Below are 57671 nucleotides of genomic sequence, written 5' to 3'. Positions count from 1 at the left end.
GTCGCATGCTCAGTGCAGGCTGACGGCGAGGGAAGTATCTGTGCTGTCCTTATTTCCTTGATAGATTTTTCCGTAACCGGATATATGGCAACATCTTTGCCCCCTACAGGGGGCATTTTTATCAGATTCTGCTACAGTTAACGGGCATCAACGCTAAAAGGATATTTTTTATGAAAGCCAGAAACACTTTATTTGCAGTATTAATGTTATCCCTACCAGCGATTTCAGCAGAACATTCAGAAATGAAAATGACTGATATGTCTACCTCGGCTTCGTCACAGGAATATATGGCTGGCATGAAAGACATGCATGACAAAATGATGGCTGCCGTAAATGAGTCCGATCCCGACAAGGCTTTTGCGAAAGGCATGGTAGCGCACCATGAAGGGGCAATAGCAATGGCTGAGACCGAGCTCAAATACGGAAAAGATCCGAAAATGAGAAAGCTCGCGCAGGACATCATTAAAGCTCAAAAAGGTGAAATTGAGCAGATGAATAAATGGCTTGATAGTCAAAAGTAAACATTGTAGAAATGTCACGACAAGCGTGATTTTACATCGTTCCTGGGCGCGGGAGTCGGTTAATCTTTATATAATTCAAACCCGATTAATTTCGGGTTTTTACTACTCTGTACTCCGGTCCTTTGTTGAGGACCGGAATATATGCACCTGAGATGCTTATTTAATACATTATCTCGTCATGGATACAATGTCGCTCAGGATCTCAACCAGCTCGCTTCTCTCCTGCGTTCCGTCATGATAGGTTGATCTTGAGATGATTCTTTCTGATGTCATCTGAGGCCAGAATTTATCTAGTACATTATCGGGTTTCATTCCCACAGCCCGGCCGATTATTTTTTTAGCGTCACAGGTGTCCGTAAACGTGACGGCTACACCAGTAATTTCCTCGATAAGATCCGGGCACAGATAGTTTTCTATCTCACGTTTGCGCGTAGCGAAAAATACCTTACCGGCCTCCTCTACTTCTTTTTTACGCTTCTGGATGGACAGAACCTGTGCAGGGTCTCCCCCAATATCGGAGTCCAGAAATACGCACCAGGGAAGCCCCAGATCTTTGGCCAGATTCAATGTAACCCAGTGTTTGACGCTACCACACCCTCCTATGAGGACTGGCACTATTTTCACGTCCTCCAGAGAGGCTGGCAGCGCACCTGACTGTTTTAATGAACTGGCCGCATGCCTCAGGAAAGTAACATCCGACTTTCCCTCTACCAGAACAATCCCCTGCGCCCTTTCCATACCGGTCTCTGGCAGCACCCCCAGGCTTTCAGTGGCTTCCTTCAGCACTGCGTCATCCGGCATTTTTACTACGGGTTCACCCGCCTCATTTCGGGTAACATAACGTACGCCTTCGACAGGGATTAATCCGGCCAGCGCCGGGACATGGGTGGTGACGATAATCTGACGGTGCGGCTGGCCTGCCAGTGCCAGTAACGCTTTCATCAGCATCATCTGATAGTTCGGATGCTGTGACGTTTCAGGCTCCTCTATGGCATAAATCACATTTCTGGGCGTCCCCGCGACATTCTTTTCAGCCTCAGCCCGAAAAAAACTCAACAGGATAAGCCTCCTTATCCCGCTGCCGCGCTTATTGATGGGGATGCCATTTTCCCCGTCCAGGGTGAAATTGAAGGTCCACTTGGGTTTCTCCTTAAATCGTGGAGTCAGTTCACTGGCGAGTTCGGGGGCCATTTCACGTAATTTATCCAGCGTTCTCTGTGCGACATCCAGGACGCTGTCCTGAATCTCATTTTCCAGCGCTGTAATTTTGTCCTGCAGCGCAGCCTGAGCGTCTTTTACGGCCTGCTGTAAGGGGTTTTTAGCTTCGGAATCCCCGTCGCTGCTTTCCCTGTCGGCTTTGAAAATCGCATACGTGGGCAGCAAATCGAGGATCTTACCCCATAATGATTTTGTGTCGGTTCCGAACTCTTTATCGACATCCAGCATAATTTCCGAACAGGTATAGGGGGCTGCGGCTTCCCTGATGGCCTGACGCCATAACGATGCAGTGCGTTTATCCGCCACATTTTTTTCAACTTCTTTTCCCACCGCCTTGAGCTCAGAAATTTTCATGCCCAGTAAATTTCTCAGGGGCTCCTCATCCGGGTGGATGCAGCGGATGCAGGTCTGCTCCGGTTTTCCTGAGGCCGTTGCTTTAAACGTTTTGACGATTTCAAAATTGCCGTCCTCATTCAGCAGATGTTCTGAGGCGAGCGTGGTCTGCACCCTGTCGTCGATCATGATAAAATCGGGCAGGTCATCAAATTCACAGGCTATTTCAAAACGGCCGTCCCCTTCTCTTAGGCTGAAACAGTTCATGTCATTCTTGTCAGCCTTCATTCCTTCTGTTTCAAAAAAAATAGCCAGCGCTTCCAGAAGCGTTGATTTCCCAAAGTCATTACGACCGACAATACCCGTCATGCTTTCATCAATAATGATTTCAGTAGAGTTTCTGTAGCCTCTGAAGTTTTTCAGTTTTAATTTTCTGAGCCGCATATGAAGTCCTGTGTGTAAGAAAGCGTTTTGCTGCAACCTGAATACAAAATATATTTTCAAATGCCTGCCAACAAGCAGGGATAACCGTTATTCAGAATATCTTAACGACATTTCGGGATTATGATCTGGTCGCGCTTTCAGAACTTTACTGCCCCTCAAAACACCGGAAACTAACTTGTGGTTGGTTACATGGCAAAGTTAAAACTCCAGAATCACGGGTAATGATTTCAATGCTTATTATATTTTTTGGAATTGACTCATGAGCTTTATAATTTAAATGATAATAATAACCATTCTTTTATGCGTAATATTTGCTACTGACACTGATGAATTTAAAAGAAGATAGATTTTCATTTACGGATTATTTCCTAAATTCATCGATAATGTGATCGACATAAAATTTTCACTGAAGAATGAAGAGATAATTTAAGGCCGAGCGAAATAGCTCAAAATGGTGTATTTAACATAACAGAAGAAATGAAAGGCTCTATCGCAACCTGATACTTCAGGCCGCTAAGGGGTTAATCTTGTTGAAGAAAAATTAGACCGGGAAGCGCCAGGCGTCACCATTTCTCCCGCCTGGCTGGAAGTGAAGAATAATTGTGCATAGCTCCGTATTCGGGCTTTGCATCTGACAATGGTTCCCTGGATGAAAGTACGATCTCCACTCCAAGGACGCTGAACACCCTAAACAAACGCTCAAAACCCGCACTTGCAGGGTTGGCCTCTAGTCGGGCATAAGTTTGCTGTGTTATACCCAAACGTTCAGAAACATCTTTTTGCGTCAGTCCATTGGCTTTGCGAAAGCCGATTAAAACAGGACGTAACTGATTCAAAGTCTTCAAAGCGTATTGAGTGTTCATAAGTGACCTTCCGTATCGACGAGTTAACAAGCATAACGCAGGGATTTACAGCATATAGGCTGTAATGCTCATTAACAGACTATAGGCTGTAATACGAATCCTGCCAAGATGCGGCATCTTTCAAATACAAGGCCGTATTGGGTAAGCAGTACACCGTTATATAGCACCCCTTGCCCCTTTGCTGGAGAGGGACCCACGTGATCGCAGGTCTTTTAGACGTTGTTGCTAACCGGCATCATACACAGGTGGTAACCCCCAGGGAAACTCTATGAGTGATAATTTATTCCTGCCCCAGTCAAAATATAAAACCTTATCTAACTAGCTTTCTTAGTATTTTATAAATGAAGTGAAATTAGCGAAGAAGTTTTACATTGTAAAGTGAGCAAAAATATTTACCATTCAACTGGCAAAATTTACAATCTGCAGCCCTTAGCCTGAGAAAATGCACATTAACAGAATAATCATCAAGTCCGATAGAGGCATAACTTACGTCCTCAAAAATATCAGAAATAAATGAGTTGAAATTACAAAAATTAACTTCACTTAACATCTTGAACACCGCAGAAATATATCTATCATGCATTATCTTGACTTCGATAACCTTAGATAAACTTGAATGCGACTTACATTTGAAGAGATCAAAGAGAAAGTAAATCAGCATATTTTTATTGTCCGAAATCCATTTTAAAATTTTATTACGTGCACATGGTAATATATACACTGGATTTTTGAAAGGGTTTGAAACGTCAACCACAAGGGAACAATAACCATGAGGATTTATTCCACTTATAATTAAGTCACTAAGTCCTTTCACTGCATTCAAATAGTTATCAAAACAAACCTCATATAAACTGGTACTATGAACTGCACATTTAGATTCAAACAACCATCTATGACGCAGATAACCAATGCCTTTAGAGTGTATATCTTCAACAATACATTTGTGACAGTAACGAATGTTTGAGATGTTTACCAATGGATATGAATTAGTTATGTGAAAATTTTTCCGACAGGCATCTTCAACAGCGTTAAAATACCCGTAAACACCAGAAGATAACGACACTATATTGGAAGTTAGTATATAACCATTTCTAGTGGCAAGAATGTCATATATATCCTGCAAGCTATGCAATTTGTACATATCAATCAGTTCGAAACGAGGAAAGGCATCGTACCTTAGTGCGCCATGCTTTGATATTATGTTCCTGCAATTGGATAAGTTATACATTATCTGTGAACGCAGAAGAAAACTGTGCCACAATTCATTTTCGTAAACCATATAACTCCCTCTTATTTAATTAGTTCCATTTTTCTGAGAAGTATCATTGTCATTGGTAGTTTATCTCTGTATTTCAAAAGCCAGCCATGCCCTCCCAGTAAAGCATCTAGACTTGTAAGTGACATCGAGTACTGCCCCTGAGATAAAACATCATTTATTAATGATGATGAGATAATATCTCTCTCGCTCCAGTCTACTCTTTTATTTTTATAGCATCGTATTGTTTTAGGAAGACAGGAATTAAGCCAGTCACATTCATGTTTATTTAGCCAATAGAAACTTGCATAACAACTTTCTTTGACTAACTTTCGTGTTATAGAAACGGATTGATTATGTATAAATCTTAATATTTTCTGCTTATGACGCCGTCTTAAAGAATCTTTTTTACATTTTTTACGCCATGAGCATAAACCGTAACAAGATGAAATTACAGAGGATACAGCTCCTTCCGATAATGAGTTTTTCTCAGCTATGGATGCCAGACTAAACCCCCTTACAGCCATAGACTTGATAAGCAATTCAGTGAATATATTAATTTTTGTGTTTCGCTTAAACGCCCTCAGGTATTTTTTATAAATAAGTGTTTTAATGTAACATCTGCTGCGACTAAATTCCTTCCCAAGGTTGCTAACACTAGTATTATTTTCAACTATATGAAAACTGTATTTCTTATGACTTTTAAAGATTTCTTTCTTTTTATTAGTACGACTTCCTGCATACGTTGGCCAGCAAGTATTTAACAAACAATAACAAAGCAAAAGATGCTTTGTGGGATGCTGACAACATTTGTCTTTGAGTATAGGCTCCCAGTAATGATAATCAGTTAGGGATGTTGGTATAAGTCCCGATGAACCCTCCCCAAATAACTGGCACTTAGCATAAACATGTGCGTAGAATACATTTTTCTTTAAATTTCCATCCAATGATAATAAATTCAACTTTTTAAGTACATCCATGTAATTGGGGTGTGTAATATCTTTTCTTCTGATTATATTTAGGGACTCATAACAAAACTTAGCAAAATCGAAGTCTATCTCATTGCTAAGTTGTTCTGTATACGAAACAGGAGGCATCAGTCCAATACGTATGTGCGGTGAAGAAGGGACATGGATGCTTTCAAGCGCTACCGGATGCCGATGGCAGGTTGTAACCCCATGAAGCTGATGCGCCAGATGCCAATAAGTAACACCATAATGAAAAGTATCTTCACGAGCGCAAACCGGGCAAAACTTCAATAGTGTGCGCTGCCCTAGTGAAAAATTACTAAGGCGGCACAATCGATTAAGCCTGGCAGGGGTCGTGTTGAAATCCATAATTTCATTACGACTGATTGGTAGTGCCCAGGCAAAAAGAGGGAGTAAAGTCTGTTCATGCCAGAGCTGATCTGCACTTTCGGATGTATGAAGAGAAATAGCCTTTAATCCTGAATTGAGAATTGGATGGACGTTCATATCAGGTTTGTTGAAAATGATCGTTAACAGAGAAGATAGGGACATACCGTACACGGTAGTTGTCCGACAAAACCGGCTGAACAAGGATTCATCAGGCAAAACAGGCAACATTCTCATTTCCCACACCTCTCTTTGACCGTTACGAACTGTTACCTCATTACAATTTATTAAGTGGATCTATATTTATAAGCCCGCAACGCTGAAGAGCATCGTAGGTATTTTTCTTTTCAGCTGTTCTGTTGATAACAAGATCGTGGTCAAGAGACAGTATTTTCTCGTCGAAATTGCGCAAAACCTCGTCTATTTTTCCTACGAATTCCTTGTGCTGTGGCCTGTCTATATCCCCAGGGATCAAAGACTTTAGGGACTTCTCTGCCATGATTTTAGCCGAAGCATCACCCTCATTAGATGCAGAGAGCCATTTAGCTTCCTCATCTTCAGTCGCGGCCCCCGGGAGTGGAGTATCCTTATATTCCTCCGTATGACTCACGAGTACCGGTACAGAGGCCGACAAGACTGCGCCAGTGATGATTTCATTGCCGCTACCGATAACCTTTAATTGTGCCCCCCGATAAATCATCTGAGCCAATCCAATATTGCCTTTAGATAAAATGAATAATTTTTCGTTTAACTCATCATTTAATGGAGTTTCAACATTTGTCCATTGTAATGGCCATAAATAATGAATAAACGATTGCCAGTCTTGTGAATCGTATCTAACATTCTTAATTTTCATGTAACCACCAGACTCTGCCCGCCTGGCAATTCTCATTTTCTTTGTCAGCGTCTCGTCAAAAGGATGATTTCCACAAAAAACCATAGATACCCCCATGGAATCTACAATTTCATGTAAAAAATCAATCAACTTACTCTCACCCCCGGTTCTTGAAAATTTAAGCCTCTGCATTTCATCAATAACAAGGATACCCAAAAATGATGATTTAATTCTTTGTGCAATCTGGCGAGCCAGAGCACCATTTCTAATCTCAGGTGTAGTTCGTTCAATACCAATTGCATCATCTAATTTTTGTAAAATCTCTTCACAAAGGTCTCTCACACTTGAATTGTATGGACAATTAATCTTTACCCATACAATTTGCTTACTGAAGCCGGGAAAAACTCCTTTATAGCTGCTGTGTTCTATAATCTGAGGGAAATGATCCATGACTTGCTCAATCATGGTAGTTTTTCCAGAACCACTCATTCCAACTATCGTAATAGTTTCAGCCTGGGATTTAAAATATCCACTTTCTGGCTCAATATCAGGACGCTCATTTCCATAGTAATGAAGATATTGAATTGTTCCGCTTTTTAAAGGATTACGAGCTGCATAGCTTTCCCTAAGTGCCCGTAAGATCATCTTATAAGCCTGGATAAGATTGGTTTGAGGGCAACGGAATTTCTTTATACGTTCGACATACTGCTCTCTAACATTCGCCGGGGCAGTCCAGCGGATTTTTTCGTCAATTTCGGGGAAATAACTCATTTCCAGAAGTACTTCATCTTCCGTAAGCGCTTCAGGAAGTGCTTCAATTAAGGGATTGCCACGATACTCAGGTAACTCCTGTTCTTTATATATCGCTGAAACGCGCCGTATAAGATTCATTATTCTGCGTCCTCAGTCTTCTTCTTACCTTTTAACCATCTTTGTTTCTCCTCCCGGCCAGGCAAAAGCAGAACATTACTGGATGAAGGAAGTAGGGGTTCAGATCTTCCATTAGCAACATGAGTTCGCCCTAATGAATCAAGTTCATTTTTCCTGTTCTTTTTAATATCTTTACCATGTACCCGGCGAGATTCGTATATTTCATTTAATCTTTCGTTACCTTTCCTGTTAAATTCATCTTTATTATTGATATTGCTGAGCGAATCCAGAGTAAATAAATTAATTTCTTTTTGAGTATCTACCCAATCAGCCATTACATCTGTATCAAGATGAGCTTTCCCTTTAAATACATCTCTTTTCTTAAGTAGGTAATGTTTTTTGAAAATGCTATTTTTGTCAAATCTTACATATATATAATCTACGCAATTGTCATCTATTCTTGCTTCACAAGTGGTTCTTCCAAATACTCTGACACCTGATGCAATTTCAGGATCACATTCATAAAAAAGATTATTGTACTGAATCCCACCGGCGGTAATGTTAGCGTTCACAGGGATTAACAATCGTGCGATCACTTCGTCGGCCCCAACGGCTCTTGCGCTGAATCTCCCGTGCTTTAAGCTTATCATCCAACTATTTTTTGGTGATATTACGAGATCATTTTCAATCAGTAAGGGATTGATATAAGCCAGTTCCTCATACGTTCTCTGATTATGTGCAAGTATCTCCCGAATCAGTAAAGACGTGACCTCCTGAATCGTTAAACAAGCCCTGGATTGCGGTGTTGGCTCTCCTTTAACAATCTTTCCCCTTCGTGTTGTTCCAATAAGCCTATGAATAACCTCATCATTCAGAATGCCGAAACAGCGTTCAACAATGCTTTTTCTGTCGCCTCTACCGACTGGCGCAAACTCAAGTTTTGTCAGGGGGGTCATCTCTTCCTGAGGTTTAAGACCAATCATCTCCCCGTTGTCACACATCAATGTTAATGGAATGTGAGAACAAGGCCAATCATCATCAGTAATAGAGATTCCAAATAATCTACAATATTCTTTTTTTGGCATAAAGCAATTTGCTAACGCTTGTCGGGCGGCTCGCCATGAAGCATGGTATAAAGAAACATGAAGGCCAACAATCATTCTTGTTGCACGATCCACCACTGTATAAATAGTAGGACGCCCAATGACTTTTCGTCTGTTTAAACTCGAAATAAGATGTACATCAGCGACAGTTGAGTCTATTTCGAAAACATCACCCGGCAAAACAGTTGTATTAGCCACACTACCTAAAAGCGCCCGCATTTTGAGGTCTATTTCTTTTTTCGTGTTCTTCTTATTTATCGAGAAATCTTTAGTGAAGAGTTTTTTATTCCAGTATGAAAATTGTTTTAAAGAAGGAACATATGGAGCTCTATTTTCTAGGTTTGCTGTTTTAATTTCATCCCTAAAATACAAATCAATATGTCTCTCTAATGTTTTCTTTATCGTATCTCCGTTAACTTTATAATGATACGTAATGAGAGATTTTCTAATATTATTTATATCTCTTTCATTAAGAATGAAAACACGTGATCGTTCATTAGGTAATGCTCTGTTTTTTTTGGAATTCCCAAGTTTAATTTCATGTTTGATTCTACTTTTCCCAGCGGCGCCACAGTTCGAGAATGCGGGTAGCAATGCATAAATATCCTGCCCATGTCGCCAATACAACGCCAGAAGCGTTCTGATAGTATATTGTGATATTTTTTTATTTCTTGAGTAATCCATTAAAAGGTGCGACTTTTTATGTAATGCATAGTCGAACAGAAACATTCTGTCATCTACAAGATCTTTAATGATATTGTAATTTTCATCTCGCCTTCCTCTGTCTTTATCTGTTAATTCTTTCTCATCTACTAACATATATGAAGGATATATATAATCTTTACAAGTTATGCTATTTGATTCAATATAATATTTAAACATTGAAAATGAGAAAGGGATTGGCTTACCCGTTCTTTCTGATTTTATTTTAAACAAAATTAACAAATCGACCTTTCTGTCAAAATCCAAAACACGGTAAAGTCCCTCTGCAAGCAAATCAGTGCCTTGAGAGAGCCAGACTGAATTCCTAATAATATCCATTTGCGTTCAGTCCTATATAGTGGTCATTGGAAATTATCTTTATCAGACCGGTTTCGAGTATTGGATATGATAAATCAACATTTATCATTTTTAATCCAATCATTGCCTGCAATAACATCATCGCTTCTTGTGCATCTACCCCAAAGATTGATGAAATCATTGCACGTAGTCCTACTATGGGATAAACATCTGGTTTAAGCTTCCATAGGATTTTATCAAGAGGATATTTATCATAAAATTCAGAACCATCTCTTAATACAGAAGTAGCCCAGCAAATGTTTTTACCGACGACGTTATTGAGTTCCGAGCCAACATAAATTTGAAACTCAACATCAATCAACTGCCAAAACATCCTCTCTATTTCAAGTTTTTGGGCTTCGCGTTCAGGTATGCTCTCGTTATGTTTTACTGCTATAGCTTTGTATCGAAGTCCGCCTTCAGGAGTTCTCAAGGTCAGTAAAAAATCGGTTGTCATAACATTCAGAACTTCGACAGGTACTCCTCTTACTCCCCTCACCATAGGATGTTGAAAATGTAGATGATTTGCTATTTGTTGGGTAAGCCGGAGAGGAAAGAGTGGGAATTGTTCCCGGATATCAATCACCGAGTCATTAAACTCAGCCAGATAGAAAAAGTTACTTTCGACAGAAGAAAGGAGATGATGGTTTCGAAACGTCTTAAGGCCAAAGACTATCGAACGGTTTCCACGGGATTTAACGTCCTGAGCTCTAAGCCAGGGCTGATAACTTTGGCCATAGCCCACTCCTATGCCGTCACCTAGCGCATTTTCATAATCCAAATAGGATTTGAGACGCCTACCCCTAGCCATGATCGTACCCTAAAAACGACATTGATACGTACCTATATGTGCATTTTATAGTCTCCAACCCTATAACCACACATTCAGTAAGCATACAACATTAGCGTCGTTTTTTGAGAATGGTTACAACTTTAGTGCTTTGTGTACAACTTTATTGTCCTCGGACAACACCAAATCCTGCGCGCATGCCCAGGCGCTCGACCATGCCCACTGGAAGTTATAGCCTCCCAACCAGCCGGTGACGTCCATCACTTCGCCGATAAAGTAGAGCCCTGGCACTTTGCGGGCTTCCATCGTGCGCGATGACAGCTCGTTGGTATCGACGCCGCCCAACGTGACTTCAGCGGTACGATACCCTTCCGTACCGTTCGGCTGCACCCGCCACTCGGTCAGCGTTTCAACCAGCGTCTGTTGATCGCGCACGTTAAGCTGCTTCAGAGATACGTCAGGAATTTGCCCTAACTGCTGCAGGCATTCCACCAGACGCTTTGGCAACTGCATTGCTAAGGTGTTCTTTAAGCTCTGGTTAGGGTGTGCGCTACGTTGTTCGTCGAGGAAGCTCGCAAGGTCAACATCCGGCAACAAATTAATACTGACAAATTCGCCTGGCTGCCAAAAACTGGAAATCTGCAAAACAGCTGGGCCCGAAAGTCCTCGGTGTGTAAAGAGCAGATTTTCGCGAAATACGGTGCCATCCTCGGCAGTGATAACGGAGGAGACCGACACGCCAGAGAGCACCTGAAGCTGCCCCAGCAGTGGCTTATGCAATGTAAAGGGCACCAGTCCCGCGCGCGTTGGCAACACCTTCAGTCCGAACTGTTCGGCAATTTTATAACCAAACGGCGTTGCCCCCAGACCCGGCATGGAAAGCCCACCGGAAGCGATAACCAGTTTTTTCGTGCCGACCATCATGCCGTTCAGTTCGAGGGTGAAACCTTCATCATCCTGCACCACGCTCAGGACTTCGCTCCGTAACCGCATAGTTACGTTACCTTTTTCACACTCGTCTACCAGCATATCGACAATTTGCTGAGCGGAATCATCGCAGAACAGCTGACCCAGCGTTTTTTCGTGCCAGGCAATACCGTGTTTGCCCACCAGGTCGATAAAATCCCACTGCGTATAGCGTGCCAGTGCCGATTTGCAAAAATGGGGGTTTTGGCTCAAATAGGCGGCCGGTTCGACATAAAGATTGGTAAAGTTGCAGCGTCCCCCGCCAGACATGAGAATCTTGCGTCCTGGCTTTTTACCATTATCAATAAGCAGTACTCGACTACCTGCTTGTCCTGCCTGCGCGGCACAAAACATACCCGCTGCGCCAGCGCCTATAATAACGGTATCAAACCTTTCCACGTTGCGATCCTCTCTAAAAAGCGGGTGTGAATTGTAAAGATTCCTCAGTGGTCGCACCAGCACCAAACTACCGATAAAGGGTATTTAACTGAAATATATAGGATAATTCTTTAGTGGTGTAAAACAAAGCAGGAGACAAATCAAAAAAACTCTATATTTCACTTTGCCCGCGCCGCCAAAGTCACTGATAATGCGCCGCGTTCATGTCCTCAAAATGGCGTAACGTCCTATGCTACATTTGTTTGCTGGCCTGGATTTACATACCGGGCTTTTACTATTGCTTGCTCTGGCTTTTGTGCTGTTCTACGAAGCAATTAACGGCTTCCATGACACAGCCAATGCTGTCGCAACCGTGATCTATACCCGTGCAATGCGTTCGCAATTGGCGGTGGTCATGGCTGCGTTGTTCAACTTCTTTGGTGTTTTGCTGGGTGGTCTCAGCGTGGCGTATGCCATCGTGCATATGCTACCAACGGATCTGCTGCTTAATATGGGATCGTCACATGGCCTTGCCATGGTGTTCTCCATGCTGCTGGCGGCAATTATCTGGAACCTGGGTACCTGGTACTTTGGTTTACCTGCATCCAGCTCCCACACGCTGATTGGCGCCATTATCGGTATTGGTTTAACCAATGCACTGATGACCGGCACCTCGGTGGTGGACGCACTTAACATTCCGAAAGTTATCGGTATTTTTGCTTCGCTTATCATCTCGCCAATTGTTGGTCTGGTGGTTGCAGGCGGTCTTATTTTCATTCTGCGTCGTTACTGGAGCGGTACAAAAAAACGTGCCCGTATCCACCTGACGCCAGCAGAACGTGAAAAGAAAGATGGCAAGAAAAAGCCGCCGTTCTGGACCCGTATTGCACTGATCCTCTCCGCTATCGGCGTAGCGTTCTCTCATGGCGCTAACGACGGGCAGAAAGGCATTGGTCTGGTGATGCTGGTGCTGATTGGCGTAGCGCCTGCAGGCTTCGTGGTGAATATGAATGCTTCCGGTTACGAGATTACCCGTACCCGTGATGCAATCAATAACGTCGAAGTCTTCTTCCAGCAGCGCCCTGACCTGCTTAAACAGGCCACAGGCGTAGACCAGCTGATTCCGTCCCCGACGGACGCGGCACCCGCGACGACGACAGAGTTCCATTGCCACCCGGCGAATACCATCAACGCGCTGGAACGTGCGAAAGGTATGCTGGCGAACCTGGAAACCTACGACAAGTTAAGCGTCGAACAGCGTGGTCAGCTGCGCCGTATTATGCTGTGCATCTCTGATACCACCGATAAAGTGGTTAAGCTGCCTGGCGTAAGCGCTGACGATCAGCGTCTGCTGAAAAAACTGAAAGCCGACATGCTGAGCACCATTGAGTACGCGCCTATCTGGATCATTATGGCCGTCGCACTGGCGCTGGGTATTGGTACGATGATTGGCTGGCGTCGCGTTGCCACCACCATCGGCGAGAAAATCGGTAAGAAAGGCATGACTTATGCCCAGGGGATGTCGGCGCAGATGACCGCCGCAGTCTCTATCGGTCTCGCCAGCTACACCGGTATGCCCGTTTCCACCACCCACGTTCTCTCTTCTTCCGTTGCGGGGACGATGGTTGTTGATGGCGGCGGATTGCAGCGTAAAACGGTAACCAGCATTCTGATGGCCTGGGTCTTCACCCTGCCGGCTGCGATTATTCTTTCCGGGGTGCTGTACTGGCTCTCCCTGAAGCTTATCTAAGCGAATGCACGGTAAAAAAGCGGGTCAGGAAGCTGACCCGCTTTTTTTGTATCTGTTGTTGGCATCAGTGCCAGATAATCAGCGCAACCATGCTGATTAGCACCAAGCCGCATAGCGCGCTGGTGAGAATGAACTGACCGCGAACCCGCTCACAGCGGCGAATAAATTCATCATCATGATGATCGCGGTAACGCTGAGCGTAGATATACCACACCAGACGCATCTGCTTGTTCGGTTGCCCATGCGAGGTAAAAAAGCCCCCTCCATCTACATACTGGTAAAGTAATGGATCGCAACCACGAAGTACCACTAACAGTGCGCGTAGCGAAGAAAAATAGCGCGCCATATTAACAATGCAAACGACACATAAAGCCCAGAATAATGCAATGGTGCTTATCATACCTCCTCCCCGGCGACCCGCCCACGGAACTCCTTTCCGGGACTACCGCTCCCCGATACCCTGCCAAACCATTCAATGAAGAGTGCAGCCGAAACCGTTCGTGTTAGTATCACGCATCCGAACGCCTCTTTAGATAGTGTAGGAGATTAGTTAATTTTTTTGCCATAAGGTTAATCGCTATCAATGCAATTAACTAAAAAATTTGTTTAACTATTTGGCAAGCAAGGCGGATTGACGGATTATCCTGGTCGCTATAATGTAAGGATAGTCCTTATATGGTACGTTTTTTACGACTGGGCTAGCCCCGCGCACAAGGTTCGCAGGACGCGGATGACGCGGCGGCATATAACGCCAGCAGGCTAGTCATCGACAACTTATGGAAGGAGTAACACTATGGCTTATAAACACATTCTTATCGCGGTTGATCTTTCTCCGGAAAGCAAAGTTCTGGTTGAAAAAGCGGTTTCTATGGCGCGACCTTACAATGCTAAAGTCTCCCTTATCCACGTTGACGTAAACTATTCCGACCTGTACACCGGGCTCATCGACGTGAATCTGGGCGACATGCAGAAACGCATTTCTGAAGAAACCCACCACGCGTTAACCGAGCTGTCCACCAATGCAGGCTACCCTATCACCGAAACCCTGAGCGGTAGCGGCGACCTGGGTCAGGTTCTGGTTGATGCCATCAAAAAATACGACATGGATCTGGTCGTCTGTGGTCACCACCAGGATTTCTGGAGCAAACTGATGTCCTCCGCGCGCCAACTGATCAACACCGTCCACGTCGACATGTTGATTGTTCCGCTGCGTGACGACGAAGAAGCATAAAATGCTTGCCGCCGGAAGTTAACCCGGCCCACTGCAAGTCGTTAAGCCTGTAAACGCCCGCCTTCGCGGGCGTTTTTGTTTTTATCATTCGGTCACAATTAGTACATCAATCCAACAAACAAATCATAATTAGTGTGATCAACTAATTGGATCGAAAACTATCTCTATAATACTCTACCCTTGCGGCCAATAACCGCAGTCTATAACAAAATAAGACTTTTTCGGCGCGTTTAAGCATACGCGTTCATACTTTTCGGGATGGCTTTGAAAGGCGATGGAATATGAATAAAACTGCACCTACGGGCTTGCTGCAGCAACCTCGTCCGTTCTTCATGATCTTCTTTGTGGAATTATGGGAACGATTTGGCTATTACGGCGTACAGGGCATCCTGGCGGTATTTTTTGTTAAGCAGCTCGGATTTTCACAAGAACAGGCATTTGTCACCTTTGGTGCCTTTGCCGCACTGGTTTACGGCCTGATCTCGATCGGCGGCTACGTCGGCGACCATCTGTTAGGCACCAAGCGCACGCTGGTACTCGGTGCCATTGTGCTGGCAATCGGCTACTTCATGACCGGGATGTCGCTGCTTAAGCCGGATCTGATCTTTATTGCTTTGGGTACCATTGCCGTTGGTAACGGGCTATTTAAAGCCAACCCGGCAAGCCTGCTGTCAAAATGTTATCCCCCGAAAGACGCCCGTCTGGACGGTGCTTTCACCCTGTTTTATATGTCGATTAACATCGGTTCGCTACTGTCACTGTCGCTGGCGCCGGTGATTGCCGATAAGTTTGGCTACGCTGTGACTTACAACCTGTGCGGAGCCGGACTAATCGTCGCGCTGTTGGTATACTTTGCCTGCCGCGGAATGGTGAAAAATATCGGCTCTGAGCCAGACCATAAGCCGCTGAACTTCCGTAACCTGCTGTACGTGCTGGCCGGTACGGTAGTGATGGTATTTATCTGCGCCTGGCTGATGCACAACGTGCAGATTGCCAACCTGGTGCTGATCGTCCTGTCGATTGCCGTGACCATCATCTTCTTCCGTCAGGCATTCAAACTGGATAAAACCGGGCGCAACAAGATGTTCGTGGCCTTTATCCTGATGCTGGAAGCGGTGGTGTTCTACGTGCTGTACGCGCAGATGCCGACATCGCTAAACTTCTTTGCGATCAATAACGTACACCATGAAATTCTTGGTTTCGCCATCAACCCGGTGAGCTTCCAGGCGCTGAACCCGTTCTGGGTGGTACTGGCGAGTCCGGTACTGGCCGCAATCTATACCCGTCTGGGCAACAAAGGCAAAGATCTGACCATGCCGATGAAATTTACGCTCGGTATGTTCCTGTGCTCATTGGGCTTCCTGACGGCCGCCGCTGCCGGGATGTGGTTTGCCGATGCACAAGGGCTGACGTCGCCGTGGTTTATCGTGCTGGTGTATCTGTTCCAGAGCCTGGGTGAACTGCTGATTAGCGCCCTGGGACTGGCTATGGTCGCCGCTCTCGTGCCACAACACCTGATGGGCTTCATTCTTGGGATGTGGTTCCTGACGCAGGCCGCGGCCTTCCTGATGGGGGGTTATGTCGCCACGTTCACCGCCGTACCAGAGAACATCACCGACCCGCTGCAAACGCTGCCTATCTATACCAACGTCTTCAGTAAGATTGGCCTTGTCACCCTGGCCGTAACGGTTGTTATGGCGATTATGGTGCCATGGCTGAACCGCATGATTAATACGCCGAGCACCGAGCAATAACCTTCAGTGCCGGATGGCGGCTATTGCCCCTATCCGGTCTACATTCAACATGCCCGGTCACCTTGCGCTATCGGGCATTTTCACTCACTACCCTTTACGCGCGTCTATCCACTCCTGAACTTCCACCACAAAAGTGTCCGGCGCTTTACGGTACATTTTGCGCGCCAAGTCCAGAATCGTATGCTGACCGAGCGCTTCTTCCATTCGCTGCTGGGCCATGTCCATTACCGAACGCACGCCACAAATGCCTTCACAGGCCCACTCGGGTGGATGCTCCTCAAATACCGCCAGCCGCTGGCGAATTTCACGACATTCAAAGATGCGCTTATCGCCATCAATAGCATTCACCACATCCAGCACCGTGATGTGTTCAGCGGGTTTAGCTAACTGGAAACCGCCACCTTTGCCTTCAATGCTGCGCACCAGACCCGCTTTGGACAGACGGGTGAAAATTTTTGCCAGATAGTCATACGGTACGCTTTGCAGTTCGGCTATTTCCCGCACGCTCATATCCCGCGCGTCGCCCTTACTGTCGACCATACACATCAGGCTATGAATGCCGTACTCAACTCCCGAACTGTAGAATGCCATTTTCTTATCTCAGCCAAAATGAATCTGAGTTTATTGTAGCTTTTTCATCTCATTCATTCCAGACAGCAAAGTACCCCCTTTTCACAAAACAAATTTAAATACATATTTATCAAACAGATAATCAAGAAACACCACCCTTTAAGGCAAAAAGGAGCTCGATCGCATTGCAATTCATAACTACGACAAATAAAATCCGAGTAAACAATTCGTAGTCACCAGTGAGAAAACCCCAATGCGTAAACAAATTCTGATCGTGGGCGCCGGCTTTGCCGGTATGTGGGCAGCATTAAGCGCCGCACGACTGGCGGATAAACATCAGCAGGCAATTGATATTACAGTAATTGCGCCACAGCCGGAGCTGCGTGTCCGCCCACGCTTTTATGAAAGCGCCGTTCATACGCTGGTCGCACCACTGCAACCGTTGTTTGACGTTACCGGCGTCAACTTCCTGCAAGGTCACGTCGAGCAAATCCTCCCGGACTCTAAAGAGGTGAGCTGGAAAGATGCCAACGGTGACACTCATCTGCGTCGCTATGACCGCCTGGTGCTCGCCAGCGGAAGTCACGTAAACCGCGACGCCGTCGCCGGTGCCGCCGAGCACGCGTTTGACCTCGACCAACTCGAGAGCGCCGCCGTACTGGAGCAGCACATTAATAATCTGGCATTACAACCGGAAAGGAAAGTGAGGCTCGTAATACCGTGGTGGTCTGTGGTGGTGGTTTCACCGGGATAGAGATGGCGCTGGAATTACCGGGTCGTTTGCGCGAAATATTGGGCGCTGATGCTAAGACCAGAGTTGTCGTAGTTGAACGTGGTGCTCAGCCAGGCGGACGCTGGAGCCAGGAATTACGTGACGTGATTATCGAAGCCTCTGCTGAACTAGGCGTCGAGTGGCTGGTCAATGCGGAAGTAGAGTGCGTGGATGCCTCCGGCGTCACGCTGAAAGATGGGCAGGTGATTGCCTCTCAGACGGTTATCTGGACCGTCGGCGTGCAGGCTAATAGCCTGGCAGCACAGATTAACGCCCCGCGCGATCGGCAGGGCCGTCTGCATGTGAATGCCAATCTGCAGGTTGTGGGTCACGATGATATCTACGCCACTGGCGATGTGGCCTATGCCGCCACCGACGACAAAGGCAACCATGCGTTAATGACCTGTCAGCACGCGATTTTGTTGGGTAAATTTGCCGGTAATAACGCCGCGGCGGACCTGTTGGACGTAACACCATTGCCATATCGTCAGGAAAACTACGTCACCTGCCTGGATCTTGGTGCCTGGGGTGCGGTGTATAGCGAAGGATGGGATCAGCAGGTGAAACTGACGCGCGCAGAAGCGAAGAAGCTGAAGGTGTCGATTGTCAGCGAGCTGATTTACCCACCGAAAGCAGACCGAGCAGTAGCATTTGAGATTGCCGACCCGCTGGCACCGTTTGTTTAATAGGTTATGCCGGATGCGGCTAACGCTTTATCCGGCCTACAAAGACACGCTGCCGTAGGCCTGATAAGCGCAGCGCATCAGGCAGTTCAGCGCATCAATCCGGATGCGGCTAACGCCTTATCCGGCCTACAAAGACACGCTGCCGTAGGCCTGATAAGCGTAGCGCATCAGGCAGTTCAGCGCACCAAGCCGGATGCGGCTAACGCCTTATCCGGCCTACAAACTATGCTGTCCCAGCGTAGATATCAAACCGATGCCCTTTCGTGACTACCGCGTTCGGCGTGGCGACATCCGCCAGCGGCGGCGCGTAGTCTGGGCGCTTCACCACCACACGTTTGGTGGCCAACTGACGCGCAGGCTCCAGCAGCCCATCCGCATCTAAATCCGGCCCCACCAGCGACTGAAACACCCGCATTTCTTTTTTCACCAGCGCGCTTTTCTGCTTATGTGGAAACATCGGATCGAGGTACACCACCTGCGGGCGCGGCGTGATATCGGTTAACGCCGTCAGACTCGACGCATGGATCAGCTGTAAACGTTCCTGCAGCCACGGACCGATTTCCGGGTCGGCATAGCCGCGCGCCAGGCCATCATCAAGCAGCGCCGCCACTACCGGATTACGTTCCAGCATTCTTACGCGGCAGCCTACCGAGGCCAGTACAAACGCATCGCGCCCCAGCCCAGCTGTCGCATCGACCACATCCGGCAGGTAATCGCCTTTAATGCCAACAGCCTTCGCCACCGCTTCACCGCGTCCACCGCCAAATTTGCGCCGATGGGCCATCGCACCGCCCACGAAATCCACGAAGATACCGCCGAGTTTGGGTTCATCACGTTTGCGCAGTTCCAGATGTTCCGGCGTCATCACCAGCGCCATCAGGTTATCTTCATCGTGTTCCAGTCCCCAGCGGGCGGCAAGAACAGATAAGGCGCCGTCTCCGGCGCCTGTTTCATCTACTAAGCAGATTTTCACGTGAATAATCAGCCTTTGATCCCGTAATGCTCCAGCATTGCATCCAGCTGTGGCTCACGGCCACGGAAGCGCTTGAACAGTTCCATCGGCTCTTCAGAACCGCCACGGGTGAGGATGTTATCGAGGAACGATTGTCCGGTTTGACGGTTGAAAATCCCTTCATCTTCGAAGCGAGAGAAGGCATCTGCCGCCAGTACGTCTGCCCACAGATAGCTGTAGTAACCCGCTGCGTAGCCACCAGCAAAAATGTGGCTGAAGGCATGCGGGAAGCGGCCCCACGTTGGGCCCGGCACCACGGCGACCTGTTTTTTAATTTCCGCCAGCGTCTCGAGGATTTTAGCCCCTTGCTGCGGGTTAAACTCCGCGTGCAGACGGAAATCAAACAGACCGAACTCCAGTTGACGCAGAATAAACAGCGCTGCCTGGTAGTTTTTCGCCGCCAGCATTTTATCCAGCAGTTCCTTCGGCAGCGGTTCACCGGTCTCAAAGTGACCAGAGATAAACGCCAACGCTTCCGGCTCCCAACACCAGTTCTCCATAAACTGGCTCGGCAGTTCGACCGCATCCCATGGCACACCGTTGATACCGGAAACCCCCGCAGTTTCAATACGAGTCAGCATATGGTGCAGACCATGGCCGAACTCGTGGAACAGGGTGATCACTTCGTCGTGGGTGAACAGCGCCGGTTTGCCGTTCACCGGACGGTTAAAGTTACAGGTCAGGTAAGCGACCGGCTTTTGCAATGTGCCGTCTGTCTTACGCATCTGGCCGACACAGTCGTCCATCCACGCCCCACCGCGTTTGTGTTCACGGGCATACAGATCAAGATAGAAGCTGCCGCGCAGCTCGTTGTTTTCGTCGTACAGCTCGAAGAAACGAACTTCCGGATGCCAGACGTCCACATCGGTGCGCTCTTTGGCGGTGATGCCATAAATACGTTTAACCACTTCAAACAGACCGTTAACAGCTTTGTTTTCCGGGAAGTAAGGACGCAGCTGCTCGTCGCTGATGCTGTAGAGGTGCTGTTTTTGTTTCTCGCTGTAGTAAGCGATATCCCACGGCTGCAGCTCATCAACACCAAATTCCGCTTTCGCGAAGGCGCGCAGCTGAGCCAGCTCTTTCTCACCCTGCGGACGGGCACGTTTCGCCAGGTCAGTCAGGAAGTCGAGTACCTGCTGCGGGTTCTCCGCCATTTTGGTAGCCAGAGATTTAAAGGCGTAGCTTTCAAAGCCCAGCAGTTGTGCCAGTTCGTGGCGCAGCGCGAGGATCTCTTCCATTATCGGGCTGTTGTCCCATTTGCCCGCGTTTGGCCCCTGGTCAGATGCGCGCGTGGAGTATGCACGATACATCTCTTCACGCAGCCCCTGGTTATCACAGTAGGTCATCACCGGCAGGTAGCTTGGGATATCCAGGGTTAACAGATAGCCTTCCTGCTCTTTGGCTTCAGCCTGCGCTTTTGCGGCGGCCAGCGCGCTTTCCGGCATCCCGGCAAGTTCCGCTTCGTCGGTCACCAGCTTGGTCCAGCCCATCGTAGCATCGAGGACGTTATTGCTATACAGGTTGCCAAGCTCAGACAAGCGGGTGGCAATCTCACCATAGCGCTGCTGTTTTTCCTTCGGCAGACCAATACCAGAAAGCTCAAAATCACGCAGCGCGTTATCAACCGCTTTTTTCTGTGCGGTGTTCAGGGTGGCGTAATGATCGCCATCACGCAGGTCACGGTACGCTTTGTACAGGCCTTCATGTTGTCCAACCCAGGTGCTGTATTCAGACAGCAGCGGCAGCGTTTGTTCGTAGGCTTCACGCAGTTCCGGGCTGTTTTTCACCGAGTTCAGGTGGCTAACCGGAGAGAAAATACGCCCCAGCACATCGTCGACTTCTGCCAACGGCTGGCAGAGATTTTCCCAGGTGTACGGCGCGCCCTGCGCAACCACGCGCTCAACATTTTCACGGCAATCGTTCAGCGCCTTAGTGACGGCAGGCACAACGTGCTCTGGCTGAATTTTAGAAAACGGCGGCAGTTCGAAGGGAGTCAGCAATGGATTGGTCATTAGCGCGGTCCTGTTGAAAAGAGTGAATGAAGCGCGTATCCGGCGCTGTGCATATTAATTTGTACAATGGGGTTAAGTGTAGAGGATTTCAATGCTAACCGTGATGGAAAGACGCCCGGTGGCGCTGCGCTTACCGGGCCTACGGGTAATCTGTGCCGATCTGCTGTAAACTGTGGCAAATCGTCATTTCAGCGGAATTTCATTACCCATGCTCAGTTATCGCCACAGTTATCACGCAGGCAACCACGCCGACGTCCTTAAACATACCGTTCAGAGCCTGATCATCGAGTCGCTCAAAGAGAAAGAAAAACCGTTTCTCTATCTGGACACCCATGCTGGCGCAGGCCGTTATCAGCTGAGCAGTGAGCATGCCGAACGTACCGGTGAATACCTTGAAGGTATCGCCCGTATCTGGCAGCAGGACGATTTGCCTGCCGAACTGGAACCCTACATTGGCGTAGTGCAACACTTCAACCGTAGCGGTCAGCTGCGCTACTACCCGGGCTCTCCGTTAATTGCTCGCCAGCTGCTGCGCGAACAGGACAGTCTGCAATTAACTGAACTGCACCCGAGCGACTTCCCTCTGCTGCGCGGCGAATTCCAGAAAGATGAGCGCGCTCGCGTGGCCAAAGCCGACGGTTATCAGCAGCTGAAAGCAAAATTACCGCCGGTTTCCCGTCGTGGGTTGATCCTTATCGATCCGCCATACGAAATCAAAAGCGACTACCAGGCAGTAGTGGCCGGTATTAACGAAGGCTACAAACGTTTCGCGACCGGCACCTATGCGTTGTGGTATCCGGTGGTTCTGCGCCAACAAATCAAGCGCATGATCCACGATCTGGAAGACACCGGTATCCGCAAAATTCTGCAAATTGAGCTGGCGGTGCGCCCGGACAGCGATCAGCGTGGCATGACGGCGTCCGGCATGATTGTGATTAACCCGCCGTGGAAGCTGGAGCAGCAGATGAACAACGTCCTGCCGTGGTTACACAGCAAACTGGTTCCGACAGGAACCGGTCATACTTCAGTCAACTGGATCGTCCCTGAGTAATCACAAATATCAGTGGAACCTATCAGGCGGTGTCATACAATTACGGCCATCACCGACGATGTTTGTTAGTCCTGATAAGTACGATATTGTCAGGTAATCATTCACAGAACAGTTAAAGGAAAAGCCATGACCAGGCATTACGATTACATCGCTATTGGCGGCGGCAGCGGCGGTATTGCCTCCATTAACCGTGCAGCAATGTACGGTCAAAAATGCGCACTGATTGAAGCCAAAGAGTTAGGCGGCACCTGCGTTAACGTTGGCTGCGTACCGAAGAAAGTGATGTGGCATGCCGCACAGGTCCGCGAAGCGATCCATATGTACGGGCCGGATTACGGTTTCGACACCACCATCAATAAGTTCGACTGGGATAAACTGATTGCCAGCCGTACCGCTTATATCGATCGCATTCATACCTCGTACGACAACGTGCTGGGCAAAAATAATGTCGATGTGATTAAAGGTTTTGCGCGCTTCGTTGATGCCAAAACCATTGAAGTGAACGGTGAAACCATTACTGCCGATCATATTTTGATCGCCACCGGCGGGCGCCCGAGCCATCCGAACATTCCAGGCGTGGAATACGGTATCGACTCCGATGGTTTCTTTGAGCTGCCAGCGTTACCAAAACGTGTAGCCGTTGTTGGCGCAGGCTACATCGCCGTTGAACTGGCAGGCGTAATTAACGGCCTGGGTGCCCAAACGCACCTGTTCGTACGTAAACACGCGCCGCTGCGTAGCTTTGATCCGATGATTGTCGAGACGCTGGTTGAGGTGATGAACACCGAAGGCCCGACCCTGCATACTCATGCGATTCCGCAAGCGGTCATTAAAAACGCCGACGGCAGTCTGACTCTGCAACTGGAAGATGGCCGTAGCGAAACGGTGGATTGCCTGATTTGGGCGATCGGTCGTGAACCAGCCACCGATAACTTTAACCTGGCCGTTACTGGCGTGAAAACCAACGAAAAAGGCTACATCGTCGTTGATAAATTCCAAAACACCAGCGTACCGGGGATTTATGCCGTTGGCGATAACACCGGTGCCGTTGAGCTGACGCCGGTTGCCGTTGCCGCGGGCCGTCGTCTGTCCGAGCGTCTGTTTAACAACAAGCCGGACGAGCATCTGGACTACAACAACATCCCGACCGTGGTCTTCAGCCACCCGCCGATTGGCACCGTGGGCTTGACCGAGCAGCAGGCTCGCGAACAGCACGGCGATGACCAGGTGAAAGTGTATAAATCCTCGTTTACCGCGATGTACACTGCCGTGACTTCACACCGCCAGCCGTGCCGCATGAAACTGGTTTGCGTCGGTCCGGAGGAGAAAATTGTCGGTATTCACGGCATTGGTTTTGGCATGGACGAAATGCTGCAAGGCTTCGCGGTCGCGCTGAAAATGGGCGCAACCAAGAAAGACTTTGATAACACCGTTGCGATTCACCCAACAGCGGCAGAAGAGTTCGTTACCATGCGTTAATCTGAATGACCGGTGTCAGGAAATGAGCAATTCCCCGACACCGGTACACTCTTCAAAAACAAACATCCTCCGATGCACATTCAGCAGACGCATTCCCGCCACATTGCAACGTCGTAGAACCACAGGCTGTACGATCACGCAGTATGAAAACCAAACATTCCGCATGACACAATCTTCGAAAATAAGATTTTCAAGATAACAACGATTCAGAGTTAAATTTGCGAAAAGAATATTATTAAAACTACTATTAATTAAATTACTGCGAAAGAATATCGCTTTTACAGGCTGACTCTGAATATGCTGATCTATGAATTGCTGGTGTTCTTGCAAGCCATTCACAGCAAATTGCGTGGATTTATCTCCTTGATGTTGCAAAGTATTCTTCTCACGAGTATTTTGCAAACACAAAGGGGTAATCCCCTGACGCTTAGCGTTAAGGTTCATAAAGATTCCAATAATTGTGACGTTATCCGGACAGATAACAAATAAGAGGGACCTTTAAATGACCTGTTTAGCTACCTGGAAACAAGACCGTTTTTATCCAGTTATTTGCAGAGTTGCGTAACGATATAAAAGTTCAAAAACACAGTTATTACACAAACAAAAAAGAATAATTTCACTTAGGTGTATATTTCATGCCAAAAAGTAAAAGCAGTAATTGTATCCTGGTCATTGAATCCCCTTGGAAACTGGATGACCATGATTCCAATCGTTCTTCGGTCGTTCCATTTATTCAAGGAATCGCCAGACTCCAGGGCGACACTGAGGTCTATTTTCTAAATTTCTACAATAAGAAGAGTTTCGAAATTGCCCTTGAGTGCCTGTGTATGCAGGTTTTTCGCAATACAATTGTTTACGTCGCAGCGCATGGTAGCGAATCACACATTGGCGGCATTTTGCTGAAAGATATTCTAAAAGCAGTCAGTGAAAAAGCCGCAGACAATAACATCAGTGGGTTGATGCTGGGATCGTGTTTTGCAGGAACCAAAACTCAGCTGTTGAAAGAGTACACTCAGGGAAGTGGTTTGCGCTGGTGTGCAGGTTACTCTTCATCATGCGACTGGTTGACCGGAACAATGATTGACAGCGCTATCATCAGTAACGCCCTCAGCATTAAGAAGTCACATTACGCGAGTCGCGAGAAAATGGTTCAGGCTTTCGCTTGTGCAGTTGCGCCTTTTGCGCCCGGTGCCGTCATCGGCCAGAACAAAAAAGACAACAGCGTTCCCCTTTATCAATCGTTGAAGATTGTTATTCAACCTGAAGGTCAGGGGTACCATGCTCTCGTTTCCTCTGAAGAAATATTTGCGCAAGCACAAGCAAACTATGTGCAGGAAGAAGAGGAATACATTGCTTAACTCATCACCCGATATCGACGTGCTGTTGTAACCGAGCAGGCATGTTATACCGGTTCATGGAGAAAAATCATCCAGCCTGCAAAACGCGTCAGGCTGGATAACGCCAGAGGTTATTTACCCTGCATATATGGCGTATACACGCCGTTTAAGCTTTCGAGGAACGCCACGATATCGTCGATATCTTCCTGCGGCAGTTCTTTACCCACCTGATAACGCAGCATCAGTTTTACCGCGCCATCGAGCGTAGGCACATCACCGCGATGGAAATAAGGTGCGGTCAGCGCAACATTACGCAAGCCCGGGACTTTTTGACGCAGCTTGTCACGTAATTCATTAGTGACGTTCATGCGGCCAATATCTGCGGCAGTGACCTCACCGAAATTAAAGTCCTTTTTCAAACCCAATGGCTCAAATGAGCGCCCGCCTAAAATAATACCGCCATGACAGGTCGCACACTTATTATCTTTAAACAATTGATAGCCATGTTTCTGCTGAGCAGTTAACGCCGCTTCATCGCCGCGTAGCCATTTATCAAACGGCGAATTTGGCGTAATTAGCGTTTTCTCAAACTCAGCAATCGCATCGGTAATATTATCCCCGCTGAATCCCTGCGGATAAACCGCGATAAACTCTTGCTTCAATTGCGGATCTTTATCCAGTTTCTGGATAATTTCATCCCAGGATTTAGACGCCATTTCGATAGGGTTCAACGGCGGGCCGCCTGCCTGCGCCTGCAATGTTGGCGCACGACCATCCCAGAATTGTTCAACGTTGAAGACCGAGTTAAACACCGTCGGCGCATTAATCGGGCCAACGGCGCCGCCTACGCCGATCGACGTTTTCCGGCCATCCACGCCGCCTGCATTCAGGGCGTGGCAATGCGCGCAAGAAATCGTGCTGTCGCCTGAAATACGCGGGTCGTGGTAAAGCGTAAAGCCAAGCGCTACTTTGCGGGCATCGGTCGGGATACTTTCTGGTATCGGTTGTACTGGTTCATTACGATGCTGCGCGGCGGTATCGTTACTGGCGTAATACTGCTCACGCTGTTTCGCAATCCAGCCCAGGATCTCGGCTCGCTCCGTATCGCTGACCTTCCCGGCCCAGTGCAGCGCGGTATATCGCGTTGGCGGCATGGTGTCGTACTGCATCACCCATTCAATTTTATTCAGGTCGCTTTGCGAAACGGGTTTATCTGCGACCAGCGCCGCACGAACGGCTTCAAGATTGAATGATTTGTATCCCAGTTGAATGTCGTAATTCATCAACTGCTTAGCGACAGGAAAAGAAGAATAGAAAGGTAATTCAGCTGAAGGCGTGTGACAATAATCGCATCCTTTTTCGCGTAAAAATCCTAATACCTTATTATTTTCTTCCAGCGTAGAGGCCTGAACATCAGCCTGTTTGCTACGTTGATTATCGTGATACCACACATAACCGGATAATCCAAAATAACAAATCACGACGCCAGCTATGGCAATCGCGGTAAGACGGGTAATGATTTTCATTATTTTACCCTCACCGTTGTGAGTTATTGTGACCCAGAAAAATTAGAATAATTAATGCACAGTCTTTGTCAGACCTGACCATCATAGGAAATAAGGGGATTACTATTTTGATAAGTATCAAGCAATTACATGGAGGAGAACTATCAATAGAATAGCCTGCGCCTATTATAGAGATAAGACGTTACCTTTCTCTGTTCACACCTCGTTGCAATCGAATGCTCTGAAAATGGAATATATTCAGATTATGCAGAACTTTGAATTATCCATTATTTTCATTGGGATAGTCTGATTCTTTAAATTTTGCTCAGCATTAAAACGTGATCAACCGCACGCTTTACTCACCCGACACCGAAGCGAGTGTCTACGCTTAACTGACGACCGGGCAATAGCCTTAATCTTTCAACGTCCATCGGAGGTCTTTCTCATTATGCTCAACCAGAAACTACCCCACGCCCCTTCTGAAGAAATGACGATCGACATCGATCTGCTTTATGAAATGGATCCGTGCGAGTTAAAGCTGGATGAAATGATTGAGGCGGAGCCTGAGCCGGAGATGATTGAAGGGCTTCCCGCTTCAGATGCGTTAACTCCTGCCGATCGTTATCTCGAACTGTTCGAACACGTCCAGTCATCCAAACTGTTTGCGGATAGTAAAACCTTCCCAGATTGTGCGCCCAAAATGGACCCGCTCGATATTTTAATTCGCTATCGCAAGGTTAAACGCCATCGGGACTTCGATCTGCGACGCTTCGTCGAGAACCATTTCTGGCTCCCGGAAACGCCCTCCAGCGAATACGTTTCTGACCCGGAAAGTTCGCTGAAAGAACATATTGATCAACTGTGGCCGGTGCTGACGCGCGAGCCGCAGGATCACATTCCCTGGTCCTCGCTGCTGGCGTTACCGCAGTCATACATTGTGCCAGGCGGGCGTTTTAGCGAAACCTACTACTGGGATTCCTACTTTACCATGCTGGGTCTGGCAGAGAGCGGCCGCGAAGATCTGCTGAAATGTATGGCAGATAACTTTGCCTGGATGATTGAAAACTATGGTCACATCCCGAACGGCAACCGTACTTACTATCTGAGCCGCTCACAGCCACCCGTTTTTGCCCTGATGGTGGAGCTGTTTGAAGAAGATGGCGTACGCGGCGCGCGTCGTTACCTTGATCATCTAAAAATGGAGTACGCGTTCTGGATGGATGGCGCCGATTCCCTGGTACTCAACCAGGCCTACCGCCACGTGATCAGAATGTCGGACGGCTCTCTACTTAACCGCTATTGGGACGATCGTGATACGCCGCGCGATGAGTCATGGCTTGAAGACGTCGAGACCGCCAAGCATTCGGGTCGCCCGCCCAATGAAGTGTATCGGGATTTACGCGCGGGCGCGGCTTCTGGCTGGGATTATTCATCGCGCTGGCTGCGCGACGCAGGCCGCCTTGCCAGCATACGCACCACGCAGTTCATCCCAATTGACCTGAACGCATTCCTCTACAAGCTGGAAAGCACTATCGCCAATATTTCCGCGCTGAAAGGTGACAAAGAAACGGAAGCGCTGTTTCGCCAGAAAGCCAGCGATCGTCGTGATGCGGTAAACCGCTATCTCTGGGACGATGAAAACGGCTGCTATCGCGATTACGACTGGCGGCGCGAACAAATGGCCCTGTTCTCTGCCGCCAGTATTGTGCCGCTGTATGTCGGTATGGCAACGCATGAACAAGCCGATCGGCTTGCTAACGCGGTTCGCAGTCGCCTGCTCACGCCCGGTGGCATTTTAGCCACAGAGCATGAAACCGGGGAACAATGGGATAAACCCAACGGCTGGGCGCCGCTGCAGTGGATGGCGATCCAGGGCTTCAAACTGTACGGTGACGACCATCTCGGGGATGAAATTGCCCGTAACTGGTTGAAAACGGTGAATCTCTTTTATCAGGAACACCACAAACTTATCGAAAAATACCACATAGCCGACGCCGCGCCGCGCGAAGGCGGCGGTGGGGAATATCCGTTGCAGGACGGCTTTGGCTGGACCAATGGCGTGGTGCGCCGACTCATCGGTTTGTATGGCGAACCCTAGCAGCTGACGGTCTGAGTCATCAGGCTTTTAGTTAATCGCATCGTACAGCTCGGCGTGAATTTTCTGCCATTTCTTGTTCTCAGGGCTTGGCTGGGCGCGAACACGCAGCTCGGCCTGCTCAAGATCATATTGCTGACGCGCAACGACCGCAGGCACGGAACAAAAACTTTGCAGATAACTTTTATGCAGCGAAGTGAGCGATGCCCCATTCGACATCGCATGGCTGAGCGTAGTCATAAACTGTCGGCATGGTTTGCTTTCATCCATCTGCGAAGGGTAACGCAGCAGCAGTCTCAACACCTCTGTATTGCCCGCCGAAAACGCCTGCTCCGTCCACGCCAGCTTCCAGTCCATCCCGCCCTGTAGGAACAGTGACGTCACGCGGGTGTCATTGCGATCGATAGCCGCCCGCATGTTAAAGGCATCCCAGGTGATGCCCATTCGGGTCACCGCCTCCCGTGCGCTAGGGGCATCACGTCGCGGTTCCTCCTGCACAATTTCAACGGATTGTCCGGAAGACGCCTGTGGCGCTGGCGAAGTGAATAACCAGAACGCACCCAGCGAAATCGCCAGCACCATCACGCCGACCGCTACCCACAACATACCGGAAATCAGCTGTTCACGTTCTTCCGCAGTGCGCTTGGCCCGCTTTTCCGGCGGATCAATACTGTCTGCGATTTCATGCTTATCGCCTCCCGCTTGCTCGTCTTTTTGCTTTGCTGTTTCCCAAAACTGGCGGACCATGGCCTCATCAGATTCCAGATACGACGCAGGATTAATGCGCGTACGCCGTTCTTCAAATGCCCGTTGCACAGGATGAGTTATCTGTCGGTACTGGTAGTCCAGCAACATCAGTTGTACCGACGTCAGCGGCTGCTGCGCGATAACGCAGTTACGAGCCAGGCGGCAATCATCCAAAAACATGCGTAGCGTGATACGCGGCTCAACAAATGACATGAGCACTGAGGTATCGTTAAAAATCTGCGTAAAGTGGCGAACGAATAATTTCTTATCGACGACCATCAGCGCCAGCTCGCTAAACATCATACCGTCCAGCGCATCTCGTCCTTCGCCCAACTTTAGCCAGCGACGCAGACGTTCACCACCAAAGTGCTGTTTCAGAAAGCTGTTGAGAGGATGTTGATCCGGCCATACCCGTGCAATCAGAGATTTGAGGGTTAATTCTATTGCGCGAAGTTGACGCTGCGCCCGCATCTGAGCATCCGGCTCCACAGGTGCAATTTCGGTTTGATACTTCAGGATGGGCTGTTGCTGGCGTAATTGTTCCAGAGAAGCCACAAAGCGCAGCGCTGAAATCAGCTGGTTTTCACTGACGTCCTGGCCATTTTCATATTGGGGTACACTCTGTTGAAGATGACGTAGCCGCAGAGTGAACTGGCTCAATTGCGCATCATTCATCTGCAACCGTCTGGCGACAGCCCCCCAGCCGCCCAGATTCAGTCGTGCCTGATCCAGTTGCTCGAGAAACCACCGTGGGTCTTTGCCTTCTGCGGCATGTACGCCTAGCAGCAGTAATATTTCTACCGACGCCTGGCGGATAATCCCCAGACAATGTTCAAAGGGTGTACATGTCGCTTGTAACGCGCTATTGGTCATCATCTTCCCTAAAAGGACCCAAAACATGCGGCCTCACAATGGTATGTAATTATCTTTTTTAAACGCAACGTTGTGCCGATGTAGACTAGAACACATTCATATAGCAAATAAATAAGTTTTACAGTGACTTCCGCACAATCATTGAAAATTATTCTGGAGATAAGCCTGTGCCTGTACTGCAAACATCACGTCTGCTCTGCCGCCCACTGACAGAAAATGACTGGACGTTCTTCTTAACGCTACAGCAGAACCCAGATGTGATGCGTTTTGTCGCTGACGCACGTACTGAAGAGGAAATACGGACAGCCTTCGACTCCCGCCTGCCTGAATGGTTTCCCGGCAGCCCGCACTGGCTATGTCTGCTCCTGTGCGATAAGACATCGGGAGCACCGCTTGGCGTGACCGGATACATTCAGGAGAGCAATGAATGTGCCGAGGTTGGCTTTCTGCTCGCCCCAGAGGCGCAGGGTAAAGGGTATGGCGCTGAATCTCTGCATGCCGTGTGTGAATACGCATTTGCCAGCGGCGGTCTGCGGCGACTGACCGCCTGTGTCACCGCAGGAAACGAAGCCTCACGGCGTCTGTTGGAAAAGGTCGGGTTCATTCATGAAGGCACGCTACGCGCAAGCTACTGGCTACATCATACCTGGCACGATGACTGGATTTTTGGTCTGTTAAAACAGGAATATCAGCCGCCCACGGCATAGGTCGTTTTGCGGTAAATACTGGCTGTCAGGCAACTAGCGTAACGGCGTGTTTTTTTTAGAATAGGTCTCTTTGCACAGAGACTATTATGCCGCTGCGTTCGACGCATTTCACGCCCGCTTGTATTGCATTTATTAAGCAATGGCAGGGCCTGTCGCTGGAAAAGTATCAGGACAAAAAAGGCATCTGGGTCATTGGCTACGGACACGAAATCACCGCCAATGAATCCTTTGATACCCCAATTACGGTGATGCAGGCAGAAACATTGCTGCTCGCAGATATGAGGATCTGCGAGGCATTCATCCATAAGGAAATGACGCAAATAAAAGACAGGTTTCAGCTGGAAGCATTAATTACGTGGATATTCAGTGTGGGAATTACCCAATTTTGCGCTAAAAATATCTGGCCGGTGTTTATTTCACAGCCAGAAATATTCTGACTGTGAAATATGTTCCTAGTAAATGGTGTTGTTTAACATCATTGCCGCCTGCGTACGGTTTTTTACCTCCAGGCGCTGGTACAACGATTCAAGATGGGCTTTTACCGTTCCGGTACTGATATTTAACAGTCGACCAATTTGTTTATTAGATTCTCCGGCGGCCAGCATGGTCAAAATCTCCCGCTGACGCGCGCTGAGCAATCTGATATTTTGCCCACCGCTTTCGGTAGCGGTTATGCAGTCTCTGGGGATAAACATCATACCCATCGCGACGCTATTGAGGGCCAGCGTAAAGGTTTCCGCGTCAGAATCGCGCGGAACAATGGCCAGCACGTTCAGTTTAGTGACCTCTTGCAGCCATTTTTTACGGCAGTCCGTTGCGGTCACCAGCACCTTCACCATCGCAAAGCGCTCTGCTATCTGTTGCAGCAAGCTACAGCAGAACTCAGCATCAAGGTCGCCATCCAATATAACTAATGCCTCGGGTTTATCTTCCAGCGTCAGCCAAAGTTCATCTGCCTGACTGACACCCTGAACATCCACTCCTGGAATACGTTGCTGCAAACTTACATTCATTCCATGAATAAATATTGACTGCCTGTCAAACATTACTACCTGCATTATTTATCTCCATCCGAATAGGATATTAGCCTTAACATGCGGAAGGGTATTACCCATAGGGTAAAATAAGAAGTCACCATTTGGCGGGGGCCATTTTACCGATAGATGGGGAAGAAAGAAGCAGAAGTTATGAATAGTTACAGCTCAACCCGAAGGATCATACAAAGGAACAAAAACAGGTTCGAAAACTAGGGAAAGTCTTAATATTCGACGCTCATGATAAGACAATGAATATTAATTAATATGATTTTATATTTTTAGCTAAAAATAAGATATCTACGACAATGGATAAATCTGTTACAAAATACAATCTAGCATTAAGTGCTTATTCAACGCATGCCGTGACATGTTGAATAAGCACCTTATGGGTTTACAAGAACATTCCGCCAGATACCTCGATACGCTGTGCCGTCATCCAGGCCAGTTCATCGCTAAGCAGCGCAGCAATTGCATCGCCGATATCATCCGGCAAACCAACGCGTCCCAGCGCCGTTTGCGATGCAATGTACGCATTCAATTGCGCATTATCCCGCACATTTCCGCCGCTAAAATCCGTTTCTATTGCGCCTGGCGCAATAATATTCGCCGTTATGCCGCGCTCTCCCAGCTCTTTTGCCTGATAACGGGTTAACACTTCCATCGCACCTTTCATGGCTGCGTATGCGCTGTAACCCGGTAGCGCAAAGCGGGCAAGCCCGGTCGAGACATTGAGGATGCGACCACCTTTATTCATCAGCGGTAGCAAGCTCTGCGTCAGGAAAAAGGGGCCCTTAAAATGGATGTTCAAAAGTTGGTCAAATTGCGCTTCAGTAAATGCCGGATACGGTGCGTTAATGCCGATCCCGGCATTGTTTAATAAATAATCAAATGCGTTACTTTGCCACTGCGTTTGTAACGTTCCCTGCACCTGTTGAACAAACTGAGGGAATGTAGAAATATCACCGACATTCAACGGTAATGCCGCCGCTTTACCGCCAGATTGGCGTATTTCATCCACAACCTGCTGCGCTTCTTTTTCATTGCTGTTCCACGTCAGGATAATACCGATTCCTTTACTCGCCAGCTTCAGCGCCGCGTTCTTACCGAGTCCACGGCCGCCGCCAGTCACCAATGCGATACGTTGCGTCATAAGAAACCTCATTTCAGGTGTTGTGAAGATTGAGACAAAGCTTATTAGGTGATAGAAGAACAATAAATACTGCTAACTGCGTATTACTGTTTCATTTAGAACAACAATAGGGCATGAGAATGGATAAAATTCACGCAATGCAGTTGTTCATCCGCGTCGCAGAACTGGAGAGCTTTTCGCGCGCGGCAGACACCCTCGGACTTCCTAAAGGTAGCGTATCGCGCCAGATCCAGGCTCTGGAAAATCATCTGGGCACGCAATTGTTGCACCGCACAACACGCCGCGTTCAGCTCACGCAAGACGGCATGATCTATTACGAACGCGCGAAAGATCTGTTGAGTAATCTGGATGAGCTGGATGGACTGTTCCATCACGATCCGTCCAGCATCAGCGGCAAGCTGCGCGTTGATATGCCGGTCGGTGTAGCAAGAAACCTGGTGATGCCCCGCTTACCGAGCTTTTTGCATCAGTATCCGGGCCTGGAACTCGAACTCAGCAGCAGCGACCGCCTGGTGGATTTGATCCGCGAAGGTTTCGACTGTGTGGTACGCGTAGGTACGCTGAAAGATTCAGGGCTGATTGCGCGCCCGCTGGGGAAACTCACGCAGATTAACTGCGCCAGCCCGCAATACCTCGCCCGCTTTGGTTATCCGGAAAATCTGGAGGATCTTGCCTCGCATGCAGTGGTGCATTACTCGGTCAATTTGGGAACGCGTGCGCAAGGTTTCGAAGTGGCGACAGAAAACGGCACGCAATGGGTTAAAACCGGCGGCATGCTAACGGTAAACAGTACCGAAACCTATCACGCAGCATGCCTTGCCGGTCTGGGCATTATTCAGGTGCCGCGCGTTGGCGTGCGTGATGCCCTGCGCGCCGGTACGCTGGTCGAAGTGTTGCCGCAATATCGCGCCGAGCCAATGCCAGTCTCTTTGCTTTATCCGCATCGGCGCAACCTCTCCCGCCGGATACATCTGTTTATGGAATGGCTGACTGGCGTGATGAAAGACTATGTGGATTAGTCCATTTTTCAGGATGCGCCCCTGAGCAGGCTATAATGTCATGAGTGAACAAAATAAGGACAACCGATCGGATGACGCAGGAACAAGACGCAAAACACCCTACGCCAGAACATAAATCAGCCTCCGCCGCGCCGGAGAAAAACGCTAAAGCGAACCAGGCGCTGAAAACCGCGCTGACCTTCGCTGATAAAATTCAACGCCAGCCCATCATCGCCCATCTTATTCGTGCCGCAGAGCGGTTTAACGATCGTATGGGAAATCAGTTTGGCGCCGCCATTACCTACTTCTCGTTTCTGTCGATGATCCCAATCCTGATGGTGTCGTTTGCCGCCGCGGGTTTTATTCTCGCTTCGCACCCTACGCTGTTGCAGGATATCTTCAGCAAGATTCTGCTGAACGTCAGCGATCCGACGCTCGCCTCTACGCTTAAAAACACCATCAATACCGCCGTTCAGCAGCGTACGACCGTAGGTTTGGTTGGGCTGGGTATCGCGCTCTATTCCGGCATTAACTGGATGGGGAACCTGCGCGAAGCGATTCGTGCCCAGTCGCGGGATGTTTGGGAACGTACGCCGCAGGATCAGGAAAAAATTTGGGTCAAATATCTGCGTGATTTTGTTTCCTTGATTGGCTTACTGGTTGCGCTGATTGTTACTCTGTCCATTACCTCTATCGCCGGTTCCGCCCAGCAGATGATTATCTCTGCGCTGTATCTCGACGGTATCGAATGGCTGAAGCCCGCCTGGCGACTGATCGGCCTGACCATCTCTATTTTCGCCAACTACCTGCTGTTCTTCTGGATTTTTTGGCGGCTACCGCGTCACCGACCGCGTAAGAAAGCGCTCATACGCGGTACCTTTATCGCGGCGCTGGGGTTTGAAGTCATCAAAATGATCATGACGTATACGCTGCCATCACTGGTGCAGTCGCCGTCGGGCGCGGCATTTGGTTCCGTGCTTGGACTGATGGCGTTCTTCTACTTCTTCGCTCGTCTGACCCTGTTTTGCGCAGCCTGGATTGCCACGGCGGAATACAAAGACGACCCGCGTATGCCGGGGAAAACACACCGCTAATCTTTGTTAACTGGCCGGATGGGGCTGCGCTGATCTGGCCTACGGGAGAGTTTTGTAGGCCGGATAAGCGTAGCGCCATCCGGCAATTATAATGCCGCCCGCTCTCACTGATTTAGTGAATAAATCCAACCCGTAACTTTTATTTAACCAAAAACCAGTTTTATCATCCAAGTTTTAAATTGTGTGAAGCATTTCATGGAAGTGAAATCTCAAGCCTAAAAATTATCCCCTTTTTGCTCTGTTTTTGACCAATCTCAAAGTTTGTTACAGATTGAAATGTCTCTTTTGCTGTGCGTAATATGACCTTTCGTTCGGCCAAAAATAAGAAAATATTATGCAAGCAACAGCCACAACACTCGACAACGAACAGGAACACACCCCGGTCAACTCGCGCAATAAAGTTGTCGTCGCCTCGCTCATTGGCACCGCCATTGAGTTCTTCGACTTCTATATTTACGCCACCGCCGCGGTGATCGTGTTCCCGCATATCTTCTTCCCGCAGGGGGATCCGACCGCGGCTACGCTACAGTCCCTCGCCACTTTTGCTATCGCCTTTGTGGCCCGACCAATCGGTTCCGCGGTGTTCGGACATTTCGGCGATCGCGTCGGCCGTAAAGTCACGCTGGTTGCTTCACTGCTTACCATGGGGATCTCAACAGTCGTCATTGGCCTGCTGCCGGGCTATGAAACTATCGGCATTTTCGCCCCACTGCTGCTGGCGCTGGCGCGTTTTGGTCAGGGTTTAGGTCTGGGCGGTGAATGGGGCGGCGCAGCGTTGCTGGCGACGGAAAACGCGCCACCGCGCAAACGCGCGCTGTACGGATCATTTCCGCAGTTGGGCGCGCCTATCGGTTTCTTCTTCGCCAACGGTACCTTTCTGCTGCTCTCCTGGCTGCTGACCGACGAACAGTTCATGAGCTGGGGCTGGCGCGTACCGTTCATCTTCTCCGCGGTGCTGGTGATTATCGGTCTGTACGTCCGCGTTTCGTTGCATGAATCCCCGGTCTTCGCCAAAGTAGCCGCGGCGAAAAAACAGGTGAAAATCCCGCTGGGTACTCTACTGACAAAACATGTTCGCGTGACGATCCTCGGCACGTTCATCATGCTGGCGACCTATACGTTGTTCTATATCATGACCGTCTATTCGATGACGTTCAGTACCGCCGCAGCGCCCGTAGGGCTTGGCCTGCCGCGTAATGAAGTGTTGTGGATGCTGATGATGGCGGTTATTGGTTTTGGCGTCATGGTACCGGTGGCGGGCCTGCTGGCCGATGCGTTTGGTCGCCGCAAGAGCATGCTTATCATCACCACGCTGATCATTCTGTTTGCGCTGTTTGCCTTTAAACCGCTGCTCGGCTCTGGCAATCCGGTGCTGGTGTTCGCCTTCCTGTTGCTGGGCTTAAGCCTGATGGGTCTGACATTTGGCCCGATGGGCGCACTGCTGCCGGAGCTGTTCCCGACCGAAGTGCGCTACACGGGGGCGTCGTTCTCGTACAACGTTTCGTCGATTCTCGGCGCATCGGTTGCCCCATACATCGCTGCATGGTTGCAGGCGAATTATGGTCTGGCGGCTGTTGGTACGTATCTGGCATCGATGGCGGCATTGACGCTGATTGCACTGCTGTTGACCCACGAAACCCGCCATCAGTCGTTGTAATTCTTTTGCCGGATGCGGCATAACCACCTTATCCGGCCTGGGTTGAGCATGAAATCCAGGCCGGATAAACATCCGGCCAGACATCACTTCTTCATCTGCGACAGGATCGTCCGGCACTGATTCGCGTCACCCTCTGACGGCGAAATCAGCGCCAACAAGGCTGCCGCGGGAGTAACTAACGTGGCTAATGCGGCAGCAACCGCACCGCGCGCAATCAGCGGTCCGGCCTTCACGCCAGCCTGCGGATTCTTAAATGTGCCGCGAACATACAGCGGCGAACGCAGAGTAATAATACGAATCCCTTTGCTCTCCGGATCGATGGTTAAATCCAGTTGCTCCGACGCAAAGCTCGCCGTACCAGTGACATTAATGACTGCGTTTTCCGTGTCGAAAGCAAAAATCTGCGGACGCGCCACGCCGTTAACAATATCCAGATTCGCCGCCGCGCAGTTCACCCGCACTTCGTCATCACCAAATATCTGCCCGACAAGATAGTTCCCCAGATTCAAGCCCACAATTTCCATCAGATTCCGGCTGATCAAGCCGTCATTCATCAGCAGTTTCAGGTTGCCATTGCTGTTACCCAGCAGCGCCGCTACCGAGTTTCCACTTCCGCTAAACCGAGCGTCCCCGTTCATTTCACCGAGCGTTTTCTGCATCAGTTCCACATCGGGCATCAGCGCTTTTAGCTTCAGCCGCCGCGCCTGAATATCCGCCTGTCCCCGCATCGGCTTTTTATCCCCTTCCAGATGGATGCTGGAGACAATGCTGCCTCCCGCAAGACCAAATTTCAGCGGTTGCAGGCGCAGGTCGGCATTTTTCAGGATGATATTAGTGGAGAGATCGCTGATCGGCAGACTACTGCCATGCTCAATACGCCGTCCTTTGAAACGCACGTCAGCGTCCATCACGTTCCATTTATCGGTTTCAAAACGGTCATACGGCAAGACCTTGTCCGCAGGCTGAACGCTCTTCTCACCTTTGCGTTGTTCAGATTGTTTTGCCCGTTCCGCCCCTTTGCCTGAATCCACCCCGATCAGCGGCCCCAAATCGGCCAACCTCAACTGGCGTGATTCCACATCACCCTTCAGCATGGGTCGCGGCTTACCGGTGGTGTAGGCCAGCGTTCCGTGAATATCGCTGTCGCCAATACGACCATTGAAATCGCGATAATCAAAAACAGAGGATTTTTCCGGGTCAATTTTCGCCACCAGACGTCCGTCGGTTTCAAACGGCGGCGTATCCGGGAGCAGTACGCCGGTCAAATCGTACAAATCCCCTAGCGAATCTCCCGAGAATTTAAGCCGCAGATCCGCCCCGCCCATATTCATCGGATCGTTTATCGTGCCGATAAACGCTACGCGCGTATTGCCCGAACGGAAATCAGCCTGAATCGGGAAAGGCGTATCTTCGCCACGCAGCGCCAGCATTCCGCCTATTTTTCCGCTACCGCTTAGCGGTTCGCCGTTATATCGCCCTTGCGCTTTCAGCCCAAACACGTAGTCCTCGACGCGGGCGTTGCTCTCTTTACCTTTTGCGCCGGTCACTTCGCTAAAGGGTAACGGTTTACCCAGCGGATCGACCAGGATCTCAATCTCCGACTTCGTCACCTTATCGTTAATGGCGATACGTCCCTGGTCGAACAGAATGTTATCCAGCCGGAAAGACCATGCGGATGGCGGCGCATCAGGATCGCGGTTTTCGTCCCCAGCTAAGTTAAAGGTCCAGTTATTGTTTTTCTCCGACAGGCGGATCAGCCGCGCATCGGGTTTGACCAGCTTGACCCACGGGAGCCAGACGGTTTTTGTCAGCAGCGCCAGCGGGGCGAGTGTAGCTTCAACGCGCGGGAGATGCACCATGGTGACGTCGGGAATGTCCGGCGGGTTGCCGAGGATGATATCTTCAGCATGAACATGCGGCCACGGAACCCAGCTACGCCAGCCAGTTTCCTGCTTCTGGCGTTCCCAAACCACGCCCAGGTCACCCCGTATAGCAAAGGGCCGGTTGAGTTCTGTAGAGACTTTCTGGTTGATGGTCGGTTTGAGCCGGTTCCAGTCAAATGTCGCAATCACAATGATGAGTACGACGATCAACAACAAGAAAACCCCTATTACTGAAGTGGTTATTTTACCTGTTCTCGTCATGTCTAACCTCCTTACTTCCTTCCTTGCCTGTCCTAAAGATAGTCCAGCAGGATGAAAAGGAGGTGCACTACGCCCTCATCAAAGCGACAGGATCACCTCTTCAAGCGTATCCAGAGGCACTGGACGAGAGAGAAAATAGCCTTGCGCAGCGAAAGCCGGTGAGTTTTGCACATCGCGCCACTCTTCCAGCGTTTCAACGCCTTCGACAATGACACCGCGGCAATAGCGGTTCATGAGCTGCAATAGTAGTGTGAAGAGATTACGTCCCTCCGGCGTCTTGCGCAGCATGACGAACAGATCCCGCGCCACTTTGATATAGTCATAACTCACTTCACTAAGCGCCGAGAAGTTCGCCATTCCGGTACCAAAGTCATCCAGCCAGAGCGGGCCGAACTCGCACATTGAGGCGAACGACGACCCCTTCGGCAAGCGGATATGTTCCACCAGCTCAAAACGCAGCCACGGCAGGCCTTCAATGATTTTCAGGATTTCGGGATCCTGACGCATCGCAATGAGTGTTGGTCCATCGACATTCACTGAAGCCAGCAGGTTGTTGGCTCTGAAAAAGCCCCCTTTCAGCTCAAGCTGCAGAAGTTGCTCTTTCACTACATCAACACGATGCCGTACAGCCACTTCAGCAAAATAGCGGTCTGGTGCAATACGTTGGGAAGGGTTATCAGGATGGCTCACGACGGTCAGCAGTTCAACGGCCATCAGCCGTCCGTTGGTCTGGTAAATTGGCTGGTAGGTGTAAGCACGCTTGCACTGCAGCCAATAGCGTCTTTCCAGCAAGCTTTCAATACTCGCATCGGGCGTAATGAGCTGCTGGGTAACCTGCTTTGTCATCTGAGATGTCCTGTAAATAAGAGTGTGACTGACCGGACTCGTCAAAGGTTATCGGCGCTCAGACGAAGAACTTTACGTTCAGCTGTGCGCAAAAATAAAAACTAAGCGGCAAAAACAACGCAGAACACGTGCTGGCTCAAAAAAATAATGGAACGATGTTTTAATATAGTTGACCACTTAACACCCACAGCGCACACTAACGCTAATTTTTTTCAGAGCAGGTTACGACTATGTCCAGAAAGATTGCCGTGATTGGCGAATGCATGATTGAGCTGTCACAGAAAGGCGCTGACGTTCAGCGCGGATTCGGTGGCGACACGTTGAATACATCCGTTTATATCGCCCGTCAGGTCGATGCGGCGGCACTTTCCGTACACTATGTGACTGCACTGGGTACCGACAGTTTTAGCCAACAAATGCTGGAGTCCTGGCAGGGTGAAAACGTAGATACCTCATTAATCCAACGCATGGAAAACCGCCTGCCGGGTCTCTACTACATTGAGACCGACAGCACTGGCGAGCGCACCTTCTATTACTGGCGTAATGAAGCCGCCGCAAAATTCTGGCTGGAGAGCGATCAGTCTGCCGCGATTTGCGAAGAGCTGGCGACATTTGACTACTTATATCTGAGCGGAATCAGCCTGGCAATTTTAAGCCCGGCAAGCCGTGACAAGCTGCTGTCATTGCTACGTGAATGCCGTGCCAACGGCGGAAAGGTCATTTTTGACAATAACTACCGCCCACGTCTGTGGAGCAGCAAAGAAGAAACCCAGCAGGTGTATCAGCAGATGCTGGAATGCACCAATATCGCATTCCTGACGCTGGACGATGAAGACGCACTGTGGGGTGAAAAACCCGTTGCCGAGGTGATTGCCCGTACTCACGCTGCTGGCGTTCAGGAAGTGGTTGTGAAGCGTGGCGCAGACTCTTGCCTGGTTTCAATTGCAGGCGAAGAACTGATCGACGTTCCTGCAGTTAAACTACCGAAAGAGAAAGTGATCGATACCACTGCGGCCGGAGACTCCTTCAGCGCCGGGTATCTGGCGGTCCGTCTGACCGGTGGCGATGCTGCCGAAGCCGCAAAACGAGGCCACCTGACGGCAAGCACCGTCATTCAGCATCGTGGGGCGATTATCCCCCGCGACGCCATGCCGCAATAATTTATTGTTCCTGTAGGCCGGATAAGGCGTTAACGCCGCATCCGGCACTGGGTAAGCCGGGAGCGCTTCACTTGCCCGGCTTACAGGTTACGATACCCTTTACTGTACAGGCGGGATATCCGTCACTTCAGGGTGTGATTCATCCGTTTCAACAGACGTTGCCGCTGCGGTAACGGGCGCCATAATGCTATCCCACGTCGCCTGCAGATCCTTCATATTGAATTCAGGTTCACCCTTCGGCTGCAGCAGAATTAACGCCATATCTTGCGACAGCTGCTGACGCAGGTCCTGATTCAGCATCTCAACGCTCAGGCTGTTGAGGAAGCTCTGGCGTAAACGCTGGTACTGTTCAGGCGCAATATCCACCACCTGATTTTGCAGCGAGCGCAAACGCTGGCTGATCAAAATATCGGTATCGGTACGACCATAGGTGGCAAACAGCTTCTGCAGTTCCAGATTCTTTTGCGCTACCAGCGCATTGAACTCTTCTTCCGGCAGTCCCTTATCACGCACTTTCGCCAGCTCACGCGCAACCGTACCCAGATTGGCGTTCAGCTTATCGTTCGGCGACTCAACGTTAATCGCGCACTGCGCGCGCAGGAACAGCACCCGGCAGTCAAATCCGAGGCCAATGTCTTTGGCATTGTTTTTGGTTAGCTCTTGCTGAATGTGCCAGAACAGCGCCTCACGGGCTAAATCAGCGCGCCAGTAACGTAACAGCGCGGCAGATTCACGGATCGGCTGCCACGGCGTATCCCACATAATAGACAGGCGATCCTGGCGTACCGCATCGGTCATAATACTTACGGCTTCTGCTCGCAGCGGAGAGAGCGTAGGAACCGGTGCAGGCGTTTCGCGTTTTCCTTTTAACTCGCCAAAGGTTTTATTGATTTGCTCAGCTACGCTGCGTGCATCAACGTTACCGACGATGATCAGCGTCATCGCGTCCGGGGTATACCATTTCTGGTAGAAAGACTGAATTTTCGACGCGTCTACCGGCGTTTTCAGCGGATCGGCAGGATCGTGCCCCAGTAGGGTCGATCCCTTCAGACGGTAACGCCACCACCCTTCTTTGGTATCTGACGGCCAGGTTGCAACCATGTCTTCGCTACTCAGCGCATGATTGACCGTTTCAGAGGTGATGCTCAGTTTACCGGAGATATTTGCCAGATAAGAAAGTGACTCTTTCAGTAGGTCGTTACGGCTGTTAGGCAGACTGAGGTTATACAGCGTGGAATCGTAGGAAACGATAACCGGCGGCATGGGACGTTTGGGATCGAACCCCTGCTGCCACAGTGAACGGGCTTGCGTGGCATCGAGGCCACCGCTTTGCGTCAGCGCGATACGCGGGATCGCATGGCTGAAACCACTCTGTTGCGCACTTTCGGTGAGTGAACCGGTATTGACCAGCAGGCGAACCTCAATACGGTCGCTCGGACGCTGGGGAGTGGCTAACACTTGCCACTGTAAACCATTTGCCAGCGTGCCCTGTTGCCACGCTGGATCAGGCTGGAGCGCATCTGCCTGCACATAGCCGGCAGTGGCCATCATCAGCAAGCCGCCCGCTAAAAGTCGAATTTTTGTGCCCTGCATGTGAACCCCTGATCAACTATCCTGGAAATAAAAAGACAGCCCTCGAAAGGACTCTCTGAATATGACGTTAAAAACACTTCGTGTTAGACCGCGAGAACATAAAAATGTCACGGAAGAAGTGAAAAAATCCCGAGCCGCCGAATCGACGGTTTCAGGCACAGGGGGTAATTATGCGCAAACGCCCGCAGTCCTGGAAGGGACTACGGGCATAAGTGACGAGATTAAGAGGATAAATCGTGCGTTTTGCCATCCGGCGCACGATTATTCAGTGTGTCATCCAGCTTTTTGGTATCCAATTCTTTCACCCATTTAGCCACAACGACAGTTGCAACACCGTTACCAATCAGGTTGGTCAGCGCACGGGCTTCAGACATGAAGCGGTCAATACCAAGAATCAGTGCCAGGCCTGCAACCGGTAAATGCCCCACCGCAGAGATAGTCGCGGCCAGAACAATGAAGCCACTCCCGGTCACACCCGCTGCACCTTTTGAGGAGAGCAGGAGCACCACCAACAGGGTTATCTGATGGAAGATATCCATGTGGCTGTTGGTCGCCTGAGCGATAAACACCGCCGCCATCGTCAGATAGATTGATGTCCCATCAAGGTTAAACGAGTAGCCCGTGGGTATAACCAATCCGACAACCGACTTCCGACAGCCCAGTTTTTCCATCTTATCGAGCATACGCGGCAGCGCAGACTCGGAAGAAGAAGTACCCAGAACGATCAGCAGCTCTTCACGGATATAGCGGATGAATTTAAAGATACTGAAGCCGGTTGCGCGCGCAATTGAACCCAGCACCAGCACCACAAACAGAATACAGGTGATGTAGAAGCAGATGATTAGCTGACCCAGTTGCACCAGCGTTCCGACGCCATATTTACCGATGGTAAAGGCCATAGCACCGAAAGCACCGATAGGCGCCAGGCGCATGATCATATTGATGATGCCGAAAATAACCTGCGAGAAACTTTCAATCACGTTGAAAATCATCTGGCCCTTGCTGCCCAGACGATGCAGCGCAAAACCAAACATTACTGCAAACAGCAATACCTGCAGGATGTTACCGCTGGCAAACGCGCCAATGACGCTCGCCGGGATAATATCCATCAGGAAACCTACGATTCCCTGGTCTTTTGCCTGTTCGGCGTAAATCGCAACCGCTTTGGCATCCAGCGTCGCCGGATCGACGTTCATCCCGGCACCGGGTTGCACCACGTTAACAATGATAAGACCGATGATCAGCGCAATCGTACTGACCACTTCAAAATAAAGCAGTGCAACCGCACCGGTGCGGCCTACAGCTTTCATACTTTCCATGCCTGCAATGCCGGTAACGACAGTACAGAAGATGACAGGTGCGATGACCATCTTGATGAGCTTAACGAAGGCATCACCAAGCGGTTTCATTTGGGCGCCTAATTCAGGGTAGTAATGGCCAAGGAGAATACCAATGGCAATCGCTGTCAGGACCTGAAAGTAAAGGCTTTTGAATATAGAGGTTTTCATAGGGTGTCCTTAAAGTAAAAACCACAGGTCTTGTAAGGTTTTGTTTAACCTGCGGCCTTAAAGTAACACCCACACAACTTGACAGAAATGTACCTGGATCATAATTGATACAAAAATGTTAAAAATTTTGAGCTGGCTCGCACAAGCGAGACCTTTTTTAACTTTTGTAATCAGCGCTTTCCGGCGCCAGATAACGTTCTTCGAAGATATTTGCCGGAACCGGTCGGGCAAACAGGAACCCTTGTGCCACTTCCACCCCGGCATGTGATAGCCATTCACGCTGCGCTTCGGTTTCGACACCTTCGGCGATCATCTGCAAATTAAGGCTGTGGGCCAACTGAATGATGGCGGAGATCATGCTGCAATCCTCAGGTACCCCATCGACAAACATCTTATCGATTTTGAGGACATCCACCGGTAGCGACTTCATGTGCTGCAGCTGTCGCAGGCCTGCATACCCCATGCCAAAGTCATCCAGTGCGATACGTACTCCCGCATTACGCAATGGGCGCAAAATGGCCACCGCGGCGTGGGGATCATCGATATGTCGGCTTTCAGTCACTTCCAGGATCAACGTACCAGGCTTGATGCGATAGCGGTTTAACAACTCCAGCAGGTCCGAGACCATACTCGGGTGCATCAGCTGTAGTGCGGACAAATTCACCGACAGCGGCAGCATCAGACCCCGTTCCTGCCACGCTGACAGCTGGCGGCACGTCTCTTCCAGCACCCAGTAACCAACCGTCACCATCAGGCCGCAGGACTCAATCCTGTCGATTAACCCTTCGGGCAACTCCCAGCTTCCGTCCGGCTGCTGCATCCGCAATAATGCTTCTGCACTCAATACCTTACCGCTGGACATTTCCACCTGCGGCTGCATCCAAAGCGCGAACTGCTGGTTATCCAGCGCGCTGAGAATATCGTTCTCTTCCGTCAAACGCTGCTGCGCCTCTTCCATCTGTAACGGATCAAAGAACTGAATTTGATTTTTACCCTTATGGCGCGAGGTTAATACGGCCGATAGGGCGCGGCGGTAAAGCTGTTCTGCGGTCAAATCACCATAGAACATTGCTACCCCAATGTTGCAGGTAGGACGCAGTTGAATACCCTGAATAGGTAATCGCTCGTTAACGATAGTGAGTACTTGCTGACCTAAAGTAATAGCGTGCCAGGGTTCTTTTACGCCATGGGCGATGATGGCGAAGTCATAGCCACTCACCTGGGAAAGCACCATCCTGGGGGCTAATACCGACTTGAGTTTTTCGACCAGCGTAAGCAGCAGGATTTCCCGCTGAGTTTCGGTTAACACACCCGCGGTGTCACGTAGGGTTTCGCAGGTGACAATCATCAGCGCCGTCGTCTGCTGGCGGGTAACAACCTGCTCCAGCAGCCCCATTAAAAACGACTTATTGGGCAGTTCGGAAACCGGGAAACGCATTGCAAAGTCGCTTTGCTCTTCGCTATGTCGCTGAATCAACTGCTGATTAAGATTGTAGCTACGCACCAGCATACCAATCTCATCATCCTGATGTAGACGCGGCAATGCCAGTTGATAACCAATCAGATCCTGCTGTTGGATGTCGTTCAGCTCACGGGCAATTTTACGTAAGGGGTGCACAATCAAGCGGTTAATGCACCAGGAGATGGCGACGGTCAGTATTAACGACAAAAGTAAGTAAATGGTCACTAACGTCGAGAGCGTACTCATCACGAATTTGTACATGCGGTACGAATCCGCCTGCAGTACCAGATACGCCAGCGGTTGCGGGTTAGCTGAACGCTCAAGAGAATAGATCGGCAGCGAAATTTGTACCGGAAGCTCAAACAGGCGAGTCACCGTAACAGGAACGGGGCGTTCAGGGATAAAGCTCATCCGCAACGCCTGAAACTGATTGGGCAGCACCACATCGGCGCGACGGACTACACCCGCTGGCCGAATACTTTTTAAAATGGCTTCCGCTTCGGGAATATCCCCTTTCAGGATAGTGTCCGACAGAGGCTCACGGACGGAGCGAGCGATACTTTCCAGTTGCGTAGCCGTGTTATAGCGGTTTTGCTGGACCAGATGGAACAACAAAACGGTGCAAAAAATAAAAACGAACACCATAACAACGGCCGCAACCATTGCCATCTGCTTAATTGTTAACGAGCGACTGACACGCAAACTGACTCTCCACGGATAGACGAAACTGCCGTCAGAGTATACCCGATCGTAGCGGTATTAAGAGAGGCGGTATCTGAAAACTTCCCAGCGTGCATTATCGCGACAGGATAGGCACCTGGCGACGAGATTTATCTGCATTTAAGCCGAAAAAGGCCGCAAGGTCGCCCCCTGCGGCCTGGTTCGGGCGCATGTTGCCATCACGGCAGGCAGACGCCTACAAAGCGCATTACTTTCTGTTACGCAGCCAGCTCACAATCAGGCTGGCAATGGTGCCAGCGATGATTGGAGCCGCTAAATCGTGCCAGAAGGCCACGCCTAACTGTGCGAGCGTCATATAGCCGCCTGTGTTGCAATGGCAACTGTTCACGGCTATCCTTGAGTTGTTCAGGTTCAAGTCAGCCCCCGTTTTGTTGCCAGGTTTATACCGAACAACGTGCGGGGGTTTTCTCTTTCCAGCAACCGATGCCGCCGGGGATCAAGCCCCCGCAACATTGCGCCTCACCGGGAATTCCCGGCTTGCCGCTGATTCTACGGCAGCCCACTTGCCATATCACTGCGCAATATTGCGCTCTGCGTAGCGCCTCGCAATTCACCCATTTTCTCACCAGCACGCTGGAAAGATTCTTTCCAGTTGGCAACATTTCTGCCGACCATTAGTTCAGACAAAAACATAACACATTGATATCTATCAGTTCATTTTCTGGCACAGCGATTGCTATTTGACTGTGAGCTGTTCTGTTCCGAATTAAAGGAGATATCATGTCTGACTGTCGTACTTACGGATTCAACACCCAGATCGTTCACGCGGGGCAACAACCCGACCCTTCAACTGGCGCGCTTAGTACGCCTATTTTCCAGACCTCAACGTTTGTTTTTGACAGCGCCGAACAAGGTGCCGCTCGCTTTGCGCTCGAAGAGTCCGGGTACATTTACACCCGCTTGGGTAACCCCACCACCGATGCGCTGGAGAAAAAGCTGGCGGTACTGGAAAGAGGTGAAGCCGGGTTGGCAACCGCGTCCGGTATTTCTGCTATCACCACAACGCTGTTGACGCTTTGCCAGCAGGGTGACCATATCGTTTCCGCCAGCGCGATTTACGGCTGCACCCACGCGTTTTTGTCGCACAGCATGCCGAAGTTTGGGATTAACGTCAGCTTTGTCGACGCGGCAAAGCCTGAAGAAATCCGCGCCGCCATGCGACCAGAAACCAAAGTTGTGTATATCGAAACGCCCGCCAACCCAACGCTGTCGCTGGTCGACATTGAAACGGTGGCCGGTATCGCCCATCAACAGGGCGCATTGCTGGTGGTGGATAACACCTTTATGTCGCCGTACTGTCAGCAGCCTTTGCAACTGGGTGCGGATATTGTGGTTCACAGCGTCACCAAATATATCAACGGTCACGGGGATGTGATTGGCGGCATCATTGTTGGTAAGCAGGAGTTTATCGACCAGGCGCGGTTTGTAGGCCTGAAAGATATCACCGGCGGCTGCATGAGTCCTTTCAATGCGTGGTTAACACTGCGCGGCGTTAAAACGCTGGGCATTCGTATGGAACGCCACTGTGAAAATGCGCTGAAAATCGCCCGCTTCCTCGAAGGGCATCCATCTATTACTCGGGTGTATTATCCTGGCCTGACTTCGCATCCACAGTATGAGTTGGGCCAGCGGCAAATGAGCCTGCCAGGTGGAATTATCAGCTTCGAAATCGCCGGCGGCCTCGAGGCTGGTAGGCGGATGATCAATTCTGTAGAATTGTGCCTCCTCGCGGTCAGTCTCGGTGATACCGAAACCCTCATTCAGCACCCAGCGTCTATGACACATTCGCCCGTTGCACCTGAGGAACGGCTCAAAGCAGGTATTACCGACGGGCTTATCCGTCTTTCTGTGGGTCTTGAAGATCCAGAAGATATTATTAACGACCTTGAACACGCCATCAGAAAGGCAACATTCTGACCAATATGGCCTGAACCGACGTCGTTCGGTTCAGGTTGTTGAGAATCAAGGCACAACAGTCTGGCAATACACGCGATCCTCTTTCGGGGAGAACGTGTATTTTGGGCAGGGGGTTCTATGCAGGACAACACATTACAATTAAGCAACAATACAGCAACCGCCGTACCATTCTCAAAAAAAATACCGTTTACGAAATACGATTTTGGCTGGGTATTACTGTGTATCGGCATGGCCATTGGTGCCGGAACGGTACTGATGCCGGTACAAATTGGCTTAACAGGCATTTGGGTATTTATCGTTGCCTTTATTATTGCTTATCCGGCAACTTATATTGTGCAGGATATTTATTTAAAAACATTATCAGAAAGCGAAACCTGTAATGACTACACGGATATTATAAGTCATTATCTGGGAAAAAACTGGGGCGTATTTCTTGGCGTCATCTATTTTCTGATGATTATTCACGGCATATTTATTTATTCCTTATCCGTGGTTTTTGACAGCGCCTCATATATCAAAACCTTCGGCTTGACCGAGGCCGATCTTTCGCAGTCGATAATCTATAAAGTGGCCATTTTTGCCGTGCTGGTCGCCATTGCTTCCGGGGGAGAAAAACTGCTGTTCAAAATCTCCGGCCCGATGGTGGTGGTCAAAGTGGGTATCATCATCGTATTTGGTTTTGCGATGGTTCCGCACTGGAACTTCGCTAATATCAGCGCCTTCCCTGAAGCATCGGTCTTCTTTCGTGATGTACTGCTAACCATCCCGTTCTGCTTCTTCTCAGCGGTGTTTATTCAGGTGTTGAACCCAATGAACATCGCCTACCGCAAACGGGTGGCAGACCGGGTGCTGGCTACGCGTATGGCAATCCGTACGCATCGCATCAGTTACATTACTCTGATTGCTGTCATTCTGTTTTTCTCCTTCTCTTTTACCTTTTCCATTAGCCATGAAGAGGCCGTTTCGGCTTTCGAACAAAATATTTCAGCACTGGCGCTGGCGGCTCAGGTCATTCCTGGGCAGATTATTCATATCACCTCAACGGTATTAAATATCTTCGCCGTATTAACCGCGTTCTTTGGTATTTATCTGGGATTCCACGAAGCGATCAAAGGTATTATTCTCAACGTTCTGAGCCGCGTCATTGACGTTGAGAAAATTAATCCGTTGGTGCTTACGCTGGGTATTTGCACCTTTATTGTTATCACCCTGGTCATTTGGGTGTCATTTCGCGTATCGGTACTGGTGTTCTTCCAGTTAGGTAGCCCGCTTTACGGGATTGTGTCGTGTATTATTCCGTTCTTCCTGATCTATAAAGTAACGCAACTGGAAAAACTGCGCGGACTGAAAACCTGGTTGATCCTGCTGTACGGAATTCTGCTGTGCCTGTCGCCCTTATTGAAGCTGATTGAATAACCCATGTATATCGCGCCGTCAGACGCTGGCGGCGCTTAACCCACACTCTCCAGCTGATAGCCGCGAATTTTATTCAGCACCGTGGTGTGCGACACACCCAGCGCTTTGGCGATATGCCGTGACGACACATTATCTTCCACCATCTGTTCAATGAGCTGGCGTTCAGCGCAGAGAACCTGCTCTTTAAAAGGACGTTCTGTCGCGCCCCGCTCAACGGCAGGCAAATTCACCATCCCTAATTCTTCCCGCGTAATAACATCGGATTCCGCCATCAGCATCAGGCGAATAATGGTATTTTCCAGTTCGCGCACGTTTCCCGGCCAGGTGTGATGGTGCAGGGCATCAAAACAGGCTTTATCCAGAATGATCCGCCGCTGGAATTCCTTCGCGTATTTCTGCACAAAGTGGCGAATCAGCAGGCTGATATCCTGTGGGCGCTCGCGCAAAGGTGGAATGGTCAGTGAAAGCACGTTGATGCGGTAATAGAGATCGGCGCGCAGCAGACGTTGTTCCACCATCTCTTCCAGATTGGCATTGGTTGCCACAATAATGCGCACATTGACCGGAATAATATGCGCTCCGCCAACGCGCCGAATCCCGCCATCCTGAAGCACGCGCAGGAGTTTAGCCTGTAAGCTCAGCGACATTTCGCCAAACTCATCGAGAAAAAGGGTGCCTTTATCGGCCATTTCAAACAGCCCTTTTTTGCCTTTACAATCCGCGCCGCTGAAAGCCCCTTTCTCATAGCCAAAGAATTCACTCTCCATTAGCGACTCAGGTAGCGCAGAGCAGTTGACCGGAATAAACGGATAAAAACGTCGCTGCCCGGAATTATGGATAGCCCGGGCCAGCAGCTCTTTACCGGTCCCCGTATCGCCACGGATCAGAACGGTATATTTGCTGTCGGCAATTTTTATCGCCTTTTCGATAAGCGCGTGCATGCTCTGGCTGCTGCAAATAATGTCAGAGAAATAGCGCGGTCGTTCCGGCTCCGGCGTTGACAGCTCACTTATCTCCTCACAGAGGTAAGCGACATGAATAATATCGGCGCGCTGGCTTAAACAGGATTGCACACAGGAAATATCCTGTAGCTGGCGGCACCAGGATTTAATCAGGATCCGCCCAGGCGTGACTTTCATGGAGATGATATTGATATCACAGCAGGAAAACTCCTTCAGGACATCCTCAACCATCGACAGACGATCAATTGTTTTAATATCCCAGCGTATCGTGACCACATTTGCTCCTGGTAGTTAGCAACTGCGAAATAGATATTTCTGTGACTAGAGGAAATCTGACTACATTCTAGACGCTGTGGAATAATGTTCTGCCAAAGGACTCACATTGTGGACGTAAAGAGAAAATATAAAAAAACCGGAGCACAAGGCTCCGGTTATCGGGTCATAACCCAGGTTTATTGCTGTGGGTTCTCATCCTGGTCAACGGCAAAACACGCCACCAGTTGACCGCCGTAATCTTTCAACTGCGGCTGAAGCTGGGTACACGGACCAAAGCGACGACGGCAGCGGGCATTAAACGCGCAGCCCGGCGGCGGATTCAGCGGGCTTGGCAGTTCACCGGTCAGCTTGATACGCTCACGGCGATCGTCCGGGTTCAGACGCGGCGTTGCGGAGAGCAGCGCTTGCGTGTACGGATGACGCGGATTATTGAAGATTTGGTCCTTCGTCCCTTTCTCCACGCAGCGGCCTAAATACATCACCATCACTTCATCGGCAATGTGCTCGACCACCGACAGGTCGTGCGAGATAAAGACGTATGACAGCCCCAGTTCCTGCTGCAAATCCATCATCAGATTCAGCACCTGCGCACGCACCGAAACGTCCAGCGCTGAGACCGGTTCATCGGCAATCACCACGTCCGGGTCAAGCATCAGACCGCGAGCGATGGCAATACGCTGACGCTGACCGCCGGAGAACATATGCGGATAGCGGTCGTAGTGTTCGGTTTTCAGCCCCACTTTCGCCATCATCGCCAGCGCTTTTTCACGACGCTCCTCTTTGCTGAGCGTGGAGTTGATCAGCAGCGGCTCTTCCAGAATCTGTCCCACTTTTTTACGCGGGTTCAGGGAACCGTACGGGTTCTGGAATACAATCTGGATTTTCTGCCGACGCAGCTTTTGCGCCTGCGGGTCGTGCTTAAGCAGATCCTGTCCCTGGTAATACAGCTCACCGCCGGTCGGGACTTCAATCATCGTCAGCAGGCGGCCAAGGGTGGATTTCCCACAGCCCGACTCGCCTACCACCGCCAGCGTTTTACCACGCTCTAAGGTAAAGGAGACGCCGTCCAGCGCTTTCACCAGGCGCTCCGGGGCGAACATGCCCTTTTTCACCGGGTAGTGTTTTTTCAGATCAATAGCCTGCAACAGCGGCTGTGGCAAAGCGGCCTTTTGCGTACTCATAGCCCAGGCCTCCCGGCATCATCAAGTGGGTAGTGGCATTTCGACTGACGACCGCCTTCCAGCAGGTTCAGTTCAGGTTCTTCAGCGCGGCATTTGTCGGTCGCATAGGGGCAGCGTGGGTTCAGCAAACAGCCGCTCGGGCGGTCGTATTTCCCGGGAACCACGCCCGGCAGCGAGGCCAGACGTGCTTTATCCTGAGCAAACTCCGGCAGCGCGCGCAGCAGCGCCTGGGTGTAAGGATGACGCGGCGCGCGGAAAATATCCTGCGCGGCTCCGGTTTCTACCACCTGGCCGGCGTACATCACGATGATTTTGTGTGCCGCTTCAGCCACCAGCGCCAGATCGTGCGTGATTAAGACCAGCGCCATGTTCTCTTTTTGCTGCAATTCCAGCAGTAGCTCGATGATCTGCGCCTGAATAGTCACATCCAGCGCCGTTGTCGGTTCGTCGGCAATCAGCAGTTTCGGACGACAGGCTATCGCCATCGCGATCATCACGCGCTGGCTCATCCCACCGGACAACTGGTGAGGATATACATCCAGACGTGAGGCCGGATCGGGGATACCCACCAGCGTCAGCAGGTCTATTGCCCGCTGAATACGCGTTTTTTTGTTGCCGCCCTGGTGCACTTTAATAGCTTCCATAATCTGGTAGCCGACGGTGTAGCAGGGGTTAAGGCTGGTCATCGGGTCCTGGAAGATCATCGCCACTTCCGCGCCCACTAACTGGCGACGCTCTTTCTCAGAGATGCGCTTCAGGTCGCGACCATTAAACTCCAGATTTTCGGCCATAACGCGGCCTGGGTAGTCAATCAGTCCCATAATCGCCAGCGAACTGACGGACTTACCAGAGCCGGACTCTCCTACAATGCCAACCACTTCACCCTGATTCACACTGTAGCTAATGCGGTCTACGGCGCGGAATTCGGAACCTACGTCGCCGAAATGCACCGATAATTTATCTACATTTAATAACGCCATCTCGAACCTCTTACTGCTTCAGTTTGGGATCGAGCGCGTCACGCAGACCGTCACCCATCAGGTTAAATGCCAGCACCGTCAACAGGATCGCCAGCCCCGGGAAGGTCACAACCCACCAGGCGCTTTGGGCAAACTGCAGAACGTCAGAGAGCATGGTGCCCCATTCCGGCGTAGGCGGCTGTGCGCCCATCCCCAAGAAGCCGAGGGCAGCCATATCGAGAATGGCGTTAGAGAAGCCAAGCGACGCCTGAACAATCAGCGGCGCAAGACAGTTAGGAAGAATGTTGACGAACATCTGGCGCATCGCGCCGGCTCCCGCCACGCGAGATGCTGTGACGTAGTCGCGGTTAACCTCCACCAGCACGGCGGCGCGCGTCAAACGGACATAGTGCGGCAATGCCACGAACGTCAGCGCCAGCGCGGCGTTGCCAATCGAGGGGCCAAATACCGCCACCAGCACCAGCGCCAGCAACAGGCTCGGCAATGCCAGCATGATATCGACCACACGCATGATGACGTTATCAACAATCCCGCCAAAGTAACCGGCGATCAGCCCAAGAACCACGCCCATCAGCAGGGAGAGTACTACCACCAGACAGCCGACCAACAGCGACAGACGCGCACCGTACATCAGGCGGGACAACACGTCGCGGCCTACATCATCAGTACCAAACAGATGCGCCATGGTACCGCCGTCCTGCCACGCGGGAGGAGCCAGCAGCGTATCGCGGAACTGGTCTGCCGGGTTGTAGGGTGCGAGGACGTTGGCAAAGACCGCAATCAGGATCATCACCACAACGTACACCAGCCCAACAACCGCACCTTTGTTGCGTTTAAAATAGTGCCAGAACTCCTGCAGCGGAGTCATCGGCACCGGTGCAGCAATAACTTTATTTTCAGTAACCTGTGACATGATGGCCCCTTACTTCTTATGCCGAATACGCGGGTTCACCACGCCGTACAGCAGGTCTACCAGCAGGTTGACGAGAATAATCATCGTCGCGACCAGCAGCACCCCGCCCTGCACCACCGGATAATCGCGGCGTTGCAGCGCATCGATCAGCCAGCGCCCCAGCCCCGGCCACGAGAAGATGGTCTCGGTCAGAATCGCCCCGGCCAGCAGCGTACCAACCTGCAGGCCGATAACGGTCACCACGGGCAGCATCGCGTTACGCAGAGCGTGAATAATGATGACGCGCATACGGGTCAGGCCTTTGGCGCGCGCGGTACGGATGTAATCTTCACCCAGCACTTCCAGCATCGATGAACGGGTCATACGCACAATGACCGCCAGGGGAATGGTACCCAGCACCATCGCAGGCAGGATCATATGCGCCAACGCATCAATAAAGTTGCCCTCTTCACCCCAGATGGCGGTGTCGATCAGCATAAAGCCGGTTAGCGGATTGGAATCATCAAGGAACACCATGTCGCTCACCCGCCCAGAAACTGGCGTCAGGTTCAACTGCACGGAAACCAGCATGATCAGCATCATGCCCCACCAGAAAATCGGCATAGAGTAACCGGTCAGCGCCAGGCCAACTGCCGTGTGATCGAAAATGGAGCCGCGCTTAACGGCAGCAAGTACACCCACTGGGATACCCACTGCGACGGCGAAAATCATCGCGCAGACGCCGAGTTCCAGCGTTGCTTTGAAGCGAGGTACGAACTCTTCCCACACCGGTAAGCGGCTTTTCAGTGAGATACCTAAATCACCATGCATAACCCCCCAGATATAGTGGAGGTACTGCTGCCACATCGGCTTATCCAGACCGAGTTCAGCCAACAGTTGAGCATGACGCTCAGGGGAGATCCCACGTTCACCCGCCATGATCATAACCGGATCGCCGGGGATCATATGGACAAAGGCAAAGGTGAGAAGAGTGATACCGATAAACGTGGGGATGACGAGTCCCAAACGTCGGAGAATGAACTGCAACATAACCCGGATTCTCTCTAATGACGCACGGCCTGGAACCGTGAGTCTGTATTGCTCACAAATCTTATCCCACGCAAACTGCATCGCGGGTAAAGCATTACACCGGAGGGCGCTGCGCTTATCCGGCCTACACAATACCGGGGCGCAGCGCTTCCTGAATTGCTTTTAATTATTCGACAGAGACATTTTCGAAGTGGTGTTTGCCTAATGGATCAACCACATAGCCTTTCACTTCTTTACGCACTGGTTCGTACACGGTGGAGTGAGCAACAATCAGAGCCGGAGCCTGGTCGTGCATAACAACCTGAGCTTGCTTGTACAGTTCAATACGTTTGTTGTGATCGTCGGTCGCACGCGCCGGCTGGATCAGGTCTTCAAACGGCTTGTAGCACCAGCGAGAGTAGTTAGAACCGTCTTTCGCTGCCGCACAGCTGAACAAGGTCGCGAAGAAGTTGTCCGGATCCCCGTTGTCACCGGTCCAACCCATCATCACCGCCTGATGCTCACCCGCTTTGGCGCGTTTCAGATACTCGCCCCACTCGTAGGTCACAATCTTGGCCTGAACGCCAATTTTCGCCCAGTCAGCCTGAACCATTTCTGCCATACGACGTGCGTTCGGGTTATATGGACGCTGTACAGGCATAGCCCACAGCTCAACGGTAAAGCCTTTGTCCTGACCAGCTTCCTTCAGCAGCGCTTTAGCCTTCTCAGGATCGTAGGTGTAGTCTTTAACGTCGTCGTTATAGCCCCACATGGTCGGCGGGATCAGGTTTTTCGCGGCAACGCCAGCGCCCTGATAAACCGCTTTGATGATCGCTTCTTTGTTTACCGCGTAGGTCAGCGCCTGACGGACTTTCACGTCATCAAACGGTTTCTTCTCGGTGTTGAAAGAGAGGTAGCCCACGTTCAGACCCGCCTGCTCCATCAGGTTGATGTTTTTATCCTGCTTCATGCGCGCGATGTCTGCCGGGTTCGGGTACGGCATCACCTGGCACTCGTTCTTCTGCAGTTTGGCGTAACGCACGGAAGCGTCAGGCGTAATGGAGAAGACCAGACGGTCGATCTGCGGCTTGGTGCCCCAGTAACCTTCGAATGCTTTATACAGAATACGGGAGTCTTTCTGGTACTGCTGCAGCTGGAACGGACCGGTACCAATTGGATTCAGATCCACTTTCTCCGGAGAACCGGCTTTCAGCATGTTGTCAGCATATTCTTTGGAAAGAATAGAAGCGAAGTCCATCGCCAGGTCAGCCAGGAACGGCGCTTCCGGGCGAGTCAGCACGAACTGAACGGTTTTATCGTCCACTTTTTTCACTTCGGAGATCAGATCCGGCAGACCCATCCCTTCGAAGTATTCATAGCTGCCGCCAGAGACTTTATGGTACGGGTTCTGGGCATTTTTCTGACGATCGAAAGAGAACACCACGTCATCGGCGTTAAAATCGCGCGTCGGTTTAAATTCTTTGTTGTCCTGCCACTTCACGCCCTGACGCAGGTGGAAAGTGTAGGTTTTGCCGTCTTCGCTGATTTCCCACTTCTCAGCAAGGCCCGGGATCACTTCAGTCGTACCGGTTTTGAACTCGACCAGGCGGTTATAGATCGGTACGGAGCTGGCATCATAGGTGGTGCCAGAGGTGAAAAGCTGCGGGTTAAAGCCTTCAGGAGATCCTTCTGAACAATAAACCAGAGTTTTAGCCTGTACGCTTGCTGCGACGGTCATAGCCACCAGGCTCAGACCAAGCTTCAGCATCCCTGACTTCTTCAAGGAAATACTCATTCTTCTGCTCCAATGTGATGTTTGTTGTTTTACCCTTTGCAGTGGGTTTGCACCGCCTGGCCTTTTTTGTTTTTTACCCGGCCGGGTCGGCGTTAAGAGGATGGGGATTCCGTTCACATAAGCGACTGAGTTGCAGTGCGGATTCTCCATGAAATGCCCCTCATACCCTACAATCTGTCAACAGAATGTGAAAACGTCAATACAGGTCACCGTGATTTACGCCAACGGTGAGAATTCACAAACAAAGATTAAAAAAAGTGCG

The 57671-nt window shown here is 50.0% G+C and carries 46 protein-coding genes and 1 pseudogene (1 of these 47 only partly in view); 18 read left to right on the top strand and 29 right to left on the bottom strand.

Going from position 1 to position 57671, the window contains the following annotated elements; genetic code table 11:
- Both silE and copM read left to right on the top strand, forming a co-directional pair.
- A protein-coding gene (gene silE, locus OGY33_RS01220; RefSeq protein ID WP_286570972.1) for a silver-binding protein SilE crosses the window boundary here: on the top strand, positions 1–23 show its 3' end. Its footprint begins 409 nt before the window's first position; 23 of the gene's 432 nt are visible here — the last part of the coding sequence; the start codon falls outside the window, past its left edge; it ends in the stop codon at positions 21–23.
- A gap of 147 nt (positions 24–170) precedes the next feature.
- A complete protein-coding gene (gene copM, locus OGY33_RS01215; protein ID WP_000647571.1) occupies positions 171–521 on the top strand; it encodes a CopM family metallochaperone in 351 nt (116 codons plus the stop codon).
- Between the two features lie 168 nt (positions 522–689).
- Here copM and OGY33_RS01210 read toward each other — a convergent pair whose 3' ends face one another.
- From OGY33_RS01210 to OGY33_RS01175, 8 genes are all read right to left on the bottom strand, one after another.
- The gene (locus OGY33_RS01210; RefSeq protein ID WP_286570970.1) at positions 690–2516 is read right to left on the bottom strand and encodes an AAA family ATPase; all 1827 of its coding nucleotides are present in this window, start codon (positions 2514–2516) and stop codon (positions 690–692) included.
- A gap of 563 nt (positions 2517–3079) precedes the next feature.
- On the bottom strand, positions 3080–3379 hold the full coding sequence (locus OGY33_RS01205; protein ID WP_001097216.1) for a helix-turn-helix domain-containing protein: 300 nt from the start codon (positions 3377–3379) through the stop codon (positions 3080–3082).
- Positions 3380–3731: 352 nt separating this feature from the next.
- Positions 3732–4658 carry a hypothetical protein gene (locus OGY33_RS01200; protein ID WP_000262423.1) on the bottom strand — a complete coding sequence of 309 codons (927 nt, stop codon included), beginning with the start codon at positions 4656–4658 and terminating at the stop codon, positions 3732–3734.
- 11 nt (positions 4659–4669) lie between these two features.
- Positions 4670–6226, bottom strand: coding sequence for a TnsD family Tn7-like transposition protein (locus OGY33_RS01195; RefSeq protein ID WP_001353602.1), 1557 nt, complete (start codon positions 6224–6226; stop codon positions 4670–4672).
- Positions 6227–6266: 40 nt separating this feature from the next.
- Positions 6267–7715: an ATP-binding protein gene (locus tag OGY33_RS01190; protein WP_001049180.1), complete on the bottom strand. Its 1449-nt coding sequence runs from the start codon at positions 7713–7715 to the stop codon at positions 6267–6269.
- Positions 7715–9838 carry a TnsB C-terminal domain-containing protein gene (locus OGY33_RS01185; RefSeq protein WP_000351437.1) on the bottom strand — a complete coding sequence of 708 codons (2124 nt, stop codon included), beginning with the start codon at positions 9836–9838 and terminating at the stop codon, positions 7715–7717. Before OGY33_RS01185 ends, OGY33_RS01190 begins: the two co-directional genes overlap by 1 nt.
- Complete coding sequence (locus tag OGY33_RS01180) at positions 9825–10667, bottom strand: TnsA endonuclease N-terminal domain-containing protein (RefSeq protein ID WP_000090707.1); 843 nt, start codon at positions 10665–10667, stop codon at positions 9825–9827. Before OGY33_RS01180 ends, OGY33_RS01185 begins: the two co-directional genes overlap by 14 nt.
- Positions 10668–10781: 114 nt before the next feature.
- Positions 10782–12011, bottom strand: coding sequence for a BaiN/RdsA family NAD(P)/FAD-dependent oxidoreductase (locus OGY33_RS01175; protein WP_191238036.1), 1230 nt, complete (start codon positions 12009–12011; stop codon positions 10782–10784).
- Positions 12012–12240: 229 nt separating this feature from the next.
- Between OGY33_RS01175 and pitA the strand changes: the two genes are divergently transcribed.
- Positions 12241–13740, top strand: a complete 1500-nt coding sequence (pitA, locus tag OGY33_RS01170; RefSeq protein WP_003827471.1) for an inorganic phosphate transporter PitA — start codon at positions 12241–12243, stop codon at positions 13738–13740.
- Between the two features lie 64 nt (positions 13741–13804).
- On the opposite strand, the gene uspB is transcribed toward pitA, so the two are convergent.
- On the bottom strand, positions 13805–14140 hold the full coding sequence (uspB, locus tag OGY33_RS01165; RefSeq protein WP_003023371.1) for a universal stress protein UspB: 336 nt from the start codon (positions 14138–14140) through the stop codon (positions 13805–13807).
- Positions 14141–14533: 393 nt separating this feature from the next.
- Here uspB and uspA point away from each other — a divergent pair, with 393 nt between their 5' ends.
- Positions 14534–14971 (top strand): universal stress protein UspA, encoded by a 438-nt coding sequence (gene uspA / locus OGY33_RS01160; protein ID WP_003023368.1) that lies wholly within the window; start codon positions 14534–14536, stop codon positions 14969–14971.
- A 281-nt stretch (positions 14972–15252) separates the two neighbouring features.
- Entirely contained in the window at positions 15253–16725 is a 1473-nt protein-coding gene (gene dtpB / locus OGY33_RS01155; RefSeq protein WP_048215357.1) for a dipeptide/tripeptide permease DtpB, read from the top strand.
- A gap of 87 nt (positions 16726–16812) precedes the next feature.
- Here dtpB and OGY33_RS01150 read toward each other — a convergent pair whose 3' ends face one another.
- Positions 16813–17316, bottom strand: a complete 504-nt coding sequence (locus OGY33_RS01150) for an RrF2 family transcriptional regulator (protein ID WP_003023361.1) — start codon at positions 17314–17316, stop codon at positions 16813–16815.
- Between the two features lie 232 nt (positions 17317–17548).
- Between OGY33_RS01150 and OGY33_RS01145 the strand changes: the two are divergent.
- Positions 17549–18753, top strand: a pseudogene (locus tag OGY33_RS01145) (NAD(P)/FAD-dependent oxidoreductase).
- 223 nt (positions 18754–18976) lie between these two features.
- On the opposite strand, the gene rsmJ reads toward OGY33_RS01145, so the two are convergent.
- Positions 18977–19726 carry a 16S rRNA (guanine(1516)-N(2))-methyltransferase RsmJ gene (rsmJ, locus tag OGY33_RS01140; protein ID WP_003827462.1) on the bottom strand — a complete coding sequence of 250 codons (750 nt, stop codon included), beginning with the start codon at positions 19724–19726 and terminating at the stop codon, positions 18977–18979.
- Positions 19727–19734: 8 nt separating this feature from the next.
- A complete protein-coding gene (gene prlC, locus OGY33_RS01135; protein ID WP_191238035.1) occupies positions 19735–21777 on the bottom strand; it encodes an oligopeptidase A in 2043 nt (680 codons plus the stop codon).
- 208 nt (positions 21778–21985) lie between these two features.
- On the opposite strand from prlC, the gene OGY33_RS01130 reads away from it, so the two are divergent.
- Positions 21986–22828, top strand: a complete 843-nt coding sequence (locus tag OGY33_RS01130) for a 23S rRNA (adenine(2030)-N(6))-methyltransferase RlmJ (protein ID WP_048215353.1) — start codon at positions 21986–21988, stop codon at positions 22826–22828.
- A gap of 126 nt (positions 22829–22954) precedes the next feature.
- Positions 22955–24307, top strand: coding sequence for a glutathione-disulfide reductase (gorA, locus tag OGY33_RS01125; protein ID WP_048215352.1), 1353 nt, complete (start codon positions 22955–22957; stop codon positions 24305–24307).
- A gap of 15 nt (positions 24308–24322) precedes the next feature.
- On the opposite strand, the gene OGY33_RS01120 is transcribed toward gorA, so the two are convergent.
- Complete coding sequence (locus tag OGY33_RS01120; protein WP_032945301.1) at positions 24323–24751, bottom strand: hypothetical protein; 429 nt, start codon at positions 24749–24751, stop codon at positions 24323–24325.
- Positions 24752–24942: 191 nt separating this feature from the next.
- On the opposite strand from OGY33_RS01120, the gene OGY33_RS01115 reads away from it, so the two are divergent.
- Positions 24943–25665, top strand: coding sequence for a hypothetical protein (locus OGY33_RS01115; protein WP_048215350.1), 723 nt, complete (start codon positions 24943–24945; stop codon positions 25663–25665).
- 110 nt (positions 25666–25775) lie between these two features.
- Here the strand turns inward: OGY33_RS01115 and OGY33_RS01110 are convergent, their stop codons facing one another.
- Positions 25776–27170, bottom strand: coding sequence for a cytochrome-c peroxidase (locus tag OGY33_RS01110; protein ID WP_003837773.1), 1395 nt, complete (start codon positions 27168–27170; stop codon positions 25776–25778).
- A gap of 427 nt (positions 27171–27597) precedes the next feature.
- Here OGY33_RS01110 and OGY33_RS01105 point away from each other — a divergent pair, with 427 nt between their 5' ends.
- Positions 27598–29247, top strand: a complete 1650-nt coding sequence (locus tag OGY33_RS01105) for an alpha,alpha-trehalase (protein ID WP_003827453.1) — start codon at positions 27598–27600, stop codon at positions 29245–29247.
- A 27-nt stretch (positions 29248–29274) separates the two neighbouring features.
- On the opposite strand, the gene OGY33_RS01100 is transcribed toward OGY33_RS01105, so the two are convergent.
- Complete coding sequence (locus tag OGY33_RS01100; protein ID WP_032945303.1) at positions 29275–30864, bottom strand: STY4199 family HEPN domain-containing protein; 1590 nt, start codon at positions 30862–30864, stop codon at positions 29275–29277.
- 167 nt (positions 30865–31031) lie between these two features.
- Between OGY33_RS01100 and OGY33_RS01095 the strand changes: the two genes are divergently transcribed.
- Positions 31032–31571, top strand: a complete 540-nt coding sequence (locus OGY33_RS01095; protein WP_048215348.1) for a GNAT family N-acetyltransferase — start codon at positions 31032–31034, stop codon at positions 31569–31571.
- 86 nt (positions 31572–31657) lie between these two features.
- Positions 31658–32008, top strand: coding sequence for a glycoside hydrolase family protein (locus OGY33_RS01090; protein WP_048215347.1), 351 nt, complete (start codon positions 31658–31660; stop codon positions 32006–32008).
- 15 nt (positions 32009–32023) lie between these two features.
- Here OGY33_RS01090 and OGY33_RS01085 read toward each other — a convergent pair whose 3' ends face one another.
- A complete protein-coding gene (locus OGY33_RS01085; RefSeq protein WP_003827446.1) occupies positions 32024–32629 on the bottom strand; it encodes a helix-turn-helix transcriptional regulator in 606 nt (201 codons plus the stop codon).
- Between the two features lie 370 nt (positions 32630–32999).
- The gene (locus OGY33_RS01080) at positions 33000–33758 is read right to left on the bottom strand and encodes an SDR family NAD(P)-dependent oxidoreductase (RefSeq protein WP_048215346.1); all 759 of its coding nucleotides are present in this window, start codon (positions 33756–33758) and stop codon (positions 33000–33002) included.
- 119 nt (positions 33759–33877) lie between these two features.
- On the opposite strand from OGY33_RS01080, the gene OGY33_RS01075 reads away from it, so the two are divergent.
- The 3 genes from OGY33_RS01075 (at position 33878) to OGY33_RS01065 (ending at position 37507) form a co-directional block, all read left to right on the top strand.
- On the top strand, positions 33878–34777 hold the full coding sequence (locus tag OGY33_RS01075) for a LysR family transcriptional regulator (protein ID WP_079934322.1): 900 nt from the start codon (positions 33878–33880) through the stop codon (positions 34775–34777).
- A 71-nt stretch (positions 34778–34848) separates the two neighbouring features.
- Entirely contained in the window at positions 34849–35850 is a 1002-nt protein-coding gene (gene yhjD, locus OGY33_RS01070) for an inner membrane protein YhjD (protein WP_048215344.1), read from the top strand.
- Between the two features lie 334 nt (positions 35851–36184).
- Positions 36185–37507, top strand: a complete 1323-nt coding sequence (locus tag OGY33_RS01065; RefSeq protein WP_003023312.1) for an MFS transporter — start codon at positions 36185–36187, stop codon at positions 37505–37507.
- Between the two features lie 83 nt (positions 37508–37590).
- Here OGY33_RS01065 and OGY33_RS01060 read toward each other — a convergent pair whose 3' ends face one another.
- Together OGY33_RS01060 and pdeH are read right to left on the bottom strand one after the other, a co-directional pair.
- Positions 37591–39651 carry an AsmA family protein gene (locus OGY33_RS01060; RefSeq protein WP_191238034.1) on the bottom strand — a complete coding sequence of 687 codons (2061 nt, stop codon included), beginning with the start codon at positions 39649–39651 and terminating at the stop codon, positions 37591–37593.
- Positions 39652–39729: 78 nt separating this feature from the next.
- Complete coding sequence (pdeH, locus tag OGY33_RS01055) at positions 39730–40497, bottom strand: cyclic-guanylate-specific phosphodiesterase (protein ID WP_191238033.1); 768 nt, start codon at positions 40495–40497, stop codon at positions 39730–39732.
- Between the two features lie 230 nt (positions 40498–40727).
- Between pdeH and kdgK the strand changes: the two genes are divergently transcribed.
- On the top strand, positions 40728–41657 hold the full coding sequence (gene kdgK, locus OGY33_RS01050) for a 2-dehydro-3-deoxygluconokinase (protein ID WP_103014703.1): 930 nt from the start codon (positions 40728–40730) through the stop codon (positions 41655–41657).
- Positions 41658–41756: 99 nt separating this feature from the next.
- Here kdgK and OGY33_RS01045 read toward each other — a convergent pair whose 3' ends face one another.
- The 4 genes from OGY33_RS01045 to OGY33_RS01030 form a co-directional block, all read right to left on the bottom strand.
- Positions 41757–43250: a M16 family metallopeptidase gene (locus OGY33_RS01045; RefSeq protein WP_048227288.1), complete on the bottom strand. Its 1494-nt coding sequence runs from the start codon at positions 43248–43250 to the stop codon at positions 41757–41759.
- 221 nt (positions 43251–43471) lie between these two features.
- Entirely contained in the window at positions 43472–44758 is a 1287-nt protein-coding gene (gene dctA, locus OGY33_RS01040; RefSeq protein WP_008786411.1) for a C4-dicarboxylate transporter DctC, read from the bottom strand.
- 157 nt (positions 44759–44915) lie between these two features.
- On the bottom strand, positions 44916–46922 hold the full coding sequence (gene hmsP / locus OGY33_RS01035) for a biofilm formation regulator HmsP (RefSeq protein WP_191238032.1): 2007 nt from the start codon (positions 46920–46922) through the stop codon (positions 44916–44918).
- A 226-nt stretch (positions 46923–47148) separates the two neighbouring features.
- Positions 47149–47256, bottom strand: coding sequence for a type I toxin-antitoxin system toxin Ldr family protein (locus OGY33_RS01030; RefSeq protein WP_003827426.1), 108 nt, complete (start codon positions 47254–47256; stop codon positions 47149–47151).
- Between the two features lie 425 nt (positions 47257–47681).
- On the opposite strand from OGY33_RS01030, the gene megL reads away from it, so the two are divergent.
- The gene (megL, locus tag OGY33_RS01025) at positions 47682–48878 is read left to right on the top strand and encodes a methionine gamma-lyase (protein WP_008786414.1); all 1197 of its coding nucleotides are present in this window, start codon (positions 47682–47684) and stop codon (positions 48876–48878) included.
- A gap of 117 nt (positions 48879–48995) precedes the next feature.
- Positions 48996–50294: an aromatic amino acid transport family protein gene (locus OGY33_RS01020; RefSeq protein ID WP_043018665.1), complete on the top strand. Its 1299-nt coding sequence runs from the start codon at positions 48996–48998 to the stop codon at positions 50292–50294.
- Positions 50295–50329: 35 nt separating this feature from the next.
- Here the strand turns inward: OGY33_RS01020 and OGY33_RS01015 are convergent, their stop codons facing one another.
- From OGY33_RS01015 to dppA, 6 genes are all read right to left on the bottom strand, one after another.
- Positions 50330–51532, bottom strand: a complete 1203-nt coding sequence (locus tag OGY33_RS01015) for a sigma-54 interaction domain-containing protein (protein WP_048215339.1) — start codon at positions 51530–51532, stop codon at positions 50330–50332.
- A 176-nt stretch (positions 51533–51708) separates the two neighbouring features.
- The gene (gene dppF / locus OGY33_RS01010; RefSeq protein ID WP_003827418.1) at positions 51709–52713 is read right to left on the bottom strand and encodes a dipeptide ABC transporter ATP-binding subunit DppF; all 1005 of its coding nucleotides are present in this window, start codon (positions 52711–52713) and stop codon (positions 51709–51711) included.
- Positions 52710–53693: a dipeptide ABC transporter ATP-binding protein gene (dppD, locus tag OGY33_RS01005; RefSeq protein ID WP_003024317.1), complete on the bottom strand. Its 984-nt coding sequence runs from the start codon at positions 53691–53693 to the stop codon at positions 52710–52712. The genes dppF and dppD overlap by 4 nt, the downstream gene beginning before the upstream one ends.
- Positions 53694–53703: 10 nt before the next feature.
- Entirely contained in the window at positions 53704–54606 is a 903-nt protein-coding gene (gene dppC / locus OGY33_RS01000; RefSeq protein ID WP_048215338.1) for a dipeptide ABC transporter permease DppC, read from the bottom strand.
- Positions 54607–54615: 9 nt separating this feature from the next.
- Entirely contained in the window at positions 54616–55635 is a 1020-nt protein-coding gene (dppB, locus tag OGY33_RS00995; RefSeq protein WP_032945322.1) for a dipeptide ABC transporter permease DppB, read from the bottom strand.
- 166 nt (positions 55636–55801) lie between these two features.
- A complete protein-coding gene (dppA, locus tag OGY33_RS00990; protein WP_003827414.1) occupies positions 55802–57409 on the bottom strand; it encodes a dipeptide ABC transporter periplasmic-binding protein DppA in 1608 nt (535 codons plus the stop codon).
- Between the last annotated feature and the right edge of the window lie 262 nt (positions 57410–57671).

Source organism: Citrobacter sp. Cpo032 (assembly GCF_030332975.1).
GTDB lineage: Bacteria > Pseudomonadota > Gammaproteobacteria > Enterobacterales > Enterobacteriaceae > Citrobacter > Citrobacter portucalensis.
Note: the sequence above shows the minus strand (reverse complement) of the source record. Positions and strands in the feature narration are given on the sequence as shown.

Bases quoted from the DNA above. Each gene is read 5' to 3' on its own strand.
- OGY33_RS01075 (WP_079934322.1), top strand. From the start codon at position 33,878: ATGGATAAAATTCACGCAATGCAGTTGTTCATCCGCGTCGCAGAACTG.
- OGY33_RS01110 (WP_003837773.1), bottom strand. From the start codon at position 27,170: ATGAAAATCATTACCCGTCTTACCGCGATTGCCATAGCTGGCGTCGTG.
- OGY33_RS01080 (WP_048215346.1), bottom strand. From the start codon at position 33,758: ATGACGCAACGTATCGCATTGGTGACTGGCGGCGGCCGTGGACTCGGT.
- pitA (WP_003827471.1), top strand. From the start codon at position 12,241: ATGCTACATTTGTTTGCTGGCCTGGATTTACATACCGGGCTTTTACTA.
- OGY33_RS01195 (WP_001353602.1), bottom strand. From the start codon at position 6,226: ATGAGAATGTTGCCTGTTTTGCCTGATGAATCCTTGTTCAGCCGGTTT.
- OGY33_RS01105 (WP_003827453.1), top strand. From the start codon at position 27,598: ATGCTCAACCAGAAACTACCCCACGCCCCTTCTGAAGAAATGACGATC.
- copM (WP_000647571.1), top strand. From the start codon at position 171: ATGAAAGCCAGAAACACTTTATTTGCAGTATTAATGTTATCCCTACCA.
- OGY33_RS01200 (WP_000262423.1), bottom strand. From the start codon at position 4,658: ATGGTTTACGAAAATGAATTGTGGCACAGTTTTCTTCTGCGTTCACAG.
- OGY33_RS01130 (WP_048215353.1), top strand. From the start codon at position 21,986: ATGCTCAGTTATCGCCACAGTTATCACGCAGGCAACCACGCCGACGTC.
- uspA (WP_003023368.1), top strand. From the start codon at position 14,534: ATGGCTTATAAACACATTCTTATCGCGGTTGATCTTTCTCCGGAAAGC.
- OGY33_RS01100 (WP_032945303.1), bottom strand. From the start codon at position 30,864: ATGACCAATAGCGCGTTACAAGCGACATGTACACCCTTTGAACATTGT.
- OGY33_RS01150 (WP_003023361.1), bottom strand. From the start codon at position 17,316: ATGGCATTCTACAGTTCGGGAGTTGAGTACGGCATTCATAGCCTGATG.
- OGY33_RS01045 (WP_048227288.1), bottom strand. From the start codon at position 43,250: ATGCAGGGCACAAAAATTCGACTTTTAGCGGGCGGCTTGCTGATGATG.
- OGY33_RS01180 (WP_000090707.1), bottom strand. From the start codon at position 10,667: ATGGCTAGGGGTAGGCGTCTCAAATCCTATTTGGATTATGAAAATGCG.
- OGY33_RS01115 (WP_048215350.1), top strand. From the start codon at position 24,943: ATGCCAAAAAGTAAAAGCAGTAATTGTATCCTGGTCATTGAATCCCCT.
- dppF (WP_003827418.1), bottom strand. From the start codon at position 52,713: ATGAGTACGCAAAAGGCCGCTTTGCCACAGCCGCTGTTGCAGGCTATT.
- OGY33_RS01020 (WP_043018665.1), top strand. From the start codon at position 48,996: ATGCAGGACAACACATTACAATTAAGCAACAATACAGCAACCGCCGTA.
- OGY33_RS01065 (WP_003023312.1), top strand. From the start codon at position 36,185: ATGCAAGCAACAGCCACAACACTCGACAACGAACAGGAACACACCCCG.
- megL (WP_008786414.1), top strand. From the start codon at position 47,682: ATGTCTGACTGTCGTACTTACGGATTCAACACCCAGATCGTTCACGCG.
- OGY33_RS01060 (WP_191238034.1), bottom strand. From the start codon at position 39,651: ATGACGAGAACAGGTAAAATAACCACTTCAGTAATAGGGGTTTTCTTG.
- OGY33_RS01030 (WP_003827426.1), bottom strand. From the start codon at position 47,256: ATGACGCTCGCACAGTTAGGCGTGGCCTTCTGGCACGATTTAGCGGCT.
- OGY33_RS01120 (WP_032945301.1), bottom strand. From the start codon at position 24,751: ATGAACCTTAACGCTAAGCGTCAGGGGATTACCCCTTTGTGTTTGCAA.
- pdeH (WP_191238033.1), bottom strand. From the start codon at position 40,497: ATGACAAAGCAGGTTACCCAGCAGCTCATTACGCCCGATGCGAGTATT.
- dppB (WP_032945322.1), bottom strand. From the start codon at position 55,635: ATGTTGCAGTTCATTCTCCGACGTTTGGGACTCGTCATCCCCACGTTT.
- OGY33_RS01210 (WP_286570970.1), bottom strand. From the start codon at position 2,516: ATGCGGCTCAGAAAATTAAAACTGAAAAACTTCAGAGGCTACAGAAAC.
- kdgK (WP_103014703.1), top strand. From the start codon at position 40,728: ATGTCCAGAAAGATTGCCGTGATTGGCGAATGCATGATTGAGCTGTCA.
- dppA (WP_003827414.1), bottom strand. From the start codon at position 57,409: ATGAGTATTTCCTTGAAGAAGTCAGGGATGCTGAAGCTTGGTCTGAGC.
- uspB (WP_003023371.1), bottom strand. From the start codon at position 14,140: ATGATAAGCACCATTGCATTATTCTGGGCTTTATGTGTCGTTTGCATT.
- dctA (WP_008786411.1), bottom strand. From the start codon at position 44,758: ATGAAAACCTCTATATTCAAAAGCCTTTACTTTCAGGTCCTGACAGCG.
- OGY33_RS01190 (WP_001049180.1), bottom strand. From the start codon at position 7,715: ATGAATCTTATACGGCGCGTTTCAGCGATATATAAAGAACAGGAGTTA.
- prlC (WP_191238035.1), bottom strand. From the start codon at position 21,777: ATGACCAATCCATTGCTGACTCCCTTCGAACTGCCGCCGTTTTCTAAA.
- OGY33_RS01205 (WP_001097216.1), bottom strand. From the start codon at position 3,379: ATGAACACTCAATACGCTTTGAAGACTTTGAATCAGTTACGTCCTGTT.
- dtpB (WP_048215357.1), top strand. From the start codon at position 15,253: ATGAATAAAACTGCACCTACGGGCTTGCTGCAGCAACCTCGTCCGTTC.
- dppD (WP_003024317.1), bottom strand. From the start codon at position 53,693: ATGGCGTTATTAAATGTAGATAAATTATCGGTGCATTTCGGCGACGTA.
- OGY33_RS01090 (WP_048215347.1), top strand. From the start codon at position 31,658: ATGCCGCTGCGTTCGACGCATTTCACGCCCGCTTGTATTGCATTTATT.
- dppC (WP_048215338.1), bottom strand. From the start codon at position 54,606: ATGTCACAGGTTACTGAAAATAAAGTTATTGCTGCACCGGTGCCGATG.
- yhjD (WP_048215344.1), top strand. From the start codon at position 34,849: ATGACGCAGGAACAAGACGCAAAACACCCTACGCCAGAACATAAATCA.
- OGY33_RS01185 (WP_000351437.1), bottom strand. From the start codon at position 9,838: ATGGATATTATTAGGAATTCAGTCTGGCTCTCTCAAGGCACTGATTTG.
- gorA (WP_048215352.1), top strand. From the start codon at position 22,955: ATGACCAGGCATTACGATTACATCGCTATTGGCGGCGGCAGCGGCGGT.
- OGY33_RS01085 (WP_003827446.1), bottom strand. From the start codon at position 32,629: ATGCAGGTAGTAATGTTTGACAGGCAGTCAATATTTATTCATGGAATG.